The sequence below is a fragment of the Enterobacter cloacae complex sp. S3 genome (assembly GCF_014930495.1).
Lineage (GTDB): Bacteria > Pseudomonadota > Gammaproteobacteria > Enterobacterales > Enterobacteriaceae > Enterobacter > Enterobacter asburiae_B.
In genome coordinates this window covers 57,672-115,342 of the sequence record NZ_JADBRD010000022.1, presented here as the reverse complement: position 1 = coordinate 115,342, position 57,671 = coordinate 57,672, and the positions used below count along the sequence as shown (strand labels likewise).

Annotated in this window: 45 protein-coding genes and 1 pseudogene (2 of these 46 cut by a window edge); 12 read left to right on the top strand and 34 right to left on the bottom strand. The window is 57.7% G+C overall.

Annotated elements, in window-relative coordinates; all coding sequences use genetic code 11:
- Positions 1 to 509, bottom strand: partial view of a malate dehydrogenase (quinone) gene (mqo, locus tag IM317_RS14585; protein ID WP_032646585.1) — the 5' portion only. Its footprint begins 1,141 nt before the window's first position; the window shows 509 of its 1,650 coding nt (coding positions 1-509); it begins with the start codon at positions 507 to 509; its stop codon lies beyond the left edge, outside the window.
- Between the two features lie 187 nt (positions 510 to 696).
- Between mqo and IM317_RS14580 the strand changes: the two genes are divergently transcribed.
- Positions 697 to 1,986 carry a SulP family inorganic anion transporter gene (locus IM317_RS14580; protein ID WP_033146053.1) on the top strand — a complete coding sequence of 430 codons (1,290 nt, stop codon included), beginning with the start codon at positions 697 to 699 and terminating at the stop codon, positions 1,984 to 1,986.
- Here IM317_RS14580 and mgtE read toward each other — a convergent pair.
- From mgtE to IM317_RS14550, 6 genes and pseudogenes are all read right to left on the bottom strand, one after another.
- On the bottom strand, positions 1,949 to 3,385 hold the full coding sequence (gene mgtE / locus IM317_RS14575; RefSeq protein ID WP_021241530.1) for a magnesium transporter: 1,437 nt from the start codon (positions 3,383 to 3,385) through the stop codon (positions 1,949 to 1,951). The two genes, IM317_RS14580 and mgtE, sit on opposite strands and share 38 nt — an antisense overlap.
- Positions 3,386 to 3,533: 148 nt before the next feature.
- Positions 3,534 to 5,177: a multidrug ABC transporter permease/ATP-binding protein gene (locus tag IM317_RS14570; protein ID WP_049015314.1), complete on the bottom strand. Its 1,644-nt coding sequence runs from the start codon at positions 5,175 to 5,177 to the stop codon at positions 3,534 to 3,536.
- A 69-nt stretch (positions 5,178 to 5,246) separates the two neighbouring features.
- On the bottom strand, positions 5,247 to 5,903 hold the full coding sequence (gene alkB, locus IM317_RS14565; RefSeq protein WP_033146054.1) for a DNA oxidative demethylase AlkB: 657 nt from the start codon (positions 5,901 to 5,903) through the stop codon (positions 5,247 to 5,249).
- On the bottom strand, positions 5,903 to 6,961 hold the full coding sequence (ada, locus tag IM317_RS14560; protein WP_033146055.1) for a bifunctional DNA-binding transcriptional regulator/O6-methylguanine-DNA methyltransferase Ada: 1,059 nt from the start codon (positions 6,959 to 6,961) through the stop codon (positions 5,903 to 5,905). The genes alkB and ada overlap by 1 nt, the downstream gene beginning before the upstream one ends.
- Positions 6,962 to 7,033: 72 nt before the next feature.
- Positions 7,034 to 8,089, bottom strand: a complete 1,056-nt coding sequence (apbE, locus tag IM317_RS14555) for an FAD:protein FMN transferase ApbE (RefSeq protein WP_033146056.1) — start codon at positions 8,087 to 8,089, stop codon at positions 7,034 to 7,036.
- 114 nt (positions 8,090 to 8,203) lie between these two features.
- A pseudogene (locus IM317_RS14550) lies at positions 8,204 to 9,324 on the bottom strand (porin OmpC).
- Positions 9,325 to 10,068: 744 nt separating this feature from the next.
- Between IM317_RS14550 and rcsD the strand changes: the two are divergent.
- Complete coding sequence (gene rcsD, locus IM317_RS14545; RefSeq protein WP_033146060.1) at positions 10,069 to 12,741, top strand: phosphotransferase RcsD; 2,673 nt, start codon at positions 10,069 to 10,071, stop codon at positions 12,739 to 12,741.
- Positions 12,742 to 12,757: 16 nt separating this feature from the next.
- The gene (gene rcsB / locus IM317_RS14540; protein ID WP_003859405.1) at positions 12,758 to 13,408 is read left to right on the top strand and encodes a response regulator transcription factor RcsB; all 651 of its coding nucleotides are present in this window, start codon (positions 12,758 to 12,760) and stop codon (positions 13,406 to 13,408) included.
- Between the two features lie 90 nt (positions 13,409 to 13,498).
- Here rcsB and rcsC read toward each other — a convergent pair whose 3' ends face one another.
- Both rcsC and gyrA read right to left on the bottom strand, forming a co-directional pair.
- The gene (gene rcsC / locus IM317_RS14535) at positions 13,499 to 16,345 is read right to left on the bottom strand and encodes a two-component system sensor histidine kinase RcsC (RefSeq protein WP_033146061.1); all 2,847 of its coding nucleotides are present in this window, start codon (positions 16,343 to 16,345) and stop codon (positions 13,499 to 13,501) included.
- A gap of 135 nt (positions 16,346 to 16,480) precedes the next feature.
- A complete protein-coding gene (gyrA, locus tag IM317_RS14530) occupies positions 16,481 to 19,117 on the bottom strand; it encodes a DNA topoisomerase (ATP-hydrolyzing) subunit A (protein WP_193362478.1) in 2,637 nt (878 codons plus the stop codon).
- A 146-nt stretch (positions 19,118 to 19,263) separates the two neighbouring features.
- Between gyrA and ubiG the strand changes: the two genes are divergently transcribed.
- The 4 genes from ubiG to yfaE all read left to right on the top strand — a co-directional run bounded on the left by ubiG (position 19,264) and on the right by yfaE (position 24,059).
- Entirely contained in the window at positions 19,264 to 19,992 is a 729-nt protein-coding gene (gene ubiG, locus IM317_RS14525; RefSeq protein WP_029740919.1) for a bifunctional 2-polyprenyl-6-hydroxyphenol methylase/3-demethylubiquinol 3-O-methyltransferase UbiG, read from the top strand.
- 347 nt (positions 19,993 to 20,339) lie between these two features.
- A complete protein-coding gene (nrdA, locus tag IM317_RS14520; RefSeq protein WP_023312513.1) occupies positions 20,340 to 22,625 on the top strand; it encodes a class 1a ribonucleoside-diphosphate reductase subunit alpha in 2,286 nt (761 codons plus the stop codon).
- A 49-nt stretch (positions 22,626 to 22,674) separates the two neighbouring features.
- Positions 22,675 to 23,805, top strand: a complete 1,131-nt coding sequence (gene nrdB / locus IM317_RS14515; RefSeq protein ID WP_033146063.1) for a class Ia ribonucleoside-diphosphate reductase subunit beta — start codon at positions 22,675 to 22,677, stop codon at positions 23,803 to 23,805.
- Complete coding sequence (yfaE, locus tag IM317_RS14510; protein ID WP_023294104.1) at positions 23,805 to 24,059, top strand: class I ribonucleotide reductase maintenance protein YfaE; 255 nt, start codon at positions 23,805 to 23,807, stop codon at positions 24,057 to 24,059. Before nrdB ends, yfaE begins: the two co-directional genes overlap by 1 nt.
- 105 nt (positions 24,060 to 24,164) lie before the next feature.
- Here yfaE and glpQ read toward each other — a convergent pair whose 3' ends face one another.
- On the bottom strand, positions 24,165 to 25,223 hold the full coding sequence (gene glpQ / locus IM317_RS14505; protein WP_033146064.1) for a glycerophosphodiester phosphodiesterase: 1,059 nt from the start codon (positions 25,221 to 25,223) through the stop codon (positions 24,165 to 24,167).
- Positions 25,224 to 25,234: 11 nt separating this feature from the next.
- On the bottom strand, positions 25,235 to 26,587 hold the full coding sequence (gene glpT, locus IM317_RS14500; RefSeq protein WP_032659131.1) for a glycerol-3-phosphate transporter: 1,353 nt from the start codon (positions 26,585 to 26,587) through the stop codon (positions 25,235 to 25,237).
- A gap of 252 nt (positions 26,588 to 26,839) precedes the next feature.
- Here glpT and glpA point away from each other — a divergent pair, with 252 nt between their 5' ends.
- Genes glpA through glpC form a run of 3 tightly spaced genes read left to right on the top strand, consistent with a single transcriptional unit; the run spans position 26,840 to position 30,862 of the window.
- The gene (glpA, locus tag IM317_RS14495; RefSeq protein WP_033146065.1) at positions 26,840 to 28,468 is read left to right on the top strand and encodes an anaerobic glycerol-3-phosphate dehydrogenase subunit A; all 1,629 of its coding nucleotides are present in this window, start codon (positions 26,840 to 26,842) and stop codon (positions 28,466 to 28,468) included.
- A complete protein-coding gene (glpB, locus tag IM317_RS14490) occupies positions 28,458 to 29,675 on the top strand; it encodes a glycerol-3-phosphate dehydrogenase subunit GlpB (protein ID WP_033146066.1) in 1,218 nt (405 codons plus the stop codon). The genes glpA and glpB overlap by 11 nt, the downstream gene beginning before the upstream one ends.
- Positions 29,672 to 30,862 (top strand): anaerobic glycerol-3-phosphate dehydrogenase subunit GlpC, encoded by a 1,191-nt coding sequence (glpC, locus tag IM317_RS14485; RefSeq protein WP_033146067.1) that lies wholly within the window; start codon positions 29,672 to 29,674, stop codon positions 30,860 to 30,862. Before glpB ends, glpC begins: the two co-directional genes overlap by 4 nt.
- A gap of 33 nt (positions 30,863 to 30,895) precedes the next feature.
- Here glpC and IM317_RS14480 read toward each other — a convergent pair whose 3' ends face one another.
- The 10 genes from IM317_RS14480 to IM317_RS14435 all read right to left on the bottom strand — a co-directional run bounded on the left by IM317_RS14480 (position 30,896) and on the right by IM317_RS14435 (position 40,764).
- On the bottom strand, positions 30,896 to 32,095 hold the full coding sequence (locus IM317_RS14480; RefSeq protein ID WP_033146068.1) for a nicotinamide mononucleotide deamidase-related protein YfaY: 1,200 nt from the start codon (positions 32,093 to 32,095) through the stop codon (positions 30,896 to 30,898).
- Between the two features lie 93 nt (positions 32,096 to 32,188).
- Positions 32,189 to 32,728: a YfaZ family outer membrane protein gene (locus tag IM317_RS14475; RefSeq protein WP_033146069.1), complete on the bottom strand. Its 540-nt coding sequence runs from the start codon at positions 32,726 to 32,728 to the stop codon at positions 32,189 to 32,191.
- Positions 32,729 to 32,852: 124 nt separating this feature from the next.
- On the bottom strand, positions 32,853 to 34,214 hold the full coding sequence (gene menE / locus IM317_RS14470) for an o-succinylbenzoate--CoA ligase (protein ID WP_033146070.1): 1,362 nt from the start codon (positions 34,212 to 34,214) through the stop codon (positions 32,853 to 32,855).
- Positions 34,211 to 35,176 carry an o-succinylbenzoate synthase gene (gene menC, locus IM317_RS14465; RefSeq protein WP_033146071.1) on the bottom strand — a complete coding sequence of 322 codons (966 nt, stop codon included), beginning with the start codon at positions 35,174 to 35,176 and terminating at the stop codon, positions 34,211 to 34,213. The genes menE and menC overlap by 4 nt, the downstream gene beginning before the upstream one ends.
- Entirely contained in the window at positions 35,176 to 36,033 is an 858-nt protein-coding gene (gene menB / locus IM317_RS14460) for a 1,4-dihydroxy-2-naphthoyl-CoA synthase (RefSeq protein WP_029740930.1), read from the bottom strand. Before menB ends, menC begins: the two co-directional genes overlap by 1 nt.
- Positions 36,030 to 36,806 carry a 2-succinyl-6-hydroxy-2,4-cyclohexadiene-1-carboxylate synthase gene (gene menH, locus IM317_RS14455; RefSeq protein WP_033146072.1) on the bottom strand — a complete coding sequence of 259 codons (777 nt, stop codon included), beginning with the start codon at positions 36,804 to 36,806 and terminating at the stop codon, positions 36,030 to 36,032. Before menH ends, menB begins: the two co-directional genes overlap by 4 nt.
- Positions 36,803 to 38,473 (bottom strand): 2-succinyl-5-enolpyruvyl-6-hydroxy-3-cyclohexene-1-carboxylic-acid synthase, encoded by a 1,671-nt coding sequence (menD, locus tag IM317_RS14450; RefSeq protein ID WP_033146073.1) that lies wholly within the window; start codon positions 38,471 to 38,473, stop codon positions 36,803 to 36,805. The genes menH and menD overlap by 4 nt, the downstream gene beginning before the upstream one ends.
- An 88-nt stretch (positions 38,474 to 38,561) precedes the next feature.
- Positions 38,562 to 39,857, bottom strand: a complete 1,296-nt coding sequence (gene menF / locus IM317_RS14445; protein ID WP_033146074.1) for an isochorismate synthase MenF — start codon at positions 39,855 to 39,857, stop codon at positions 38,562 to 38,564.
- A gap of 86 nt (positions 39,858 to 39,943) precedes the next feature.
- Complete coding sequence (gene elaB / locus IM317_RS14440) at positions 39,944 to 40,249, bottom strand: stress response protein ElaB (RefSeq protein WP_008500219.1); 306 nt, start codon at positions 40,247 to 40,249, stop codon at positions 39,944 to 39,946.
- Positions 40,250 to 40,302: 53 nt separating this feature from the next.
- Positions 40,303 to 40,764, bottom strand: a complete 462-nt coding sequence (locus tag IM317_RS14435) for a GNAT family N-acetyltransferase (protein WP_033146075.1) — start codon at positions 40,762 to 40,764, stop codon at positions 40,303 to 40,305.
- 71 nt (positions 40,765 to 40,835) lie between these two features.
- Here IM317_RS14435 and rbn point away from each other — a divergent pair, with 71 nt between their 5' ends.
- Complete coding sequence (gene rbn, locus IM317_RS14430) at positions 40,836 to 41,753, top strand: ribonuclease BN (protein WP_033146076.1); 918 nt, start codon at positions 40,836 to 40,838, stop codon at positions 41,751 to 41,753.
- 64 nt (positions 41,754 to 41,817) lie between these two features.
- Complete coding sequence (locus IM317_RS14425) at positions 41,818 to 42,822, top strand: chemotaxis protein (protein WP_033146077.1); 1,005 nt, start codon at positions 41,818 to 41,820, stop codon at positions 42,820 to 42,822.
- Positions 42,823 to 43,020: 198 nt separating this feature from the next.
- On the opposite strand, the gene nuoN is transcribed toward IM317_RS14425, so the two are convergent.
- The 13 genes from nuoN to nuoA form a co-directional block, all read right to left on the bottom strand.
- Positions 43,021 to 44,478, bottom strand: a complete 1,458-nt coding sequence (gene nuoN, locus IM317_RS14420) for an NADH-quinone oxidoreductase subunit NuoN (protein ID WP_029740937.1) — start codon at positions 44,476 to 44,478, stop codon at positions 43,021 to 43,023.
- Between the two features lie 6 nt (positions 44,479 to 44,484).
- Complete coding sequence (gene nuoM / locus IM317_RS14415; RefSeq protein WP_023312532.1) at positions 44,485 to 46,014, bottom strand: NADH-quinone oxidoreductase subunit M; 1,530 nt, start codon at positions 46,012 to 46,014, stop codon at positions 44,485 to 44,487.
- Between the two features lie 76 nt (positions 46,015 to 46,090).
- Entirely contained in the window at positions 46,091 to 47,932 is a 1,842-nt protein-coding gene (nuoL, locus tag IM317_RS14410) for an NADH-quinone oxidoreductase subunit L (protein ID WP_014884634.1), read from the bottom strand.
- Positions 47,929 to 48,231 carry an NADH-quinone oxidoreductase subunit NuoK gene (nuoK, locus tag IM317_RS14405; RefSeq protein ID WP_003861496.1) on the bottom strand — a complete coding sequence of 101 codons (303 nt, stop codon included), beginning with the start codon at positions 48,229 to 48,231 and terminating at the stop codon, positions 47,929 to 47,931. The genes nuoL and nuoK overlap by 4 nt, the downstream gene beginning before the upstream one ends.
- On the bottom strand, positions 48,228 to 48,782 hold the full coding sequence (gene nuoJ / locus IM317_RS14400; RefSeq protein ID WP_023312534.1) for an NADH-quinone oxidoreductase subunit J: 555 nt from the start codon (positions 48,780 to 48,782) through the stop codon (positions 48,228 to 48,230). Before nuoJ ends, nuoK begins: the two co-directional genes overlap by 4 nt.
- Positions 48,783 to 48,792: 10 nt before the next feature.
- Positions 48,793 to 49,335 carry an NADH-quinone oxidoreductase subunit NuoI gene (gene nuoI / locus IM317_RS14395; RefSeq protein ID WP_003861491.1) on the bottom strand — a complete coding sequence of 181 codons (543 nt, stop codon included), beginning with the start codon at positions 49,333 to 49,335 and terminating at the stop codon, positions 48,793 to 48,795.
- A 13-nt stretch (positions 49,336 to 49,348) separates the two neighbouring features.
- Positions 49,349 to 50,326, bottom strand: a complete 978-nt coding sequence (gene nuoH, locus IM317_RS14390; protein WP_008500211.1) for an NADH-quinone oxidoreductase subunit NuoH — start codon at positions 50,324 to 50,326, stop codon at positions 49,349 to 49,351.
- Positions 50,323 to 53,046 carry an NADH-quinone oxidoreductase subunit NuoG gene (gene nuoG, locus IM317_RS14385; RefSeq protein ID WP_033146078.1) on the bottom strand — a complete coding sequence of 908 codons (2,724 nt, stop codon included), beginning with the start codon at positions 53,044 to 53,046 and terminating at the stop codon, positions 50,323 to 50,325. The genes nuoH and nuoG overlap by 4 nt, the downstream gene beginning before the upstream one ends.
- Before the next feature lie 55 nt (positions 53,047 to 53,101).
- Positions 53,102 to 54,439 carry an NADH-quinone oxidoreductase subunit NuoF gene (gene nuoF, locus IM317_RS14380; protein WP_023312536.1) on the bottom strand — a complete coding sequence of 446 codons (1,338 nt, stop codon included), beginning with the start codon at positions 54,437 to 54,439 and terminating at the stop codon, positions 53,102 to 53,104.
- Complete coding sequence (nuoE, locus tag IM317_RS14375) at positions 54,436 to 54,936, bottom strand: NADH-quinone oxidoreductase subunit NuoE (protein WP_006176513.1); 501 nt, start codon at positions 54,934 to 54,936, stop codon at positions 54,436 to 54,438. Before nuoE ends, nuoF begins: the two co-directional genes overlap by 4 nt.
- A gap of 2 nt (positions 54,937 to 54,938) precedes the next feature.
- A complete protein-coding gene (gene nuoC, locus IM317_RS14370) occupies positions 54,939 to 56,741 on the bottom strand; it encodes an NADH-quinone oxidoreductase subunit C/D (protein ID WP_023312537.1) in 1,803 nt (600 codons plus the stop codon).
- Positions 56,742 to 56,830: 89 nt separating this feature from the next.
- Positions 56,831 to 57,505, bottom strand: a complete 675-nt coding sequence (gene nuoB / locus IM317_RS14365; RefSeq protein ID WP_003861482.1) for an NADH-quinone oxidoreductase subunit NuoB — start codon at positions 57,503 to 57,505, stop codon at positions 56,831 to 56,833.
- 15 nt (positions 57,506 to 57,520) lie between these two features.
- Positions 57,521 to 57,671 carry the 3' portion of an NADH-quinone oxidoreductase subunit NuoA gene (nuoA, locus tag IM317_RS14360; RefSeq protein WP_014171000.1) on the bottom strand. It continues 290 nt past the right edge of the window, so only the last 151 of its 441 coding nucleotides appear in the window; its start codon lies off the right edge, out of view — the gene reads right to left on this strand; its stop codon occupies positions 57,521 to 57,523.

Below are 57,671 nucleotides of genomic sequence, written 5' to 3'. Positions count from 1 at the left end.
TTCATCCCGCGGAACAGCGTGCTCTGCTGCAGAGCGGCGTAGCGCGCGCGCAGGAAGTTAACGTTCTGCTCACCCCACACAAAGCTCATGTGCGGCACGGTGTTGATGAAGGAGTGCGGGTCGTGCATCACGCCGCTGTTGACCTGATGAGACCAGAACTGGCGAGAAACCTGGAATGCTTCGTTGATCTCTACCGCCTTCTCGATACTAATGGAACCGTCCTTTTTCTGCGGCGTATAGTTCAGTTCCATGAGTGCCGAATGGCCGGTACCGGCGTTATTCCATCCGTTTGAACTCTCCTGCGCCACGCCATCAAGGCGCTCGACCATGGTCATAGACCAGTCCGGCTGCAGTTCTTGCAGATAGGTTCCCAGCGTGGCGCTCATGATACCGCCACCAATTAAAAGGACGTCCGTTTCCTGCTCTTTTGGTGCGTCAGCTTTCGCCGCCATGGAGACGGTGTTAAGCCCCACGGCCAGAGAAAAGAGCATGGCAGTCATTTTTTTCATAATTTATGCCTTAGTGTAAAAGTGCTTGATGCGTGGAAATTGCAGGTGAAAAAAGCTGCGGGGGCACGGTAACAACTTTTAAATATTGTTTAAAGGTTACGAAATTATTGTAATTGTGAAATTTAATGATGGATTGTTTGTGAGGAATTATCGATGCGTCTGGTAAAGCGCGGTTTTACTGGATAGTATGTTGCGTTTTGCGATCGCGCGCACGGAAGCCTGCCCTAACCAGCGAACTGTTATGTCCCTACCCCATTCTGCTGTATCCCCCGAAGACCGCGTAGCCAACGTGCTGCGTTCCCCAAAGCGGCTGACGCGTGAAACGCTGGCAGGCGTGATTACCGCCCTGGCGCTGATCCCCGAGGTTATCTCATTTTCGGTGGTGGCGGGCGTTGACCCGAAGGTCAGCCTGATCGCCTCCGTGGTGCTGTGTCTTGCCCTGTCTGTACTCGGGGGCCGTCCGGCGATGGTCACGGCAGCGGCCGGGTCCGTGGCGCTGGTCATTGGCCCGATGGTGCATCAGCACGGCGTACAGTACATTCTTCCCGCCGTGCTGATGGCGGGCATGATTCAGATTCTGTTTGGCGTGCTGGGCATGGCAAGGCTGATGCGCTTTATACCTCAGTCGGTCATGACCGGATTTGTTAACGCCCTGGGCATTTTGATCTTCTTCGCTCAGGTACCGCATTTCTGGAGCCGAAGCCCGCTGATTGTGGGCCTGTTCGTCCTGACGCTGCTGATCGTGCTGTGGGTGCCGCGCTATATCAAAAGCATCCCTTCCCCGCTGATTGCGATTGTTGTGCTTACCTTGTTCACCGTTTCAACCGGTCAAATCCTGCCAACCGTGGGCGATGAAGGCTCCATGAGCGGAGGTTTGCCGGGTCTTACCGAGCTGCTGGTCCCGCTCAATGTGCAGACGCTGAGCATTATCTGGCCGTGCGCGCTGAGCATCGCGTTTGTCGGCCTGCTGGAATCCCTGCTGACGGCAAAGCTGGTGGATGAGCTGACCTCGACACCGTCAGGTAAACGCCGCGAAAGCATTGGACTAGGCGTCGGCAATATTCTGGCCGGATTTTATGGCGGGATTGCAGGCTGCGCGATGATCGGACAAACCATCGTCAACGTGGAGATGGGGAAAGGTCGAAGCCGCATTTCAACCTTTGCGGCGGGCATCGTGCTGCTGATCCTGGTGACGGCGCTCAGCGACGTGATGGCCAACATCCCGATGGCGGTGCTGGCGGGTATTATGGCGATTGTCGCCGTCAAAACCTTCAGCTGGCAAAGCCTTCAGCCAGCCACGGTGAAAACGGCCCCGATAGCAGAAACGGTCGTCATGCTGGTCACCGTTGCCGCCACAGTATCAACCGGCAATCTGGCGATTGGCGTGCTGGGCGGGATTATCGTCATGGCACTCTTCCCCGCCCGCATTAAGCGTCGGGCTACAGAAGAAAAATCGTCGCCAGCCCAAGAAAAATAAAGAAACCGCCGGTATCGGTGATGGCGGTGATCATCACGCTCGACCCCACCGCGGGGTCGCGCCCCAGTTTGGTCATCGTCAGCGGGATAATGACCCCCATCATTGATGCCACCAGCAGGTTCAGCACCATCGCCAGCATCATCACGCCGCCCAGGGCCATATCGTCGTACAGCCACCAGGTGATGCCGCCCATAATCCCGCCCCACACCAGGCCGTTAATCAGCGCCACGCCCATCTCCCTGAAGATCAGAAAGGCAAAGTTACCGGGCTGAATGTTTTCCAGCGCCAGGGCGCGGACGATCATGGTGATGGTCTGGTTTCCGGTGTTGCCGCCAATTCCGGCCACAATCGGCATCAGCGAGGCCAGCGCCACCAGCTGCGAAATGGTGTGTTCAAAACCGTCGATCACCCGGGAGGCGATAAACGCGGTGCACAGGTTAATGGCCAGCCACGCCCAGCGCGTTTTCACCGCCTTGCCGACGGAGGCATGGACGTCATCTTCGGCGCTGATCCCTCCGAGCGCGCGCAGGTCGTTGTCGGTTTCTTCATAGACCACATCAACGATCTCATCGATGGTCAGACGCCCCATCAGTTTGCCGACGGAATCCACGACGGCGGCACTCACCAGGTCGTCACGCTCGAAGGTACGCGCCGCTTTCTCCGCGTCGTCTTCCGGGGAGAAGACCATCGGCTCGTTTTCCATCACCTCGCTCACCTTCCGCTGGGTGCTGTTGAGCAGGATGGTTTTCAGCTCCAGCTCGCCAAGCAGGGTTTTATCCCGGGAGGTAACAAAGAGTTTATCGGTGTTGTCCGGCATTTTGCCCAGGCGACGCAGATAGCGCTGCACGGTACCGAGCGTGACGTCCGGTCGCACCGTGATAACGCCGAACTCCATGATCGCGCCGACGCTGTTTTTCTCGTAGTGCATCACCTGACGGACGCGCGCGCGTTCATCGGCAGGCAGCGACGCCAGCAGGCGACCGGTCAGGTTTCGCGGCAGATGCTGAACGAGGTAAATCTGCTCGTCGATATCCAGGGTTTGCAGAGCGTCGAGAATATCCCGGTCGCTCATCTCGTCGATCAGGTCGTCCCAGACGTTTTCGGAGGCCTCAAGCAGCACCTGCCCGCGCTCGTGATCCTGCACCAGACGCCACAGGGCGTGGCGTTCTTCCGAGGGAAGCGCTTCAAGGGTATCCGCCAGATCCGGCGGGGGTAAATGAGCAACCAGCGCACCTACCTCAGCAATATCGTCGGCCAGGGTGCCGACATCATATTGCTCAGCCAGGGTGAGTTTGCCTAAAAGCGTAGAAGTGACCGCTTTATCGGTCGTGAGAAGCCAGATGAGTCGCGCGCGCTCCTGGTCACGCTGTCTGGCGCTGTTTTTCTTTAATACCGACATCAATCATAAATCCATTAAATGAGTTGGGGTTAAGCATAGCGCGGGGATATGTAAATAAGAATAAACAACGGGACGGGATGGAGAAAAAAGCGGCATCGCGGCCACGATTTATCCCCTCTCCCAGTGGGAGAGGGCCAGGGTAAGGGCATCAGGCCGTGCGCGCTACCGCGTCACGCGAGGCCGCAACGCGCTCTTCACCGGTCAGCTCGCTCAGCTTGCCGTCACGCATCTCCAGCAGGCGGTCAGCATGAATGAAGTAGTGATCGTCGTGGCTGATGGCGAAAATGGTTTTGCCCATCTCCTGCATCAGCGGCAACAGCACCTGATAAAACTCGCGGCGGAAATGCGGGTCCTGATCCGCAGCCCACTCGTCCAGCAGGATGATGTCACGCTCTTCCGCCAGCGCCAGCAGCAGCGCCACGCGCTTTTTCTGCCCTTTGGAAAGCTTCAGGTTGAGGATCTTCCCGTCCTGTAACTCCAGCTTGTGCGACATCTGCAGCTGCGCCAGCCATTTTTCCACCAGCGCAGGATTGGCCGGTTGCCCTTCCGGCCCCAGCAGCCGATCGAACAGCCAGACGTCGGTGAACACCGCCGAGAAAAGCTTGCGGTAATCCTCGGGCTTCTCCGCGCTCAGCGCCCTGCCATCCAGCAAAATCTCGCCCGACTGCGGCTGATAGAGTCCGGTCAGCAACATCGCCAGCGTAGATTTACCGCTGCCGTTGCCGCCGATGAGGAACAGCAGTTCACCGCGGCGGATCGTCAGGTTGACCGGCCCCACGGAGAAGGCGCTGTCCTGATAGCGGAACGTGACGTTACGCAGCTCCAGCGTCTGCCAGTTAGGGAAGGCCTGCGGGCGCGGGAATTCGGCTTTAAACGGCGCGAGATCGAATTTTTTGAGCTTATTAAAGGCCACCTGCGCACTCAGCAGGGTGGGCAACGCACCGACCGCCGAGAGCAGCGGCGTGCGTAAAAACAGCAGCGTCAGCGAGTAGGTTGCCGCTACGTTGGTGTCCGCCCAGCCCAGGCCGTTCGCCATCCAGAATACCAGGCCAATGGCACCCAGCATCATGATGTTTGACCAGTTCACCGCGCTCAGGTGGAAGGTGTCGGCGCGAATAATATGATGACGGTATTCGCGCGCGTCCGGGATATAGAGATGATTAAAGATATGCTCGGCGCGCTCGCGGTTCAGGGTGAGCTCTTTGCGCCCTTCCAGGACCGTCTGGTAATCGTTATAAAGTTTATCTTCGGTTTCGCGTAGCACCGCCATATGTTTATAGACGCGCGACACCAGCATAAAGCCGCCCCAGATGGTAATGGCAATCCACAGGGCGGTCACCGCCAGCATTTTGCTGGAGAGCCAGGCGAGATAGGCAGCCGAGCCAAAGGTCAGAACGATCCCCTGCACCAGCTCCGGCAGCCGAACGAACGCGATGGTGATGGCGCGCACGTCGCTGGTCAGCCCCGCCAGCAGGGATGCGCTGCCGAGCTGCTCAACGCGCTCAACCTGGGTGTCCAGGATCCGCTTGATAAACTCACTGCGCAAACGGAATACGAAATGGTGCCCGAGCGTGGTCAGCGCCAGCTGGGAACCGAGCGTAACCGCCATCAACAGGAGCAGCAGGCCGAGAAACTCCGGCAGAACGGAGAGCGAGGTATCGACCATTTCAATCAACCGCACGTTAATAAACGCGATCAGGCCAATACCCAGCGCGGCGCTGGCGAGGCTTAACGCCATTACTGCAATGAAGGGCCAGCGATACTGACGCCAGACGAGGAGAAGTAGTTGCATGCAGGCAATCCGGACAATAAAAATCAGCCAGCAGTGTAAACTGCCCTGCGTGTACATCAAGAATAATTCTTATTTTAGTTTACCGTGCCCCGCCTGACGGAAGGTCAGGTTATAACGGTACTCGCCCGTGAGCGGGTGAACCCCGGGTTTCAGCGGCTGAATGCCGTGATAATACAGCCGCGACTCCCTGCCCCACACCACCACATCGCCATGTTCCAGCATGATGCGCTTGAGCGGGTCGTTGCGGCGTAATCCCCCAAACTGGAAGACGGCAGGCAAACCTAACGATACCGAGACGATAGGCGCGCGCAGATCGGGTTCATCCTTGTCCTGATGCAGCGAGAGCTTCGCGCCAACGGCGTAGCGGTTGATCAGGCAGGCATCCGGCCGGAAGTCAGGATACTGCGCTGCTACGGCGGCCTCGTGGCAGAGAGCCTGAAAAACCGCGGGCATCGGGGGCCACGGCTGGCCGGTAGCGGGATCGTTCGGGGCATACAGATAGCCCCGCTCGTTCGTCGCCCAGCCCAGTTCCCCGCAGTTGGCCATGGCTACCGACATGGTGTAGCCGCCCGGCGTCACCATATGGCGAAACGGCGAAACCGCCGTCACCTCGTCGATACCGGCCAGCAGCGCCGCCGCACGGGAGAGCGCAAAGCGGCGCAGGATCACCGCCCCCGGCGCAAGCGGCTCCTGCCAGGGTTCAGCATCCGCAAAAAGATCGAGCATTATCCCTCCTGGCGTTTCGCCTCACGTTTCAGTAATAGCGCTTTTCGCGCCGTCCCCCAACGGTAACCCGACAGCGCGCCGTCGTTACGAACCACGCGATGACAGGGGATCACAATCGCCAGCGTGTTTGCCGCACAGGCGCCGGCAACGGCGCGTACCGCACTGGGCTGGCCAATCGCCTGCGCCACCTGCTGGTAACTTGCCGTTTCGCCGCAGGGAATGTTGCGAAGGGCCTGCCAGACGCGCTGCTGGAACGCGGTTCCGCGAATATCCAGCGGCAGCGCAAGCGGTACGTCGCGGTTATCAATACTGGCAATCACCTGCTGGACCCGCTGCGCGAAATCCTCTTCCAGCGGCGCATGTGCTGCTTTTGGAAATTGCGCGGCAAGCTCTTCGGTTAATTCTTCATCGCTGTCACCCAGCAGGATCGCGCAGATCCCCCGCTCGCTTTCTGCCACCAGACAGCGTCCTAACGAACAGTCGCTGATGGCATAACGCACCGCCACATCCCCTTTGCGGTACTGCTTCGCCGTCATGCCCAGCGCATCGTTGGCTTTACGATAATAGCTGCTGCTGTCGGGAAACCCCGCTGCCAGCACGGCGTCGGTAATTTTGTCTCCCTGTGCAAGCGCGGTGCGCAGGCGCTGGCCTCGCGCCGCCTGCTGCCAGGCTTTTGGCGTCATGCCGGTCACGGACTTAAACAGACGGTGGAAATGGAAAGGGCTCATGGCCACCTGCTGCGCCAGCCCTTCAAGGGTTAGCGTGGGATCCTGCTCCAGAAGACGGCAGGCGTGTTCCACTTTTGCCAGCTTCTGCTCCTGCGGATCGCGTTTGTCCGGCATGCAGCGCTTGCACGGGCGAAATCCTGCCTGTACGGCATGGTGGGCATCGGGATAAAAGCGGACGTTTTTACGCAGCGCGTGGCGGGCACGGCATGACGGGCGGCAGAAAATTCCCGTAGTCTGTACGGCGAAGACAAACCGCTCGTCAGCGCGCGGATCGCGGGCCAGCACGGCCTGCCAGCGATCCTCATCGGTAATAAAGGTCGGGTTTCTCATTATCGGCTCCTCATGTAAGCATACATAGAGCGTGCCTGAGCGCCAGTGATAAAAAACCCGCAACCTTGCTTTTTAATTTTTGTCGTGCACCAGGAAACTCTTGAACTGCGGCGAGCTCCAGGTTTTGAACCCGTCGCCCTCTTTGGTGATCATATAAACCGCCAGTCCTTCCTGGCGAACCACCTCTTTGGCTTTTTCCGGGCCGAGAACCATTAATCCGGTATCCCAGGCATCCGCTTCCAGCGCGGTGGGGGCAATGACCGTCACCGAGACCAGATTATGCGTGATGGGACGGCCGGTCTGCGGATCGATAACATGCGAAATACGCTTCCCGTCAAGCTCGTAATAGTTACGGTAGCTTCCGGAAGTACTGATGCCGTGACCGTTGATATCCACTATCGCCTGCACGGCATTTTGCCGATCGGTCGGTTTTTGAATCGCTACGCGCCACGGCTTATCGCTGGCGTTCATCCCCCGGCTGACTAACGCGCCGCCCACGGAGACCAGATAGCGGGAAATGCCTTCCTGGGCCATCAGCGCAGCAAGATGATCCGCCGCATAGCCTTCCCCAACCGTCGACAGATCGACAAACAGATCGGGGATATCTTTTTGCAGGTACTGTTGCCCGTACTGATTGATCACCGTCAGATGCTGCAGCCCTGTCCGGGCGCGGGCGTCATCAATGGCCGCCTGTTCAGGCGTGGTCATCGGCTGTTTGTTAGGGCCAAATCCCCAGAGGTTCACCAGAGGTCCGACGGTCACATCCATCGCCCCGTTGGTTTTGTAACCCACGCGTATGGATTCGGTCACGATATCGGCCATCGCTTCGCTCACCGGCCACAGGGAGGTACTGGTGGAGAGATTAAAGCGCATCAGCGCCGAATCATTTTTATAGGTTGAGAGCAGCTGATCGTCGGCATCCAGCTGAGACTGGATTTTGCCGCGAAGTTCATCTGTGCGCGTTTTATCGAGGTTCATCACGCTGACGCGCCAGAAGGTGCCCATCGTTTTGCCTTCGAGCACCGTCGCGGCGGGTGCGTCGGTTTTCGCCACGGGAGTGGGATCGTTACACGCGGTCAGGAAAAAAAGCATAGCCAGAAAGCTGGCGCGTAAAAAAGTCATGTCCATTCATTATTATCCTCATGCCAGGGCGGCAAGAGTACACCAAAACGGGTGAGTTGTGAGAATCCGGGAAGCACAAAAAAGGGGCCATCAGGCCCCTTACGTCACACGGTGAAGCGATTAGAACTGGTAAACCAGGCCCAGCGCTACGATATCGTCAGTACCGATACCCGCCTGACGGGTGAATTCATTTTCATCAACCAGGTTGATTTTGTAATCCACGTAGGTGGACATGTTTTTGTTGAAGTAGTAAGTCGCACCAACATCAACATATTTCAGCAGATCCTGATCGCCGTAACCTTCGATGTCTTTCCCTTTAGACTGCAGGTAAGCCACGGATGGACGCAGGCCGAAGTCGAACTGGTACTGAGCAACCACTTCGAAGTTCTGCGCTTTGTTAGCGAAGCCGTAAGCGGTAGTCGGGCTGTCGCCGTTAGAGGTACCGAAACGGGTTGCGTTGTAGGTCTGGGAGTACTGCGCTGCCAGATAGATGTTGTTGGCATCGTATTTCAGGCCGCCAGAATAGACTTCTGCGTTATCGCCATGACCGTAAACGCTTGCGCCGTTCTGATCGGCGGTACGTTTGGAGGAGGACATTGCGCCACCCACGCTGAAACCTTCGCCCAGGTTATAGGTCACGGATGCACCGTAGCCGTCGCCGTTCTGTTTCAGCAGGCTACGGCCACCTACGTTTTCACGTTTTCACCGCTTACGCTGCCGTTTTTACCCTGATACTGCAGGGCAAAGTTCAGACCATCTACCAGACCGAAGAAGTCCTGGTTACGGTAGGTCGCTACGCCGTTAGCACGGGACTGCAGGAAGTTGTCTGCGCCGTAGGTATCGCCGCCAAATTCTGGCAGAACGTCAGTCCAGGAGGTTACGTCGTAGATTACGCCGTAGTTACGACCGTAATCGAAAGAACCCGCGTCACCGAATTTCAGACCCGCGAACGCCACACGCGTCCAGGCATCGTTTTCGCTTTCGGAGGTGTTGCCCTGGATCTGGTATTCCCACTGGCCGTAACCGGTCAGCTGATCGTTAACCTGAGTTTCGCCTTTGAAGCCAAGACGCATGTAGGTCTGGTCGCCGTCGGCACCCTTGTCGTCAGAGAAATAGTGCAGACCATCGACTTTGCCGTACAGATCTAATTTGTTGCCATCTTTGTTATAAATTTCGGCCGCATTTGCTGCGCCTGCCACCAGGAGTGCTGGTACCAGGAGGGACAGTACTTTAACTTTCATTTTATTAACCCTCTGTTATATGCCTTATAATTGCCACTGCTTACTGGTTAACCCTCATTAACCAGTCGGCAATTTCATTCTCCTCAAAATTACAGAATAATCCAATGCGAATATGATACGAAAACTTTGAAGATGTTTCATTCATCCATCAACATGTTTCAAAATGTAAATATCAAGGAACTTTTACAAAGCACAAATAGCTTATAAAATTAGCACTTATAATCAAACGGAAAAATCACCCCATAAATATCAGTGAGTTGCAATAAAGTGCGTTACAGCACTGAATGACAAAACAAGATCGCAGCTAATCTCTAAAATAACTCTCGCTATCATCATTAACTTTATTTATTACCGTCATTCAGTTTTGAATGTCTGTTTATCCCTAATTGAACCGGATGCTTCGCATTCGGTTTTTTTTTACCTTTCTTTACGTAACTTCTCTTTTTTTGTGCTACCGCACCGTAATTGTAACGACTATTAACTAAATTCTCGTCGGGTATTCTCCGAAGTCCATAAATTGGTGCAAAAACTTAATTTCTTGTTAATTCGTGCTATTTATTGACGGCGTGGGTCGATTATTTGTACGTGCATGGCGAGTTTGTACATGTTTTCTGCACTCCCCGCCGCCGATATTGTCCGGAGAAAAAGTCGCCTCTTCCCGGACAGTCGCGCTGGAAATTCAGTTATTACCCTTTATACTGCCCTATCGCCACAGAGCACGACCATAACGGGTTAAATATATCAATGAGTCAGACTGAAACTACCGCCCCGAGCAAATTCTCCCTCCTCCCCGGGAGCATCACCCGTTTCTTTCTTCTTTTGATCGTTGTGCTGTTAGTCACCATGGGGGTGATGGTACAAAGCGCGGTTAACGCCTGGCTGAAGGATAAGAGCTATCAGGTCGTTGATATCACCCATGCCGTGCACAAGCGCATAGACACCTGGCGCTACGCCACCTGGCAGATTTACGACAATATCGCGGCAGCCCCGACCTCCTCATCCGGGGATGGACTTCAGGAGACGCGGCTTAAGCAGGATGTCTATTATCTCGAAAAACCGCAGCGTAAGACCGAGGCTCTTATTTTCGGTTCTCACGACAGCGCGACGCTTGAGATGACGCAGCGTATTTCGACCTACCTGGATACCCTCTGGGGTGCCGAAACGGTTCCGTGGTCGATGTATTATCTGAACGGTCAGGATAACAGCATGATCCTGATCTCAACGCTGCCGTTAAAAGATCTCTCGTCCGGCTTTAAAGAGACAACCGTGGGCAGCATCGTCGATTCCCGCCGGGCAGAGATGCTGCAGCAGGCGAACGCCCTTGATGAACGTGAGAGTTTCTCTTCCCTGCGTCGTCTGGCCTGGCAAAACGGCCATTATTTTACCCTGCGTACCACGTTCAACCAGCCCGGACATCTGGCGACGGTAGTGGCCTTCGATTTACCGATTAATGATTTAATCCCGCCGGACATGCCGCTCGACAGCTTCCGCCTGGAGCCAGACACCAGCACCCAGAACATGCGTGCGGCGTCTGACAAAGAGGCCGCAGAGAGCGTATCGATCTCCTTTAACGGCTCGAAAATCGAAATTGCCTCATCGCTGAACTCGACCGGTATGCGCCTGGTGTGGCAGGTACCGTTTGGCACGCTGTTGCTCGACACCCTGCAAAATATCCTGCTGCCTCTGCTGCTGAATATCGGTCTGCTGGCGCTGGCCCTGTTTGGCTACAGCACCTTCCGTTTCCAGACGGGTCGTCAGAGCGACGCCTCTGCGGTTCCGGCCGGCACCAGCAACGAGCTGCGCGTATTACGTGCACTGAATGAAGAGATTATTTCCGTGCTGCCGCTTGGGGTCCTGGTTCACGACCAGGAGGCGAATCGTACGGTGATGAGCAATAAAATTGCCGACCATCTGCTGCCGCACCTTAACCTGCAGAACATCACCACCATGGCGGATCAACACCAGGGGGTGATTCAGGCAACCATCAACAATGAACTGTACGAGATCCGTCAGTTCCGCAGCCAGGTGGCTCCCCGCACGCAAATCTTCATTATTCGCGACCAGGATCGCGAAGTGCTGGTCAATAAGAAGCTCAAGCAGGCGCAAAGGCTGTATGAGAAAAACCAGCAGGGGCGCGCCGCATTTATGCAGAACATTGGCGATGCCTTCAAGCAGCCGTTAAAAACGCTGGCGACCCAGGCGGCGGCGCTAAACACCTCTGAAAGCCACCAGCTTGCCTGCCAGGCCGATTCGCTGGTCAGAATGGTTGATGAGATCCAGCTGGCGAACATGCTGGAGAATGATTTCTGGAAGGGAACGCCAGCCCTCTTCTCCATTCAGGATTTGATCGATGAAGTGGTGCCGGAAGTGCTGCCCGTCATCAAGCGCAAAGGGCTGCAGCTGCTGATCAATAACAATCTCCCTGCGAATGACGAACGCCACGGCGATCGCGAAGCGCTGCGCCGCATTCTGCTGATGATTATTCAGTACGCCGTGACCACCACGCAGATCGGCAAGATCACCCTTGAAGTCAGCACCGAGGAGTCAGCAGAAGACCGTCTGACGTTCCGCATCCTGGACACCGGGGAAGGCGTCACAACGAGTGAAATTGATAATCTGCACTTCCCGTTCCTGAATGACACGCAGAGCGATCGCTACGGCAAGGCCAATGCCCTGACCTTCTGGCTGTGCGATCAGCTGGCGCGTAAGCTCGGCGGCCACCTGAACATCAAAGCACGTGAATCCCTCGGCACCCGCTATTCTCTGCACGTGAAAATGGCGGCCAATCCGCAGGAAGAAGATGAGGAACGTCTGCTGGATGATGTCGTGGTGATGGTCGACGTGACCTCGAACGAGATCCGCAATATTGTCGTTCGTCAGTTAGAAAACTGGGGAGCGGCCTGCATCACGCCGGATGAAAGACTTGCAAGTCAAGAATTTGATCTGTTTTTAACTGATAATCCGTCTAATCTTACTGCCTCCGGCTTGCTTTTAAGCGATGATGAGTCAGGCGTGCGGAAAATCGGCCCTGGCCAGCTGCGCGTCAACTTTAATATAAGCAATGCGATGCAGGAAGCTGTACTACAACTAATAGAAGAGCAGCTGGCGCAGGAAGAGATAACGGAGTCACCGTTAGGCGGCAATGAAAATGCCGAGCTTCACGCCAGCGGATACTATTCACTCTTTGTTGATACAGTACCAGATGATGTTAAGCGGTTGTATACTGAGTCCGCTGCGAATGATTTTGCAGCGCTGGCACAGACAGCACACCGGCTTAAAGGGGTGTTTGCCATGCTTAATCTGGTTCCCGGCAAGCAGTTATGTGAAACGCTGGAACATCTAATTCGTGAGAAAGATGCCTCTGGCATTGAAAAATACATCAGCGACATTGACGCCTACGTCAAAAGCTTGCTGTAGCAAGGTAGCCTTATACATGAACAATATGAACGTAATTATTGCCGATGACCATCCGATTGTACTGTTCGGTATTCGCAAATCACTTGAACAGATCGAGTGGGTGAATGTAGTCGGTGAATTTGAAGACTCTACAGCACTGATCAATAACCTCCCAAAGCTTGATGCGCACGTGCTCATTACCGATCTCTCCATGCCTGGGGACAAATACGGTGATGGGATCACGCTCATCAAATACATTAAGCGTCACTTCCCGGATATCTCGATCATTGTTCTGACCATGAACAACAACCCGGCGATCCTGAGCGCGGTGTTGGATCTGGACATCGAAGGGATTGTGCTGAAACAGGGTGCCCCGACCGATCTGCCAAAAGCGCTCGCTGCGCTGCAGAAAGGCAAGAAGTTCACGCCTGAGAGCGTCTCTCGTCTGCTGGAAAAAATCAGCGCGGGTGGCTACGGTGACAAACGCCTGTCCCCGAAAGAGAGTGAAGTTCTGCGCCTGTTCGCAGAAGGTTTCCTGGTAACCGAGATTGCCAAGAAGCTGAACCGCAGCATTAAAACCATCAGCAGCCAGAAGAAATCAGCGATGATGAAGCTGGGCGTGGACAACGATATTGCTCTGCTGAACTATCTCTCCTCCGTTACGCTGAGCGCAACGGACAAGGATTGATCCCGGACGGGTGTGCGGCCTGATGCCCTCACCCCGTCCCTCTCCCGCGGGGAGAGGGTGAAAAAACGAAAAGGCCCTTACGGGCCTTTTTTATATTCTGGTTTTTCTCACGCGATCCGCGTAAATCGACAATGTCTGCTTCAGCACGTCCAGCGTCACCGGTTTCGACAGACAGCTGTCCATGCCTGACTCCAGACAACGCTGTTTCTCTTCCGCCAGCGCGTTCGCCGTTACGCCCACTACCGGCAGCGTCAGGCCAAGCTGTCGGATGCGCTGCGTCAGACGGTAGCCGTCCATGTTTGGCATGTTGACGTCGCTAAGCACGATATCAATATGATTTTTACTCAGCACATTCAGCGCATCCACGCCGTCATTGGCGGTTTTGCACTGGTAGCCCAGCGATCCAAGCTGGTCAGCCAGCAGGCGACGGTTAATCGGATGGTCATCCACCACCAGAATCATCATATCGTCATTCACCGACGCCAGAGACTCCGGTGACGGCAATCCGCCCGTGCCGTCGCGCTCTTCCAGCTCCACTTTGTAGATGCGCGCCAGCAGGCTCAACAGCTCGTGCGGCGTTGCAACACTGTGTACCCATTCCCCGGGTGCACGCTCGACAGGAATGCCGATGTGGCGACGGCAGAAGAGCACTGCCCCTCTCCCCTGCCACGGCTGCTCCGGCATCTCGTCGGCAATCAGCACATCGTCCACATCCGGTGTTTGACCTTCATAGAGACACACCCTCACGCCGCTGTGGGCAAGCAGCGCCGTCAGGTAGTCATTCAGCGAGGCGTTATGCACCGCCAGCCAGCAGCGCTTGTCGCTCAGCCCGTCCACCGTCGCTTTTGCCGGATACTGCGCCGAATAGAGCGGAATACGGATGGTGAACTGGCTGCCCATGCCGGGCTCGGTATCCACAGAGATATCGCCGTCCATCATGCTGACGAGCTTCTCACAAATCGCCAGCCCCAGTCCGGTGCCCTGGAAGTTACGCTGCACGCCGGTCCCGACCTGGAAGAACGGGTCGAACAGGCGAACCACTTCCTTCGCCGGGATGCCGACACCCGTGTCGCGCACGCGAATGCTCAGGTAATCCCCCGCCCGGCAGACGTGCAACACGATACAGCCAACGTCGGTGAATTTGATGGCGTTGCTGAGCAGGTTAGAAATGACCTGCTGCAGGCGCATCGGATCGCCGTGCAGCGTCAGCGGCACGTCAGGTTCAATAAAGCAGTAGAGCCCCAGCTGTTTACGCACCACCAGCGGCAGATAGTTGGCGCTGATGTGGTTCATCACCTCGCGCGGCGAGAACTCCCGCGGTTCGATTTTCAGCTGCTCAGACTCAATTTTAGAGAAGTCGAGAATATCGCTGATGATTTTCAGCAGCAGGCTGGAGGAGTTGTTCATTGCCGTCACCAGCCTGTCGACCCCTTTCGGCAACTCTTTGGTCTGCAGCAGGTCGAGGTTACCGATGATCCCGTACAGCGGCGTTCGCAGCTCGTGGCTGACGGTGGCAAGGAACATGGATTTCGACTGGCTGGCCTGCTCCGCAGCCTGCGCCATCTCCTGCAACGACTCTTCCATCTTCACGCGCGCGGAGACATCCACCAGCACGCAAATCGCCACGTTTTCATTGCGATAGCGGGAATGCACAAAGCTGATCTGCAGGTTGGTGTGCGTGCTGGTGAGCACATCGACAAAGTTAACCTGCTGACCGCAGATAATTTGCGTCAGCCTCTGGCGGTCCTCGTGCGTCAGCATGTTCAGGTAGTTATGCGCCAGCTCGTTACTCAGGATGTTGGTTCCGTCCTGGGTACGCAGAATACAGATCCCCACCGGCGCCGACGCGACAATCTTCCGGTTAAACTGCTCGTGTTCCTCCAGCCGCTGGGCGTCGCTTTCGGCCGGAATAAAGATTTTCCGCTCATACATGCGCGCCAGGGTAAACAGCGCCCCGCCCGCGATCAGGTTCAGCAGAATCGCATTCATGATGAGAATACGTATCCGCTCAAGCACCATATCCACCGGCAGCGAATAGACAATACTCAGCGACGAAGGCGGCAGGCTCTTCTTCAGCACCAGCTCGCGGAAGCCCGAGGTATAGCCAAACCACGACCGCTCCTGCATCCAGTGCGGTTCAACGTTTAACCGGTTATCCGGCCCGGCGAGTGAGATCAGCTGATGACCGTTTTCATCCAGAATGGTCACCCCCATAGGCAGGCTGCCCGGAGTGAAAAAGTTTTCCATACGAATGGTCTGCTCAATCCCCAGCAGCGCCTGCAGGCGATTGCCCAGATACACCGGCGTCAGGGCGTAGAAATAGCCCACGCCCGGGCGCGGGCCCTGGCTAACCCAGAAGATGTTATTCCCGCGCTCGTCCTGCGGCGCATTGCGGTATTTCACAATACGTTCATGCAGGCTTTTCAGCGCATCGTCACGCTCAACGGGCACGTCGCGCAGGCCAAAGTCAGCCATGCAGAGATTTTCACTGCCAATCAGGAATACGCGGTTCAGGTCATAGGCGGCGGAGAAATTGTCGCGCCAGTAGCGCATAAACCAGGCAAGGGATTCCAGCGACCCGCGCCAGGTATTGCTCATGGTGGAGCAATCGGAATCCGGGAACAGCGGCTGGAAGTCCGGGACTTCGGTTTTGTCGTTACGCCCGCGAAGCGCAAGGATGCCGTTTTCCGCCGTCAGACGATTTTCGGCAATATACTTCAGCTCCTTCATCACGTCAGACGTTCGCTGAATGTAGCGCTGGGCCTGGTCGGAGCTTAAGTTAAACTCCTGGCGGATCTCCGCTTCTTTCTGGTGTAGCGCGTTAACGATGTAAAACACCGAGAACAAGGCCACCAGCAGCCAAAGCAAGAGCGCCAGCGCCCGAAACAGATAGCGAGAAACTTTCAGCGTAGTACGAAAGGAGACGAGGTATTTCAAGGGGGCGAGGCTCCGCCGTCGGGGTCAAAAGAATGTGGTTAAGGTAGCGGTAAACGCGCCAGGTCGCAACGTTGACTTATCTGCTTGTGCAAAAGAAAAGGGCCGGAATCCGGCCCTTTTTTGCATCAGGAGACATTACTCGTCAGCGTCATCCGCTACGTCATCGTCGGTGTCGGCTTCCGGCGCGATATCATCATCGCCTTCCGCAACGCTACCGTCGATGGAATCGAGCTCTTCGTCATCCACCGGCTCAGCAACTCGCTGCAGACCCACCACGTTTTCATCTTCCGCTGTACGGATGAGGATCACGCCCTGGGTGTTACGCCCCACCACGCTGATCTCAGACACGCGGGTACGCACCAGCGTACCGGCATCGGTGATCATCATGATCTGGTCGGCATCGTCTACCTGCACCGCGCCCACAACGGAACCGTTGCGCTCGGTCACTTTGATAGAGATAACGCCCTGCGTGCCGCGAGACTTGGTTGGGTATTCCCCTTCCGCCGTACGTTTACCGTAACCATTCTGCGTCACGGTCAGGATAGCCCCTTCACCGCGCGGAATAATCAGAGAAACAACGCTGTCTTCGCCAGCCAGTTTGATACCACGAACGCCCGTAGCGGTACGCCCCATTGCACGAACGGCGTTCTCTTTAAAGCGCACCACTTTACCTGCCGCAGAGAACAGCATCACTTCATCAGAACCGGAGGTCAGATCCACACCGATCAGCTCGTCGCCTTCGTTCAGGTTCACCGCGATGATCCCGGCGGAACGTGGGCGGCTGAACTCGGTCAGCGCGGTTTTCTTCACGGTACCGCTGGCGGTCGCCATAAAGACGTTCACGCCCTCTTCGTACTCGCGTACCGGCAGGATGGCGGTGATACGTTCGTTCGCTTCCAGCGGCAGCAGGTTAACGATTGGACGGCCACGCGCGCCACGGCTCGCTTCCGGCAGCTGATAGACTTTCATCCAGTACAGACGACCGCGGCTGGAGAAGCAGAGGATCGTGTCATGGGTGTTCGCCACCAGCAGGCGGTCAATAAAGTCTTCTTCTTTAATGCGTGCCGCAGATTTACCTTTACCGCCACGACGCTGTGCTTCGTAGTCGGTCAGCGGCTGATACTTCACATAGCCCTGGTGAGACAGGGTGACCACCACGTCTTCGCGTTTGATCAGATCTTCAATGTTGATATCAGAGCTGTTCGCGGTGATTTCGGTGCGGCGCGCATCGCCGAACTGATCGCGGACCAGCTCCAGCTCTTCACGGATCACTTCCATCAGACGCTCTGCGCTGCCCAGAATATGCAGCAGTTCAGCAATCTGTTCCAGCAGCTCTTTGTATTCGTCGAGCAGTTTCTCGTGCTCAAGGCCGGTCAGTTTCTGCAGACGCAGATCCAGAATCGCCTGAGCCTGCTGTTCAGTCAGGTAATACTGACCGTCACGCACGCCGAACTCAGGTTCCAGCCACTCAGGACGGGCTGCGTCATCGCCCGCACGTTCCAGCATCGCGGCGACGTTACCCAAATCCCACGGACGGGAAATCAGGGCGGCTTTCGCCTCCGCCGGGGTTGGCGCACGACGGATCAGTTCGATGATCGGGTCGATGTTGGCCAGCGCAACCGCCAGCGCTTCAAGGATGTGCGCACGGTCACGCGCTTTGCGCAGTTCGAAGATGGTACGACGGGTCACCACTTCACGGCGGTGACGCACGAACGCGCTCAGGATCTCTTTCAGGTTCATGATCTTCGGCTGACCATGGTGCAGCGCAACCATGTTGATACCGAAGGAAACCTGAAGCTGAGTCTGGGAGTACAGGTTGTTCAGCACAACCTCACCCACCGCGTCGCGTTTGATTTCAATCACGATGCGCATACCGTCTTTGTCAGACTCGTCACGCAGCGCGCTGATGCCTTCAACGCGTTTTTCTTTTACCAGCTCGGCGATTTTTTCAATCAGACGCGCTTTGTTCACCTGATACGGGATCTCGTGAACAATGATGGTTTCACGGCCGGTTTTAGCGTCCGCTTCCACTTCGGCGCGGGCACGGATGTAAATCTTGCCGCGGCCGGTGCGGTACGCTTCTTCAATACCGCGACGACCGTTGATAATCGCCGCCGTTGGGAAGTCCGGACCCGGGATGTGTTCCATCAGCCCTTCAATGCTGATGTCTTCATCGTCGATATAGGCCAGGCAGCCGTTGATCACTTCGGTGATATTGTGCGGCGGAATGTTGGTTGCCATACCGACCGCGATACCGGAGGAACCGTTAACCAGCAGGTTCGGGATCTTGGTTGGCATCACATCAGGGATGCGCTCGGTGCCGTCGTAGTTATCGACGAAATCAACGGTCTCTTTTTCCAGGTCGGCCATCAGCTCATGAGCGATTTTCGACATACGGATTTCCGTATAACGCATCGCCGCAGCGGAGTCGCCGTCGACTGAACCAAAGTTACCCTGACCATCTACCAGCATGTAACGCAAGGAGAATGGCTGCGCCATACGAACGATGGTGTCATACACGGCGGTATCACCATGCGGGTGATATTTACCGATGACGTCACCGACGACGCGGGCAGATTTTTTATAGGCTTTATTCCAGTCATTGCCCAATACGTTCATGGCGTATAGTACGCGACGGTGTACCGGCTTAAGGCCATCGCGGACGTCCGGCAGCGCACGGCCAACAATGACCGACATCGCATAGTCCAGATAGGAGCTCTTCAGCTCTTCCTCGATGTTAACCGGTGTAATTTCTCTCGCAAGGTCGCTCATCTAACCGCTATCCCTCTACTGTATCCCGGATTCAAAGGTCGCAAATTATAACACAGCCGAGGTGATTGAGGTAAACCTATACGCTTTATTCACGGGGATTGCCTGATATACTCCTTTGTCTTGCTAAATAAGGAGTAAAAGCGCCCATGAATGCCGAAAAATCCCCGGTGGCTCACAACGTTGACCACGAAGAGATTGCCAAATTTGAAGCGGTGGCGTCCCGCTGGTGGGATCTCGAAGGTGAGTTCAAACCGCTGCATCGCATTAACCCGCTGCGTCTGGGCTATATCGCGGAGCGTTCCGGCGGTCTGTTCGGTAAGAAAGTGCTCGACGTCGGCTGCGGCGGCGGCATCCTGGCTGAGAGCATGGCGCGCGAAGGGGCGAATGTTACAGGCCTGGATATGGGCTTTGAACCGCTCCAGGTGGCCCGCCTTCACGCGCTGGAGTCCGGCATTCAGGTGGAATACGTGCAGGAAACCGTGGAAGAGCACGCGGCAAAACACGCCCATCAGTACGATGTGGTGACCTGCATGGAGATGCTGGAGCACGTTCCCGATCCGCAGTCGGTGGTGCACGCCTGTGCAAAACTGGTGAAACCGGGCGGCCAGGTCTTCTTCTCAACCATCAACCGTAACGGTAAAGCCTGGCTGATGGCCGTTGTCGGCGCGGAGTATGTGCTGCGCATGGTGCCGAAAGGGACGCACGACGTGAAGAAATTCATCAAGCCTGCGGAACTGTTAGGCTGGGTTGACCAGACGTGGCTCAAAGAGCAGCACATCACCGGCCTGCACTACAATCCGTTGACCGATAAATTCAAGCTCGCACCGGGCGTAGATGTTAACTATATGTTGCATACCACCGCCAAAAACGACTAACGTCATTCGTTATTCTTATAAAGATTGCGCGACATCATGTTGCGCAATTCTGACCTCCCGTTGAAGAAATCAGCACTCGATCAAATTTTGAATTTTTTTTCTTAATTATTGACATGTCTTCCAGGCCTTACGGTACGAGGACTTAGCCTTTTTTACCCTTTCACAACCTCAATTTAACGCCAAAATCAACCCTTGTGCTGAAAAGATTCGATACTAGAATACTCACCATATAGCGTTTTTCTTATCGCAAACCCCCTACATGTAGTATTTATCCACAGAGTTAGTCACAAGACGGATCTGTGGATAAACGGGGGATATTTTTTATTTCACGGACAGGTAAAACCCACATGAATCAGAGTCTGCTGGTGACAAAGCGCGACGGTACTACCGAGCGTATCAATCTGGACAAAATCCATCGAGTTCTCGACTGGGCAGCAGAAGGACTGAACAACGTATCTATCTCCCAGGTTGAACTGCGTTCCCACATTCAGTTCTACGACGGCATCAAAACGTCTGATATCCACGAAACAATCATTAAAGCAGCGGCAGACCTCATCTCCCGCGAAGCACCGGATTATCAGTACCTCGCTGCACGTCTGGCGATTTTCCACCTGCGTAAAAAAGCCTACGGCCAGTTTGAGCCGCCGAAGCTTTACGATCACGTCGTGAAAATGGTTGAACTGGGCAAATACGACACGCATCTGCTGGAAGACTATACGGAAGAAGAGTTCGAGCAGATGAACGGGTTTATCGATCACTGGCGCGACATGAACTTCTCCTACGCGGCGGTGAAGCAGCTCGAAGGCAAATACCTGGTTCAGAACCGTGTAACCGGTGAGATCTACGAAAGCGCCCAGTTCCTCTATATTCTGGTGGCCGCCTGCCTGTTCTCTAACTACCCGCGTGACACCCGTCTGGAATACGTGAAGCGTTTCTACGATGCGGTATCCACGTTCAAGATTTCTCTGCCGACGCCAATCATGTCTGGCGTGCGTACCCCAACCCGTCAGTTCAGCTCCTGCGTACTGATCGAGTGTGGTGACAGCCTGGATTCCATCAACGCCACCTCCAGCGCCATCGTGAAATACGTCTCCCAGCGTGCCGGTATCGGCATCAATGCCGGTCGCATCCGTGCGCTGGGCAGCCCGATTCGCGGCGGTGAAGCGTTCCACACCGGCTGTATCCCGTTCTATAAACACTTCCAGACGGCAGTAAAATCCTGCTCTCAGGGCGGCGTGCGCGGCGGTGCTGCGACCCTGTTCTACCCGATGTGGCACCTGGAAGTGGAAAGCCTGCTGGTTCTGAAAAACAACCGCGGCGTGGAAGGCAACCGCGTGCGCCATATGGACTACGGCGTGCAGATCAACAAGCTGATGTACACCCGTCTGCTGAAAGGCGAAGACATCACCCTGTTCAGCCCGTCCGACGTTCCGGGCCTGTATGACGCGTTCTTTGCCGATCAGGACGAGTTCGAGCGTCTGTACACCAAATACGAAAAAGACGACAGCATCCGCAAGCAGCGCGTGAAGGCGGTAGACCTGTTCTCCCTGATGATGCAGGAACGTGCCTCAACCGGCCGTATCTACATCCAGAACGTGGACCACTGCAACACCCACAGCCCGTTTGATCCAGTAGTTGCGCCAGTGCGCCAGTCTAACCTGTGCCTGGAGATCGCCCTGCCGACCAAACCGCTGGAAGACGTGAACGACGAAAACGGTGAAATCGCGCTGTGTACGCTTTCCGCGTTCAACCTGGGCGCAATTAAGAGCCTGGACGAGCTGGAAGAGCTGGCGGTGCTGGCGGTTCGCGCGCTCGACGCCCTGCTGGACTACCAGGATTACCCAATCCCGGCCGCTAAACGCGGTGCAATGGGCCGCCGTACCCTGGGTATCGGCGTGATCAACTTCGCCTACTGGCTGGCGAAAAACGGCAAGCGTTACTCAGACGGCAGCGCTAACAACCTGACGCACCAGACGTTCGAAGCGATTCAGTACTACCTGATGAAAGCCTCTAACGAGCTGGCGAAAGAGCAAGGCGCGTGCCCGTGGTTCAACGAAACCACCTACGCGAAAGGCATTCTGCCAATCGACACCTACAAGAAAGACCTGGATGCGATCGTCAGCGAGCCGCTGCACCTCGACTGGGAAGGCCTGCGCGAGTCCATCAAGACCCACGGCCTGCGTAACTCCACGCTCTCTGCCCTGATGCCGTCCGAGACCTCTTCGCAGATCTCTAACGCCACCAACGGTATTGAACCGCCGCGCGGCCACGTGAGCATCAAAGCGTCGAAAGACGGCGTGCTGCGTCAGGTGGTACCGGATTACGAAACGCTGGGTAATAACTACGAGCTGCTGTGGGAAATGCCGAACAACGACGGCTACCTGCAGCTGGTGGGTATCATGCAGAAGTTTATCGACCAGTCGATCTCTGCCAATACCAACTATGACCCGACGCGCTTCCCGTCCGGCAAGGTACCGATGCAGCAGCTGCTGAAAGACCTGCTCACCGCCTACAAATTTGGCGTGAAAACGCTGTACTATCACAACACCCGTGACGGTGCGGAAGACGCGCAGGACGACATGGTACCGTCAATTCAGGACGATGGCTGCGAAAGCGGCGCATGTAAGATCTAATGAAGGGCGGGGATATCCCCGCCTTTATTTCGTAAGACAGGACACACTCATGGCATATACCACCTTTTCACAGACGAAAAACGACCAGCTCAAAGAGCCGATGTTCTTCGGCCAGCCGGTCAACGTGGCACGCTACGATCAGCAAAAATATGACATCTTCGAAAAGCTGATTGAAAAGCAACTCTCCTTCTTCTGGCGCCCGGAAGAAGTGGACGTCTCCCGCGACCGTATTGACTACCAGTCGCTGCCGGATCACGAAAAACATATCTTCATCAGCAACCTGAAGTACCAGACGCTGCTGGACTCCATTCAGGGTCGTAGCCCGAACGTGGCGCTGCTGCCGCTGATCTCCATTCCTGAGCTGGAAACCTGGGTGGAAACCTGGGCGTTCTCCGAGACGATCCACTCCCGCTCTTACACCCACATCATCCGCAACATCGTGAACGATCCGGCTATGGTGTTTGACGATATCGTCACCAACGAGCAGATCCAGAAGCGCGCGGAAGGCATTGCCCACTACTACGACGAGCTGATCGAGATGACCAGCTACTGGCATTTGCTGGGCGAAGGTACGCACAACGTGAACGGTAAAACCATCACCGTGAACCTGCGCGCGCTGAAAAAACAGCTGTACCTGTGCCTGATGAGCGTTAACGCCCTGGAAGCGATCCGCTTCTACGTGAGCTTCGCCTGCTCCTTCGCCTTTGCCGAGCGCAAGCTGATGGAAGGCAATGCCAAAATCATCCGTCTGATCGCCCGCGATGAAGCCCTGCACCTGACCGGTACCCAGCACATGCTGAACCTGCTGCGCAGCGGTACGGACGATCCGGAGATGGCGGAAATCGCCGAAGAGTGCAAGCAGGAGTGCTACGACCTGTTCGTGCTGGCGGCTCAGCAGGAGAAAGAGTGGGCAGACTACCTGTTCCGTGACGGCTCCATGATTGGCCTGAACAAAGACATCCTGTGCCAGTACGTTGAGTACATCACCAACATCCGCATGCAGGCCGTCGGTCTTGACCTGCCGTTCCAGACGCGCTCTAACCCAATCCCGTGGATCAACACCTGGCTGGTGTCCGATAACGTGCAGGTTGCGCCGCAGGAAGTGGAAGTCAGCTCTTATCTGGTCGGTCAGATTGATTCTGAAGTCAACACCGACGACCTGAGCAACTTCCAGCTCTGATGTCACGCGTCACGCTACGTCTTTCCGGCACTGAGGTACTGTGTCGGGAGGAGCACCCTTCTCTGCTGGTGGCGCTTGAGGCGCATCAGGTAGAAGTAGAGTACCAGTGTCGTTCCGGCTACTGCGGCTCCTGCCGCTGCCGTCTGGTCGCCGGCCAGGTGGACTGGCTGACCGAGCCACTGGCCTTTATCAACGAAGGGGAAATTTTGCCCTGCTGCTGCCGGGCAAAAGGCGATATAGAGATCGAGATGTGATGTTGTCCTTATCCCCTCTCCCGGTGGGAGAGGGTTAGGGTGAGGGTATCAGGCCGCAGAGCCTGATTGTCGGGTGGCGGCTTCGCCTTACCCGACCTGCCAAACCTACTTCCGGTGAATGAATTCGACCGCTTTATCCGGGAAATCCGTAAACAGTCCGTCCACGCCCGCCTGGTTATACAACACCTCATAAAGCTGATTCACGTCCGTGGCATACGGCGGCAGCTGGTCTGCACGCACGGTATACGGATGCACCTGCATCCTGCTGGCGTGCGCCTCTTTCACCATCGCCGTCAGCTTCACGTGGCCCGGCGCTGAGCCTTCCGCCACCAGCATGTGGTAATCCGGTCCGATGCCGTCGGCGTACTGCGCAATCTGCTTCATCGCGCCCGGCTTAAACATCCAGTCGTAGCTGTAGTTCACCCACCTGCCGTCCGGCTGCTTCTCCTGGGTTTCATTCCAGTCGGTATAGGCAATCAGCTGCACCAGATTGAGGTTCATCCCCATCTTCGGCTCCAGCTCGGTTTTGATGCGCTTCAGCTCGGCGGCGTCAAAACACTGCAGGTAAACTTTGTCCTTCTTGCTGGTGTAGCCGTACTGTTTCAGCACCTCCAGCGTCTTCGCGGCAATGTCTTTGCCTTCCTGATGGTGGAACCACGGCGCTTTGATCTCCGGGTAGATGCCGATATTTTTACCGGTTGAGTGGTTCAGCCCCTGAACAAACTCAATCTCTTCCTGGAAGGTATGGATCCGGAAGTCAGACTTGCCCATCGGGAAACGTCCCGGATAGACCTGCACCTTCTTGCCGTTTTCAATCTCAAAGCCTTCGGTAAACTTCAGGGAACGGATCTCCGCCAGCGTGAAATCAATGGCGTAGTAGCGACCATCTTTGCGCGCGCGGTCCGGGAAACGCTCCGCCACGTCCGTCACGCGGTCCAGATAGTGGTCATGCAGGACGACCAGCTGGTCGTCCTTGGTCATTACCAGATCCTGCTCCAGATAATCCGCGCCCTGGGCATAGGCCATCGCCTTCGCCGGGAGCGTATGCTCCGGCAGATAGCCGCTGGCGCCGCGGTGGGCAATAACGATTTTATCCGCCGCCAGCGCGGAGCCTGTCATCAGGCCCGCCAGCAGCAGGCCGGTTGTTACGTAAGACAATTTCATCGCAATGCTCCTTATTGACGACGCGCCAGCACTTCCGCGTGGTGACGTTTCTCACCGATCATGACCACAATGAGCAGCAATACCGCCAGCACGCTACCGCCGATCATCACCATAAAGCCGCCGTCCCAGCCGAAGAAGTCAACGGTGTAGCCCACGATGGCGCTCGCCGCGACCGAACCGCCCAGGTAGCCGAACAGACCGGTAAAGCCTGCCGCCGTGCCTGCCGCTTTTTTCGGCGCCAGCTCCAGCGCGTGCAGACCGATCAGCATCACCGGACCGTAAATCAGGAAGCCGATGACGATCATGCAGGCCATGTCTACTGATGGGTTGCCCGGCGGGTTGAGCCAGTAAACAACGGTCGCGATGGTGACCAGGGTCATAAAGAACACGCCCGTCGCGCCGCGGTTGCCTTTAAACACCTTGTCCGACATCCAGCCGCAAAGCAGCGTGCCCGGGATCCCGGCATATTCATACAGGAAATAGGCCCAGGAGGACTTATCCAGCGCGAAGTGCTTCACCTCTTTCAGGTAGGTCGGGGACCAGTCCAGAATGCCGTAGCGCAGCAGATAAACGAACACGTTCGCCACCGCGATGTACCACAGCAGCTTGTTCGGCAGGACGTACTTCATGAAGATCTGTTTTGCGGTCAGCTCTTCTTCGTGCTCCTTGCTGTAATCATCCGGATAGTCGTTTTTGTACTCTTCAATCGGCGGCAGGCCGCAGGACTGAGGCGTATCGCGCATCAGCGCGAAAGCGATAATCGCCACGACGATGGCGCCAAAGGCAGGCATATAGAGCGCAGCGTGCCAGTCGTTGAACCAGGCCATCCCCAGCAGGAACAGCAGCGGCGGAATACCGCCACCCACGTTATGCGCGCAGTTCCACACCGACACGATGCCGCCGCGTTCCTTCTGCGACCACCAGTGCACCATGGTGCGTCCGCACGGCGGCCATCCCATCCCCTGGAACCAGCCGCAGAGGAACAGCAGCACGAACATAATCGCAATACTGGACGTCGCCCACGGCACAAAGCCCATGAACAGCATGACCGCGGCCGCCAGGATCAGACCGGCGGGCAGGAACACGCGCGGATTCGAGCGATCCGATACCGACCCCATGATGAATTTGGAAAAACCGTAGGCGATTGAGATCCCCGACAGCGCGAACCCCAGATCGCCGCGGGAGAAGCCCTGCTCCACCAGATACGGCATCGCGAGCGCGAAGTTTTTACGTACAAGGTAGTACGCCGCGTACCCGAAGAAGATCCCCAGGAAAATTTGCCAGCGCAGACGGCGGTATAGCGGATCAATTTCTGCCTCTGGCAGACGCGCCCTGTGCGGCGCAGGTTTGAAGATACTGAGCATAACAGCCTCCGTGGCCTTGAATTGAATGGGCAGGTGGCTCGCACCTGAATTCCAGAGGCGGGGATGTTAAGAAATCACGGTGATTGTTACTGTGAATCAACGCACAGATTGTTACAGAAATATGACAGAATGCGCAAAAAAGCGCATGAAATCACGTTCCACTTTCGAATTTCGCGCGTTTATGTTCGAAATCAAACAAACCACACTATTGGTATGGCTAAATGATAAAAAAACGAACATAGAGGGTAAACAATGACCATTCACGATCCTCGCTACAGCGATGTGATAATCATTGGCGGTGGCGCAACCGGCGCCGGGATCGCACGCGACTGCGCCCTTCGCGGCTTAAGCGTCACGCTGCTGGAGCGCCACGATATCGCCACGGGCGCAACCGGGCGTAACCATGGCCTGCTGCACAGCGGCGCGCGGTATGCGGTTACCGACGGTGAATCCGCACGCGAATGTATTGCTGAAAACCAGATCCTCAAGCGTATCGCCCGCCACTGCATTGAGCCGACCGACGGCCTCTTTATTACCCTTCCCGAAGATGACCTCGCCTTTCAGGACACCTTTATTACCGCCTGCACTGCGGCGGGCATTCAGGCTGAGGCCATGGACCCGGCGCTGGCGCGGCGGCTGGAACCGTCGGTTAACCCGGCGCTTATCGGCGCGGTGAAAGTGCCTGACGGCACCGTTGACCCCTTCCGCCTGACGGCCGCCAATATGCTGGACGCCCGCGAGCATGGCGCGAACATTCTGACCGGGCACGAAGTGACCGGGCTTATCCGTGAAGGTCATCGCATCTGCGGCGTGCGGATCCTTGATACGCAGTACAACGAACACAGCGAGCTGTATGCCGCCGTGGTGGTCAACGCGGCGGGGATCTGGGGGCAGCGCATCGCGGAATACGCGGACCTGTCGGTACGCATGTTCCCGGCAAAAGGCTCGCTGCTGATCCTCGACCACCGCATCAATAACAACGTGATTAACCGCTGCCGCAAACCGTCCGACGCCGATATCCTCGTCCCGGGCGACACCATTTCGTTAATCGGTACCACCTCAACCCACGTCGACTACAGCGAGATTGACTACAACCGCGTGACCGCCGAAGAGGTCGACGTCCTGCTGCGCGAAGGGGAAAAACTGGCCCCGGTGATGGCGCAGACGCGTATTCTGCGCGCCTACGCGGGCGTGCGTCCGCTGGTTGCCAGCGACAACGACCCGAGCGGACGTAACGTCAGCCGGGGCATCGTGCTGCTCGATCACGCCGAACGCGACGGCATGGACGGGTTTATCACTATCACCGGCGGCAAGCTGATGACCTACCGCCTGATGGCCGAGTGGGCGACCGATGCCGTCTGCCGCAAGCTGGGCAATACCGAACGGTGCGTGACGGCAGACCAGCCCCTGCCCGGCTCGCGGCAGTCCACCGAAAAAACGCTGCAAAAAATTATCTCCCTGCCTGCGCCGCTGCGGGGATCCGCTATCTACCGCCACGGCGACAGAACGCCGCAGTGGCTCGGTGAAGGACGCCTGAGCCGCAGCCTGGTGTGCGAGTGCGAAGCCGTCACCGCCGGTGAGGTGCAGTACGCGGTGGAGAGCCTGACGGTCACAAGCCTGCTCGATCTTCGTCGCCGCACCCGCGTGGGAATGGGTACCTGTCAGGGCGAGCTGTGCGCCTGTCGTGCCGCCGGGCTGCTGCAGCGTTTTCATACCACCACCGCCACCCAGTCGCTCGATCAGCTCAGCGCGTTTTTAAACGAGCGCTGGAAAGGCATTCAGCCTGTCGCCTGGGGCGATGCCCTGCGCGAAAGCGAATTTACCCGCTGGGTCTACCAGGGGCTTTGCGGTCTTGAGAAGGAGCAACGCGATGAAATTTGATACCGTAATCGTCGGCGGCGGGCTGGCAGGCCTGCTCTGCGGCATCAAGCTCACGAAGCAGGGGCTGCGCTGCGCCATTATCACCCGGGGCCAGAGCGCCCTGCACTTCTCGTCGGGCTCGCTGGATCTGGTGGACGAAGCGTACCGCGATAAGCTGCCGCCGGAGCACCCGTATCACCTGATTGGCGCCCAGCATATTGACCGCTTTGCGCTGGAAACCGAAGCGCTGCTGGCGGACTGCGGCGCGCGTCTGAAGGGAAGCGCCCGGTTCAATCACCAGCGCGTCACGCCGCTCGGCACCCTGCGCTCTGCCTGGCTCAGCCCGGAAGAAGTGCCCGTTGCTCCCTTCAACGCCGCGCGCGTGCGGGTCGTGGGCATTAGCGGCTTTCTGGATTTTCAGCCCCATCTCGCGGCAGCGTCGCTCTGTCGCCAGGGCGTCAATGCCGAAACGGCAGAGATAGAGCTGCCTGAGCTTGATGTCCTGCGCGACAACCCGAGCGAATTTCGCGCGGTGAATATCGCCCGTTTTCTGGATGACGAGGACAAATGGCCGCTGCTGTATGACGCACTCAGACCGCTCAGCGACAGCTGTGACGCCCTGCTGATGCCCGCCTGCTTTGGTTTACGCGACAACCGGCTCTGGCGCTGGCTCTCGGATCGTCTGCCCTGCTCGCTCGGCCTGCTGCCAACCCTGCCCCCTTCCGTCCCCGGCATTCGCCTGCATACCCAGCTCCAGCGCCAGTTTGTCGCGCAGGGCGGCGTGTGGATGGCGGGTGATGAGGTGAAAAAAATCACCCTGACCGACGGCGCGGTCAGCGAAATCTGGACGCGCAACCACGACGATATTCCGCTTCGCGCGCGCTTTACGGTTCTGGCAAGCGGCAGCTTCTTCAGCAACGGGCTGCTGAGCAGCCGGGAGGGCATCCGGGAAGCCATTATGGGGCTGGATGTTCGCCAGCGTGCCTCCCGCGCGGACTGGTATCAAAGTGATTTCTTCTCGCCGCAGCCCTGGCAGCAGTTCGGCGTGATTGTCGATAACCAGCTGCATCCGCAACTTTCCGGTAAGCCCGTCAGTAATCTTTTTGCCATCGGCTCGCTGCTGGGCGGGTACGATCCCATTGCCCAGGGATGCGGTGGCGGGGTCTGCGCCGTCACGGCGCTGTATGTGGCAGAGCAGATTAGCCAGCGCACGGAGGCTGAACAATGAACGATACCCGTTTTGAAAGCTGCATTAAATGCACGGTGTGTACCACCGTCTGCCCGGTGAGCGGCGTGAACCCACGCTATCCCGGACCAAAGCAGGCCGGACCGGACGGCGAGCGTCTGCGCCTGAAGGACGGCAAGCTGTACGACGAGGCGCTGAAATACTGCATCAACTGCAAACGCTGCGAAGTCGCCTGCCCGTCGGATGTGAAAATCGGCGATATCATCCAGCGCGCCCGGGCGCGCTACAGCACGCAAAAGCCGACGCTGCGTGACGCTATTCTGAGCCATACCGATCTGATGGGCAGCGTCTCGACGCCCTTTGCCCCCATCGTGAATGCCGCGACCTCTCTCAAACCGGTGCGCCAGCTGCTGGATGCCACGCTGAAGATAGACCATCACCGCAGCCTGCCGAAATATTCTCACGGCACCTTCCGCCGCTGGTACAAATCCGTCGCGGCGGAGCAGGCGCAGTACGCCGACCAGGTGGCTTTTTTCCACGGCTGCTATGTGAACTACAACCACCCGCAGCTGGGTAAAGATCTGCTGAAAGTGCTGAACGCCATGGGAACGGGCGTTCAGCTACTGAACAAAGAGAAGTGCTGCGGCGTACCGCTGATCGCCAACGGGTTTACCGATAAAGCGCGCAGGCAGGCTCAGAGCAATGTCACGTCACTGCGCGAAGCGATTGTCGATAAAGGTATTCCGGTGCTGGCGACCTCGTCCACCTGTACCTTCACCCTGCGCGATGAGTACCCGCATCTGCTGGACGTGGATAATACCGGCCTGCGCGAGCACATCGAGCTGGCGACACGCTTCCTGTGGCGCAAGCTCGATAGCGGGCAGAGGTTGCCGCTGGGGAAATTGCCCCTGAAAGTGGTGTATCACACGCCGTGTCATATGGAGAAAATGGGCTGGTCGCTCTATACGCTTGAGCTGCTGCGGTTAATTCCGGGCCTGGAGCTGACGGTGCTGGATTCGCGCTGCTGCGGGATTGCGGGAACCTACGGCTTTAAGCGTGAAAACTACGAAACGTCGCAGGCGATTGGCGCCCCGCTGTTCCGTCAGATTGAAGAGAGCGGCGCGGATATCGTGGTAACGGACTGCGAAACCTGCAAGTGGCAGATTGAGATGTCCACCAGCAAGCGCTGCGAACATCCAGTCACCCTGCTGGCGAAGGCGCTGGGCTGAACACGGCCGGGGCGAAACGCCCCGGCCAAGGTTTTACTCCACGAACAGCGACTCGACAACGTTAATCCAGCCGTGCTCGCTGGCAACCTCTTTGCCATTCAGCCAGCGGCGCAGCATGTTCAGCGCCATCATGGCGCAAACCTCCTGACGCACCGCCAGGCTGTGGCGGGCGATGCTCATTTTTACCCGCAGGGCCCAGGTGCCTTCCGGCGTTGCCAGCGCGAAGTTAAGGTGTTCCTCGTCCAGCCCCCCGACAAACAGCGCCAGACCGGCAAAATGCTTCACCCTTCTCTCGGAAGCCCAGCGGGCGGTCTGCGCCAGGGTCTCCTGCTGGAACGGCACCACTTCGCTGGCCAGCAGCGGCGCGTTGACGCGCGACAGCTGCAGCGCCAGCAGGCCACCGGTGAACTGCTCGCTTAAGGTCACACTCAGCTGACGCGACTGCAGATGCGTCGCAATCTGCGCGGGCAGCCCTTCCGTCCCTTCAAAGATCAGGCTTTCGCCCGCCACGCGCTGCACCTCGGGCCACAGGGCCAGCATCGCCTCTTTCTGCTCGGCCGGACCTGTCAGCTTGAGCTCAATGATCGGCATGGAGGAGCGGTAGCCCATGGAGACGCCCGGCGGCAGCGGGAGAGGGTCAAGGCTCTGGGCCAGATCGCTTTCCGAGCGGCCAAAGGTGGTCAGACGCAGGCACAGCGGCGGTTCAGGCAGGGTAAAACGATCGCGAAGGCGCGGCAGGATCTGCTGCTCGACCATCACTTTAAATTCTGAGGGCACGCCCGGCGTGAAGAACATCAGGCAGCGGTTCAGCTGCATGGCAAACCCGCACGCGGTACCCACCGGGTTATCGACCAGCTCGGCGCTGGCGGGAATTTCAGCCTGTTTGCGGTTGCTGGGGGCCATGACGCGGCCGCGTTCGGAGAAAAAGCGCTCCATCTGCGAAAGCCACGCCTCGTGCAGCACCAGCCCTTCGCCTTTTGCGGTCGCGGCGGCCAGCGCGCTGAGATCGTCACCGGTGGGGCCGAGTCCGCCATTCACAATCAGCACGTCGCAGTGTTCGCTGCGCTCGCGCAGAATAGCGACCAGCGACTCAAGATTGTCGCCCACCGTATTGCGGCGCGTTAACGGTAATCCTTGCTCAAAGAAAAGATCGGCAAGCCAGGCAGCATTGGTATCAATAATTTGTCCATGCAGCACTTCGTCGCCGGTGGATAACATCTCCACGTTAATCATTATGTTCTCCCGCTTATTTGGTCAAAACACTATAGCGCAAACGCGGGGTGGAGAAGAGAGAAACTGGCGCGACAGAACGCCGCGCCGGAGTGATTAGAAGCCTGCGCTGACGCCCACGTACGGGCCGTCGGCCAGCGCGTTGTCGCGGTTGCCGTCTTTGCCGGCCAGGTTCAGATAGCGATAGCCCGCTTCGATGGTAATGGGGCGCATGATGGTCCAGCGCGCGCCGGCGTTGGCCTCTTCATAGCTTTCGATACCGCTTGAGAGGGAGTCCGGCGAATAATAGTACTCACCAAACAGGCCAAAGCTGTCGCCAATTTTCCACTGCAGACCGCCGCCCACTGCCGCCGCGTACCCTTCGTCACCGTCATTTGGGTTGGTATAGATACCTTTACCGCCAAAGGTGGCCAGGAACGGGCCAAGAGGAACGTTCAGACCCAGGCCGAGGCTGGCCGCGTCGCCGTCGTCATCGTTATGCGTCCAGCCGCCGGTCATCGCCAGGCCGGAAGTCTCGGTACCCATGCCAAAGCCCAGGTGGGTATAATCCTGACCCGCCGAGCCGTTAATGCTGATGGCGTTAGCCGCCGCAGATACAACCATCAGGCCGAAGCCCACGAATGCCACTTTTTTCATTGTCGTGATCCCGCACAATTATTATAAAGAAGTCCCAAAACCGCGAGATTTTAACCGGAGTCTCCCGGGGATCAAGCACTCTGCGTGCGGCAGGTCAGTAGATTGTAATTATTTGAAACGGCTATTATCCCTTCAGCGAGGCGTTCACCCACTGCTGCAACGCGCGGCGTGAGACTTTAATGCCGCCATTTTTGAGTTCGGTCGGCAACAGCAGCCAGCGGACGGGTTGTTCAAAACGCGCCACCTTATCCCTGACCCAGTCAGGTAAACAGGTGATATCCGTTCCCGGCTCGCACTCCACCACCGCCACCGGACGCTGTCCAAACTCGGCGTCGTCCAGCGGGACGATAAACACCTGGTTAATCTGCGGATGGCGGGCGATAACGCGCTCAAGGCTTTCCGGCTGGATCCCTTCTCCGCCGCTAAAAAAGAGGTTGTCCATGCGGCCCAGGATCGTCAGGCGGCCGTCATGCCATTCCCCGCGATCGCGGGTAGCGAACCATCCCTGCGCGTTGGTCAGCGGAACCAATTCGCCGTCCCGCCAGTAGCCTGAGGCCATACTCTCTGCCCGGATCCAGACTTCACCGTCAACCACCTGCACCTCTCTGCCCGGCAGCGCATAGCCTACGTCCGGCTCGCCGTCCGCCGCTTTCGCGCAGACGGTAGAGGCAAACTCGGTCAGGCCGTAGCCGCAGAAGGTGCGAATCCCCTGCTCGCGCGCCTGCTGCGTCAAGTCAACAGGGATGGCGGCCCCGCCCAGCAGCACCGCTTTCAGTGCAACAGGCTGGTGGGTATTAAGCAGACGCCAGAGCTGGGTCGGCACCAGCGAAGCGTGCGTACAGCCGCGCAAAGCCTGCGCCAGCGGCTGTTTCTCGCGCACGGTTAACCGCGCGCCGGCCTGCAGCCAGCGCCATAAAATCCCCTGGCCGGAAACGTGAAACAGCGGCAGCGAAAGCAGCCAGTCGTCGTCTTCGCCGTAGGGCATCAGCGCCAGCACGCCGCGCGCGCTGGCGAGATGGGCGTCGCAGGTATGCACCGCTGCTTTCGGCAGCCCGGTAGAGCCGGAGGTCAGCGTCATGGACGCCAGCCGCGCCGGCTGCCACGCAACGCGATATTCCCCGGCGCGCTCGCGCATGCTCAGGGCAGGAAGACCGTCACAGGTACCGTCCAGCGCCAGCGCAAAGCGCAGCGTCATCTGCGGGAGCAACACGTCCAGCAGCGGGCGCGGCAGCTGCGGATTGACGGGAAGAATGCGCGCCCCGCACTGGAGCAACGCCAGCCACGCCAGCAGGGTTCGCGGATGATTATGGGCCAGCAGCAGCACGCCGTTGCCCTCCTCCACGCCCTGCAGGTGAAACTCTGCCGCAAGGCGGTCGACGCGGGCGCACAGCTGTTGCCAGCTGAGCACCTCGTCGTTCAGCCTGAGGGCCGGTTTATCAGCAAACTGCGCGCGCCAGTGCCGCCACGGCCAGTCGGTAAAACTCATAACAACGGCTCCAGCGCCGCGACGTTGAGGCACGGCAGCGCGCTGTCCGGCCACCTGCGGATAAGCTGAGCCTGCATCAGGTTCAGCGTGTCGAGGCCAGGGATCGTATCCGGCGTTAGCCAGGCGGCAATGCGCGCCAGCTGGGTCAGCCCAAGGCTGGACTCAATCGACGAGCTGATGACCGCCGTCAGCCCTGAGGCATGCGCCGCCGCGACCTGCTCTCGCACCTTCGCCAGGCTGCCGGTCAGCGTTGGTTTAATCACCACCGCGCTGACGCCGGGCTCGGCGACAAATTCAAATTCGTCCTCGCGCAGGCTTTCATCCCAGGCGATGGCAATCCCCGTTTCGCGGGCAAACGCGCGCGAATCGTCGCGGGTTTTGCACGGCTCTTCCAGGAAGGCAATGCGGCTGCGGTACGCCGGGTTGACGTACTTTGCAAACTGCTGCGCCTTGAGCGGCGTCCAGGCGCGGTTAGCGTCCAGACGCAGATGAAGGTCGGGGATCGCCTCCAGCAGCAGGTTAGCGACCATGCCGTCGCGCACCGCTTCGTAAAGACCGACTTTAATTTTCGCCACTTTCTCGCCCGGCATGGCGGAGAGCAGCGCGAACAGCTCGTCAGGGTCGCCCGTACAGAGCGGTGCCGCGCGGTAGTTAGCCTCTTCAGGCAGGCTGCCGTCGAGCTCCGCCAGGGCGCAGCTGATGCCAAAAGCCGCGGAAGGCACGTCCGGCAACGCCGGATCCGCGCCCTCACGCCACGCGTCTGCCCACGCCAGCAATACAGACTGCGCGTCATCCAGCGACTCCAGGCTAAAGCCCGGCAGCGGCGAAATCTCGCCCCAGCCTTCCCGCTCGTCCTGCTGCAGATGCACGACGAAACCGTCACGGGTTTTTAACCGCCGTTCACGCAGCACCACGCCCGCGTCCATCGGTATCTGCCAGCGGTAAACCTGCGCGCGACGCATTACGGATTCCGTTTGTATTTGCTGAAGTCCGGCTGGCGTTTTTCGTTAAACGCGTTGCGCCCTTCCTGACCCTCTTCGGTCATGTAGAACAGCATGGTGGCATTGCCCGCCAGCTCCTGCAGACCCGCCTGACCGTCACAGTCGGCGTTGAGAGCGGCTTTGAGGCAGCGCAGCGCCATCGGGCTGTTTTGCAGCATTTCGCGGCACCAGCGAACGGTCTCTTTTTCGAGATCGGCAATCGGAACCACGGTATTCACCAGGCCCATATCCAGCGCTTCCTGAGCGTTGTACTGACGGCACAGGAACCAGATTTCACGGGCTTTTTTCTGCCCGACGATGCGCGCCATGTACGAGGCGCCCCAGCCGCCGTCGAAGGATCCCACTTTCGGACCGGTCTGGCCGAAGATGGCATTTTCTGCGGCGATGGTCAGATCGCACATCATGTGCAGCACGTGACCGCCGCCGATGGAGTAGCCCGCTACCATCGCCACTACCGGTTTCGGACAGGTGCGGATCTGACGCTGGAAATCGAGGACGTTCAGGTGGTGGGTACCCGCATCGTCCTGGTATCCGCCGTAGTCGCCGCGCACTTTCTGATCGCCGCCGGAGCAGAACGCTTTATCGCCTTCGCCGGTCAGGACAATCACGCCGATGTTATCGTCGTAGCGCGCATCCGCCAGAGCCTGAATCATCTCTTTCACGGTCAACGGACGGAAGGCGTTACGCACCTGCGGACGGTTGATGGTGATTTTGGCAATGCCGTCGGCGGATTTGTGGTAGCGAATGTCGGTGTAGCCTTCGGAGCAGTCCTGCCATTCAACCGGGGCGTAAAGCATGTTTTCATCAGGGTAAATCATAGAGTGTCCTTTATTCGATAACGCAGTATCTGAGCCAGACTCGCGATAACCGCATCGGGGTTTTCCCGGTGGGCGTTGTGTCCGGCGTCTGGAATGGCATGGCGAACGGCGTTCACTTCCGCGGCAAGGGCCGAGAACTTCTCATCCCGTTCGCCATAGAGATAGTCAAAAGAGAAATCGCGTGCGCTAAGCGCGGCACGCAAATCCGGCTGCACGGCCAGCGAGGTCGTCTCAAGCATCATCGCCAGCGTCGCGCCGTTGTTCTGGCTGCGCAGGGTAATAAGCGCATCGCGCTGGGCGTCCGTGAGGGAGGAGAACACGGGCTGTTGGTACCAGTCAGCGAACACCTTCTCCAGCGGTTCGGTGCGAAAACGCGTTGCCCAGCGGCGGTCGGACGCCAGCCGCGCACTTCGCGCATCGGCATCCTGCAGGCCCGGGTGTCCACCTTCAACAATCACCCCGAGCAGCCCCTTCGGCTGCTGGCAGGCATGGAACATCGCAATGCGGCCGCCGAGGGAGTACCCGATGAGCCAGAATTTAAGTATGTTGTAACTAAGCAGGGTTCGGGTGAGCAACGTGCTCATCTCGTCAAACCCCGTCACGCCCAGATTCCGGGATCCGCCGTGCCCCGGCAGATCCAGATACAGCCGGGGATAATCGCTGAGCCCTTCACCGACCCTCTGCCACTCGCGGCGGTCGCCGGAAAAACCGTGCAAAAAGACCAGCCAGGGATAGCCCGGTTTGCCAGTCTGCTGCATGCCAGTGAGGATCACAGCTGGCTCACCTGCGCCAGCAGGCTTTGCAGGGCCTGCGCACCGTCAGCCTCGTTCACCACCAGCTCAATCAGCGTCGCGCCCGGCTGTTTCCAGGCGCTGCTTAACGCCGCGTCCAGCTGTTCCCAGCTTTCCGGGCGATGGTATTTCAGGCTAAACATCGCCGCGGCGTGTTCGAACTGCACGTTCTGCGGCATCAGATAGAAGCGCTCGCGCTCGCTCTGCGGCGTTGGCAACAGGGAGAAAATCTGCCCGCCGTTGTTGTTGACCACAATCAGCACAAACGGGGCAGACGCCTGACGCAGCAGCGCCAGCGCGTTGAGATCGTAGAGCGCGGAGAGATCGCCCACGATCGCCAGCGTCGATTTCGCGCTGGCGCGCTGCACGCCCGCCGCCGTAGAGATCAGCCCGTCGATGCCGCTGGCACCGCGGTTGCTGTACACCGGGTAGCCCGCGGGCAGCTTCGAGAAAGCGTCAATCAGCCGCACGACGAGGCTGTTGCCGACAAACAGCTGCCCCTGTTCAGGCAGGTACTGGCGAATGCGGTGCGCCAGCCCGGCTTCGCTAAACGCTTCGCAGTGCGCTTTGGTCAGTTCCCACGCCTGGCGCGAAAGGTCCGGTATAGCCACCGCCCAGGGCTTGCGTTTCTCAGCCGGATGAAGCGTCAGCCAGGCGTCGATACTGCTGACCAGACGACGGCCGCGGTGGTGCGCCGGGTCAAGCCGCCCTTCCAGCGAATCCACCAGCCAGTACTCTTCCGGCGTGCAGGTGGCCTGCCACTGCAGTAACCGTTTGCCGGTCAAACTCGATCCAAGCTGGACCACAATCTGCGCCTGCGCCAGTTCGGTGACCGCTTTCGCATTACCTAGCCAGAGGTCGGCGCACGGCAGCGGCTGGCCAGTCTGCGAAAGCACATCGCCAATCAGCGGCCAGCCAAGGGTTTGCGCCCATTCAGCGACCAGCTTGCCTTCGGCGGCGCTCATGCGCCCGGCAATCACCACGCCGCGCTTCTGCCGCCAGAAGAACCAGTCGCGCTGTTTCGCGCTCTCAAGATGCGTCTGCTCGCGCAGCCACGGTTTTTCACTCTCCCACCAGTCGCCAAGGGACTGCTGCCAGTCAAGACCGGTGTCGTCCAGCTCGCCGTAGAGCGGCTCGGCAAACGGGCAGTTGATATGCAGCGCCCCGCTGCGCAACGTCTCCATGGCGTGATCGACAGTGGAGACCAGCCAGCTTGCCGGAATATCCTGGGTGGGACGCGGTAACGAAATCGTCTGCGAAGGATGCGAAGAAAAGAGCCCCGGCTGGCGAATGGCCTGATTGGCGCCGCAGTCGATAAGCTCAGGGGGACGATCGGCCGTCAGTAAGATCAGTCTTTCACCCGTTAACCCGGCTTCTATCAGGGCCGGATAGAGGTTCGCCACGGCGGTACCGGAGGTGACGATCACCGCCACAGGTTCTTTGCTGGCTTTCGCCAGACCCAGCGCCAGATGGCCGAGGCCGCGTTCATCAAAGTGGGTGTGGTGAATCAACGCCCGGTTTTCTGCGGCCGCCAGCGTCAGCGGCGTTGAGCGAGAACCCGGTGCAATACACACGTGCCTGACGCCGTGGCGCGTCAGGGCTTCAAGGATCACCGCCGCCCAGCGTCGGTTAAAAGAACTTACTGACATGAGATTGTCCGGTATCAAGAATGCGACACAGTATAAATAATAGAAAAAATTGGAATTTTGATATGAATCGGGATTGCGCGAATCTGTATTAATCCCTTAGGAGCAGAGAGCGCAATCCGGCGGCTTTATTTTCAATCTCCTGCCACTCCTGCTCCGGGTCAGACCCGCTGACAATACCGGCACCGGCGTAGAGCCGCAGGGAGTCCTCCTGAACGCGCGCGGAGCGCAGTGCCACGCAGAACTCACTCTGTTCGGGGGATAAGTACCCGGCCGAACCGGCATACCACTCGCGGTTAAAGGGTTCAACCTTCTGGATAAACTCACGCGCGGGCTGTCGGGGTAATCCGGCAACGGCCGCGGTCGGCTGCAACATGAGCAGACACTGCTCGTCGTCGGCCTGTTTGAGCTCTGTCCAGATACAGCGGCGCAAATGCTGCACCTTACGCAGGCGTACCACCTGGGGGGGCAGTACCTCAAGCGTCTGCGTAGAGTGCTGAAGACGCTGGCAAATATCTTCCACCACCAGCATATTTTCGCGCTGGTTTTTATCATCGTTCAGCAGCCACTCGCCGAGACGCTGCGCCTGACTATCTTCGGTATGGCTGGCGACGGTGCCAGCGAGCGCTTCCGTGCGCAGCAGCTTGCCGCGCCGCCGCCAGAGACGCTCGGGCGTAGAGCCGAGAAACGCGTTGCTGGCGTCGAATACCATGCAGAAATGATAGCAATGTAAATTCAGGGCGCGGCTGGCGGCCATCAGCGCGACAGGGTTAACGCGCTGCGTGAACTGCAGATCGGTTGCCCTGGCGAGCACCACTTTTTCAAACTCACCGCGCGCGATGGTCTCCGTCGCCCTGCGGATAAGTTTCAGCCATTCGGCCTGCTGCGGCTGATGGGTTTCGTGCTCAACCTGCACGGAGAGCGGACGGATAGATTTGGCAGGACGAAGCCGCTGTAAAAAATCCAGCGCGGCGCGGGCATCCTCCACAAGCGAGCGGTCGCTCCACAGCTGCAGGCGTAGCGTGGCGTTGCCGGCGGTACGTCGCCAGAGCAGTCGCGGTAAAAAGAGGCTCCCCTGTTCGGGATTAAAGGCGTTCAGGCCGCAGACGCGAGTATCTTGCGCCGCATTTTGCTCGCGCAAAAACTGCGAGGCTAATGCCAGAGAGGAAAATTGGTTGACCGCCCCCAGCGCGGCCAGCTCTTCATCGCCGTTACGCTGCTGCCAGTAAAACTGCGGATAACACTGCTGCTCGCCCAGCCAGGCGAGGGGATCGAAGGCGTCGTTTAACGGGAAAGAGACGTCGAAATGACGTATGCCGGGTGCTGCGGGTAACGCATGCGATAGCTGGGTACGCAGTTGCTCCAGCGCGAGGAAAATCGAATTCACGCGAACCTCTCCCTGTTAAAACCTCGTATTATACGGGGTACTGGCCATAAATAGCAGTACCCACGTATAGGGAGTGGTTAAGCGGCTTAACGACGGGCTAACAGCAGCCCCAGCACCAGCCCAACGGCAGCACCCACCCCAATACCCTGCCACGGTTTTTCATGCACGTAATCATCGGCACGATACACCGCTTTTTTGGCACGGTAGTAGTAAGTATCTGACGCATGGCTGACGCGGTTTTTCACTTCATGCAGCGCCTGCTCGGCACGGGCTTTTAGCTCAATATATTTCTGATCGGCAGGGTCGCCCGAGGAACGTAACACCTCTTCCAGCGTTTCGCTCAGCAAGGCCAGGTCGTCGTCGATACGGGTATCCCAGGATTGAAATGACATATTTTTCTCCATGTTAGTACACCAGTCCGCTAACTATAGCCAACGAGATGCCATTACGCCTGTTTCACTTCTCGCGCCATGCCGACGTGCGGAATGCCATCTTCATCGTATACCTCCGTCACTGGCGCAAAGCCAAAATGGCCGTAGAAGGACTGAAGGTGCGCCTGCGCGCCGAGGTATAACGCCTTGTCCGGCCACTGTTTCCGGCACGCCTCCAGCGTTTTTTCCATCAGCTGATAGCCCAGTTTTTCCCCTCGCGCCTTACCGCTGATGATGACGCGGCCAATGACGACGGGCTCAAAATCGTCTTCGCTTTTCAGAATCCTCGCATACGCCACCAGCTCGTTATCCCGCCAGCCGAGGATATGGCGGTTCTCACCGACAAGGTCATCACCATCGATGTCCTGATACGGGCAGGTCTGTTCCACAACAAACACTTCACAGCGCAGCTTCAGCAGGGCGTAAAGTGAATGAACGGTGAGGTCGCTATGATGTAAATCTTGCCACTGGATCATGTCAGTCTCCTTCCTGGGGTTCATCACGTTATACTAAACCCCTCCCCGTTCGGCAAAGGGCTGATTGCGTTATGGAACTGATTTTTCTGGGTACGTCCGCTGGCGTGCCAACCCGCTCACGAAACGTGACGGCGATCCTGCTGGATCTAAAGCATCCCACCCGCGGCGGGCTGTGGCTGTTTGACTGCGGTGAAGGGACGCAGCATCAGCTGTTACACACCGCTTACCACCCCGGCAAACTGAATAAAATATTTATTACTCATCTGCATGGCGACCACCTGTTTGGCCTTCCCGGCCTGCTGTGCAGCCGCTCGATGGCCGGTAACGCCAACCCGCTGACGATTTACGGGCCAGCGGGTATTCGTGAATTTGTCGAAACTACGCTGCGCCTGAGCGGGTCATGGACAGATTATCCGCTGGAGGTCGTTGAGATTGCCGAAGGGCTGGTATTCGACGACGGGGATTATCGCGTTACTGCTCAACCGCTCAATCATCCTGTCGAGTGCTATGGCTACCGTATTGATGCGCATGATAAACCCGGCGCGCTGGATGCCGCCGCGCTGATGGCCGACGGCGTAAAACCCGGGCCGCTGTTCCAGCGTCTGAAGCACGGAGAGACCGTCACGCTGGAGGATGGACGCGTCATTAACGGCCAGGATTATCTCGCCGCACCGCAGCCCGGCAAAAAACTGGTGATTTTTGGCGATACGGCCCCGTGCCCGGCGGCGCTCACGCTGGCCCAGGGCGTGGACGTCATGGTGCATGAAGCGACGCTTGAAACGGCGATGGAAGAGAAAGCCAACAGCCGGGGCCATAGCTCCACGCGTCAGGCGGCACAGCTTGCCCGTGACGCGGGTGTCGGGCGGCTCATCGTCACTCATGTCAGCTCGCGCTACGACGCGCGGGGATGCGCAAACCTGCTGGCAGAGTGCCGCACGCTGTTTCCGGAATGTGAGCTGGCCGAAGATTTCGCTCAGGTTAGCGTTTAGTCCTTCATTTTTCCCTGAGGATGCCGATAACGATTAAAAGGTCAGCATTTCTCTCGAGGGTAGAATGGATAATTTCCAGAAAGATATTGATGACAGGGCGAATCTGACCCTGTCGAACCGTTTTGAACTGTTGCTGTTCCGTCTTGGCACCTCTCTTAACGAAAATAAATCCGAGCTGTTTGGCATTAACGTCTTTAAGCTGCGTGAAATTGTGCCGATGCCGGAGTTCACGAAACCCGCCGGGATGAAGTCACCGCTGATGGGAATGGTGAATATTCGCGATCAGGTGATCCCGGTGATTGACCTGGCCGCCGTGGCGGGCTGTAAGCCCACCACCGGGCTGAACATCCTGCTGATCACCGAATATGCGCGCAGCGTGCAGGCGTTTGCCGTGGAATCGGTTGAGAACATCATGCGTCTGGACTGGAAGCAGGTGCATGCGGCGGAAACCGCCGTCAGCGGTCGCTACATCACCAGCATTGCGTGTCTTGACGAGAAGACCGATACCAACGATCTGGCGATGGTGCTGGACGTTGAGCAGATCCTGTATGACATCACCCCGGCCAATCACGATCTGCACGCCACGAACCTGAAGACCACCAAATTCCATATCAAACCGGGCGCTGTCGCCATCGTCGCGGAAGACTCCAAAGTGGCGCGCTCGATGCTGGAGAAAGGTCTGCAGGCCATGGAGATCCCGGCACAGCTGCATATCACCGGCAAAGACGCGTGGGAAAAAATCGGCGTGCTGGCGGCGCAGGCCCAGGCTGAAGGGGTTCCCATCACCGATAAGATCGCTCTGGTGCTGACCGACCTCGAAATGCCGGAGATGGACGGTTTTACGCTGACGCGCAAAATCAAAACCGACCCGATATTGAAGGACATTCCGGTCGTGATCCACTCTTCCCTTTCCGGCAACGCCAACGAAGACCATATTCGCAAGGTGAAGGCGGACGGGTATGTGGCGAAGTTTGAGCTGAACGAGCTGTCGTCGGTGATTGAGGAAGTGCTGGACCGCTCGATGAAGAAGATTGACGGGCCGTTGATTAGCCGGAAGCAGCTGGCTTAGTCGGGTGGCGCTACGCTTACCCGACCTACAAAACCCGTAGGCCCTGCAAGCGTAGCGCCGCTGGGCAAACCATAAAAAAACCCGCCGAGGCGGGTTTTTTCGTTACGTGCGGGCTGGTGCCCTCACCCCGTCCCTCTCCCACCGGGAGAGGGCGCAAACATTAAAAAAGGCAACTTTCGTTGCCTTTTTGCTTTCACCTTACATCAGCGGCATCGCTCGCTGCACGATATCAATCAGCGGCTGCGGATAGATACCGAAGATCAGCACCAGCAGTGCGGAGATAAGCACTACGATACCACCGGCGCTGTACTGCCAGTTGGTTGGGGCATCACGGTTGAGCTGCTGAGGCGCGCTCAGGTACAGGCTCACGGCAACACGCAGGTAGTAGTAGAGGCCAATCGCGGAGCCGATAACCACGCCCGCGGTCAGCCACCACAGGTGCGCCTGCACACCGACGGCCAGCACGTAGAACTTACCGATAAAGCCGAGCGTCATCGGGATACCTGCCAGAGAGAGCATCATCACGGTCATTACCGCGGACAGGATCGGACGGTGCCAGAACAGACCACGGTAGGAGAACAGTGAATCGGCATCCGGGCCACGGTACGGGCTGGACATCAGGCTCACCACGCCGAAGGCGCCGAGGCTGCTGAACAGGTAACCGGCCAGATACACGCCCACGGCTTCCATTGACATCTCGCCGCTCTGCAGCGCAATCAGCGCCACCATCAGGTAGCCCAGATGAGAGATAGACGAGTAGCCCAGCAGACGCTTGATGTTGGTCTGGCTCAGCGCCATCAGGTTACCGAAGATGATGGAGACGAACGCGATAATGCCCAGCACCACGCGAACCGCTTCGCTGTCACCAACCGGCGCGTACAGGAACAGACGCATGACCACACCGAAGATAGCGATCTTGCTCGCCGTCGCCAGGAAGGTCGACACCGGAGCCGGAGCGCCCTGGTATACGTCTGGCGTCCACAGGTGGAACGGCACCAGAGAGAGTTTGAAGCCGAGGCCAACAATCATCATGCCCAGACCTGCCAGCAGCAGCGGCTCATGCAGCATGCCGTCACCGAGGCTCTTGCCGAGCGCCATGAAAGAGAGGTTACCGGACTGTGCGTACAGCAGCGCAATACCAAACAGCAGGAACGAGGACGCAGCAGCAGACAGAATGGTGTACTTGATGCTTGCTTCCAGGGAGCGCTTCTGACGGAAGGCGTAACCAATCAGGCCGAACAGCGGCAGAGAGATCAGCTCAATACCGAGGAACAGCGCGGCCAGGTGGTTCGCATTCGCCAGCAGAATGCCGCCCAGCGCGGCAATCAGAACCAGCAGGTAAAACTCTTCTTTGTTGTCGTTGTAGCCTTCGAGCCACGGGTACGCAAAGGTACAGGTTGCCAGGCTCGCCAGCAGCACCAGACCGGTATACAGCATGGCGTAACCGTCAACGCGCATCAGCGGGGTGACGTCCATCGCCCCACCCTGGCCAACAAACCAGAGAGAGACTAACGCGGCGTTCAGGCCGATGACCGACAGCGTGGCATTCAGGAAGTGATTGCGTCGCCACGCAATGGAGAGCATCACAACCACCACCGTCAATCCGACGATCAGCAGCGGTAGCAGCGCGATCAGTTGTTGTGGAGTTATTGTCATGGCGAATTACGGCCTTGTAGTAGAAGCAGAATTAACAAACCACTGCTGGATGTTGCCCATCGCGCTATGCGAGGTATCCAGAATCGGCTGCGGGAAGAAGCCCAGCAGCACCAGCAGTACGACCAGCAGCAGGATGATGAACAGCTCACGCAGCGACATCCCCGGCAGTTCTTGTGCAGCAATTTCGCTCTTCGCTTTACCGAAGTAAGCGCGGTGCAGCATCGCCAGCGAGTACACGGAAGCGAACACCAGACCAAAAGTGGAGATCACGGTAATCACCGGTACCACTTTGAAGCTGCCGAACAGAATCATAAATTCGCCGACGAAGTTACCGGTACCCGGCATCCCCAGGGTAGCCACCGCGAAGAACATGGACAGCGCTGGCAGCCATTTAATTTTGCTCCACAGGCCCCCCATCATACGCATGTCGCGGGTATGCAGACGTTCGTACAGCTGACCGCACAGGATGAAGAGGCCGGCTGCGGACAGACCGTGCGCAATCATCTGGATCACCGCGCCCTGGTACGCCAGCTGGCTGCCGGTGTAGATAGCAATCAGCACGAAGCCCATGTGGGAAACGGAGGTGTAGGCAATCAGACGCTTGATGTCGTACTGCGTGAAGGCCATCCAGGCACCGTAGAAGATACCGATCACACCCAGCCACATGGCAATAGGTGCGAACTCTGCGGAGGCATTCGGGAACAGCGGCAGTGCGAAACGCAGCAGACCGTAGGCCGCCGTTTTCAGCAAGATACCCGCCAGGTCAACGGAACCCGCCGTTGGTGCCTGAGAGTGCGCGTCTGGCAGCCAGCCGTGCAGCGGAACGACCGGCATTTTCACCGCGAACGCGATGAAGAAGCCCAGCATCAGCAGGTATTCAACGCCGTGGGACATTGGCGTTTTCAGCAGATCTTCGTAGTTGAAGGTCCAGGTTCCGGTCGCGTTGTGGTGAACAAACACCAGCGCCAGAATAGCAATCAACATCACCAGACCACTCGCCTGGGTATAGATGAAGAACTTAGTTGCCGCCGTGATACGCGTTTTACCGTCGGACGCCTTGTGGCCCCACAGCGCGATCAGGAAGTACATCGGCACCAGCATCATCTCCCAGAAGAAGAAAAACAGGAACATGTCGATGGCAAGGAACACGCCGATCACGCCGCCCAGGATCCACATCAGGTTCAGGTGGAAGAAGCCCTGGTATTTTTCGATTTCTCGCCAGGAGCAAAGTACCGCCAGAACACCGAGCAGACCGGTCAGCACCACCATCAGCAGCGACAGACCGTCAATCGCCAGGTGGATCGTAATGCCGAAACGCGGGATCCACGGCAGGATGAACTCAGACTGCCACTGCGGAATGCCCGCAGACTGGGTCAGTGAGTAACCGCCCTGCAACCACAGTTGCAGGCCAAGCGCGAGCGTCAATCCCATGGTGATCAGCGCGATCCAGCGCGGCATCTTCACGCCAAAGCGTTCAGTCTGCCAGCACAGGAAGCCGCCGATGAAGGGAATTAATATTAGCCAGGGTAGTAACATGGCGATTTACATTCCTTTTTAAGGCCCCCAGCAGGGGCCTGATTTTCAACGAATTCGAATAAAATTCACTTAACGATCAACGCAACACCATCAGCAGCGCCAGCACGACAACCGCACCTATGCTCATGGACGCCACATACCAGCGCAGGTAACCGTTCTCGCTGTACAGCAGGCCTTTACCTGCAAAGCGGGAAAGGATCGCCGGGATATTCATCAGGCTGTTCAGTGGGTCGCGCTTCAGCAGCCACGCAATGCCCAGGAACGGCTTAACGAAGATCATGTCGTACAGCCAGTCGAAGCCCCACGCGTTGTACCACCAGGTGCCCAGCAGACGGCCCGGCGCACTGTTGGCAACGGCAGTCACCAGCGTACGTTTGCCCAGCCACAGCCATGCTGCAATCAGGATGCCCGCGATAGCGACCACACCGGAGGTGATTTCAAGCGTCAGAACGCGACCGTGCTCAAGCTCGGTGGTGTCTGGCAGTACGCCCTGCAGCGGTGGCACAATCATCGCGCCAACGAAGGTGGACAGTACCAGCAGCACAATCAGCGGCAGGTGGTGGGTGATCCCCTTCCCTGCGTGAGCGTGAATTTGTTCTTTACCGTGGAATACGATGAAAATCATACGGAAGGTATACAGGGAGGTCATGAACGCACCGACCAGACCCGCAACCATCAGATTGATATGACCATTCGCCATGGCACCCGCAAGGATTTCGTCCTTACTGAAGAAGCCCGCGGTGATCAGCGGCAGTGCCGCCAGCGCCGCGCCGCCCACCAGGAAGCAGACATACACCAGCGGAATGGACTTACGCAGTCCGCCCATCTTGAAGATGTTCTGCTCGTGATGGCAGGCCAGGATCACGGAACCGGATGAGAGGAACAGCAGCGCTTTAAAGAACGCGTGCGTCATCAGGTGGAAAATGGCTGCGTCCCACGCCTGAACGCCCAGCGCCAGGAACATGTAACCAATCTGGCTCATTGTGGAATACGCGAGAACGCGTTTGATGTCGGTCTGCACCAGCGCGGCAAAGCCTGCCAGCACCAGCGTGACCGCACCGACGATACCCACCAGATGCAGAATTTCCGGGGTCATCAGGAACAGGCCATGGGTACGCGCAATCAGGTAGACACCGGCGGTTACCATGGTCGCGGCGTGGATCAGCGCGGAGACAGGGGTTGGACCCGCCATCGCGTCGGCCAGCCAGGTCTGCAACGGCAGCTGCGCGGATTTACCCACGGCGCCACCCAGCAGCATCAGCGTTGCCCACCACAGCATGTTGTTGCCTGCAGCGAAGTGCGCCGGCGCCAGTTCCACCATTTCGCGGAAGTTCAGCGTGCCCAGTTCGTTGTAAAGAATGAACAGCGCGAAAGCGAGGAAGACGTCACCCACGCGGGTCACGACGAACGCTTTCATGGCCGCTGCGCCATTCTTCGGATCGGTGTAGTAGAAACCGATCAGCAGGTAAGAACACAGACCTACGCCTTCCCAGCCCAGATACATCAGCAGCAGGTTATCGGCCAGCACCAGAACCACCATGCTGGCGATAAACAGGTTGGTGTAGGCGAAGAAGCGGGAGTAACCCTCTTCACCGCGCATATACCAGGAGGCGAACATGTGGATCAGGAAGCCCACGCCGGTGACCACGGAGAGCATGGTCAGCGAGAGGCCGTCCAGCACCAGGTTGAAGCCGATGTTGAAATCACCGACCGACATCCAGGTCCACAGCGGCACGCTGAAAGGCTGACGTCCGTTGTTAAAGAAGTCGATACCCGCATACGCCGTCACCAGCGCAGCCAGACCGATGGAGCCAATGCCCACGGTCGCAGACAGATTCTCAGACCAGCGGCCGCGAGAAAACGCCAGCAGCACGAAGCCAATCAGCGGAAAAATAATGGTTAAGGCAAGCATGTTCATCCACGCAACTCACTTACTGAATCGATGTTCAGGTTCTGGCGGCGACGATGGAGCTGCAGCAACAGCGCCAGGCCAATACTCGCTTCGGCAGCCGCGAGGCTGATGGCGAGAATGTACATCACCTGACCATCGGTCTGGCCCCAGTAGCTTCCGGCGACCACGAAGGCCAGCGCGGAGGCGTTAATCATGATTTCCAGACCGATCAGCATAAACAGCAGATTGCGGCGGATAACCAGACCGGTCAGACCCAGAACGAATAAAATCGCAGCGAGGATCAGTCCATGTGTTAAGGGGATCATGCGCGCTCCTCCGTTTTTCTTTTCGCGCGGTCGTCAGTGCGGTTGCTCAGCACCTCGCCAGCACGCTCTTCGCGGCCAACGTGGAAAGCAACAACCAGACCTGCCAGCAGCAGCATTGAGGCCAGTTCAACCGCCAGAACGTATGGGCCAAAGAGGGTAATACCGACCTCTTTAGCGCCGATCGGCGTGCCGTCGATGCCCTGATCGTTGACGCCCAGAATGGCGTAAACAATCACCGCCAGCATGATGGCCGACAAAATTGCCGGGCCAATCCACACCTGCGGTTTTAACCACTGACGTTCCTGCTCAATTTCAGAGCCGCCCAGGTTCAGCATCATCACCACGAACACGAACAGCACCATGATGGCCCCGGCGTAGACGATGATTTCCAGCGCACCGGCGAAGTGCGCGCCCAGTGCGAAGAACACCCCGGAAATGGCCAGCAGCGAGATGATTAAGTACAGCAGCGCATGCACCGGATTGGTGTGCGTAATCACTCGCAGCGTAGCCAGGATGGCGATAAGGCCACAGATATAAAAAGCGAATTCCATTGCCCTCTCCTTACGGTAACAGGCTCTTGACGTCGATAGGCTTAGCTTCGTTCTCTGCTTCGCCCTTATCTTTGCCGTCGATTGCCATACCCGCCATCCGGTAGAAGTTATATTCCGGGTATTTGCCCGGACCGGAAATCAGCAGATCCTCTTTCTCGTACACCAGGTCCTGACGCTTGTACTCACCCAGCTCGAAGTCTGGAGTCAGCTGAATCGCCGTGGTTGGGCACGCTTCTTCACACAGACCGCAGAAGATGCAGCGTGAGAAGTTGATGCGGAAGAACTCAGGGTACCAGCGGCCGTCTACCGTCTCTGCTTTCTGCAGAGAGATACAGCCGACCGGACACGCTACCGCACACAGGTTACAGGCAACGCAGCGCTCGGAACCGTCCGGGTCGCGCGTCAGCACGATACGGCCACGGTAGCGCGGCGGCAGATATACCGGCTCTTCCGGGTACATCCGGGTTTCGCGTTTGGCAAACGCGTGCAGGCCGATCATCCAGATACTGCGTACCTGGGTACCAAAGCCTACCAGTAATTCTTTTAAGGTCATGGTCTATAGCCCCTTATGGCTGCTGCCAGAGAATGACAGCCGCCGTTACCAACAAGTTGACGAGCGTCAGCGGCAGGCACACTTTCCAGCCGAAGGACATTACCTGGTCATAACGCGGACGCGGTAACGCTGCGCGAATCAAAATGAACATCATCATGAAGAACGCGGTTTTCAGCGCGAACCAGATGAACGGCGGTAAGAACGGGCCATGCCAGCCACCGAAGAACAGCGTTACCATCAACGCGGAAATGGTGACGATACCGATGTACTCGCCCACGAAGAACAGACCGAATTTCATACCGGAATATTCGATGTGGTAACCGTCGGCCAGTTCCTGTTCGGCTTCTGGCTGGTCAAACGGGTGACGGTGACACACCGCCACGCCCGCGATAGCAAAGGTAATAAACCCAAAGAACTGCGGGATAACGTTCCAGATGTCAGCCTGGTTATTGACGATGTCGGTCATGTTGAATGAACCGGCCTGCGCCACCACGCCCATCAGGGAGAGACCCAGGAACACTTCGTAGCTCAGCGTCTGCGCGGAAGCACGCATCGCACCCAGCAGCGAGTATTTGTTGTTACTGGACCAGCCTGCGAACAGCACCGCGTAAACCGCGAGGCCTGCCATCATCAGGAAGAACAGAATGCCGATGTTCAGGTCAGCGACCACCCAGGTCGGGCTGACCGGAACGATAGCAAACGCCAGCAGCAGCGAGGTGAAGGCGATCATCGGTGCCAGAGTAAAGATCACGCGGTCCGAGAAGCGCGGGATCCAGTCCTCTTTAAAGAACATCTTGATCATGTCCGCGACCAGCTGGAGTGAACCACCCCAGCCCACGCGGTTCGGTCCGTAACGGTTCTGGAACAGACCGAGCAGACGACGTTCACCAAAGCTCATGAACGCGCCGCAGGTGACCACCACCAGCAGGATAACAATCGCTTTCAGAATGCTCAGCAGGATGTCGATAAGATCCGGCGTTAACCAACTCATGCTTTTGCCTCCTGCAGATTATCAAGACGCGCACCCGCCAGAACCGGCGCAATGCCAGGCATACCCATCGGCAGACCCACCTGCCCTGCTGTCAGACCTTCGGAGATAATCAGCGGCAGGCTGATTGTCTGGCCGTCATAGCTAAAGGCAATGTTTGCGCCCGCGTTTACGCCAAGCTTCGCGGCATCCGCCGGGTTAAGCTTGATGTAAGGCTGCGGCATGCGGGTCTGGAAGACCGGTGAACGCTGGGACAGCTCGTCGCTACCGAACAGATGGTAGTACGGCGCGATACGCCAGTTACCTTCCTGCGCCTGGAAGCTCGCCGGTACGGCGGTGAAGAAGTCCAGACCGGTTTCGGAGGCTTCAATCAGACGCACGCCCGGATCGCCGTGACGCAGGGAGCCACCCACTTCAGCCTGGAACTTGTTCCATGCCTGCGGGGAGTTCCAGCCTGGCGCCCATGCGAATGGGATTTGCGAACGCGGCGCAGACGGCTGGTTGTTCCCTTCCATAGAGAAGGCGAACATGGTGTCTTTATCCTGCGGCTGGCGCGGTTCGTGCACGCTGATATTGGCGCGCATCGCGGTACGGCCGCTGTAACGGTGCGGTTCACGCGCCAGTTTCTGGCCGCGAATGCGGAAGCTTGCTTCAGGCGCGGCATCTTTAATGCCTGCCAGCTGAGGCAGTTTTTCCACTACCGCGTCGATAACGTGGTCGAGCTGCGTCCAGTCCACTTCACGGCTCTGCACGGTGCTGTGCAGGGAGTGCAGCCAGCGCCAGCTTTCCAGCATCACGGTGTTGCTGTCGTAGTACGCCGGGTCGTAAACCTGGAAGAAGCGCTGTGCGCGGCCTTCGTTGTTAATAACCGTACCGTCGCTTTCTGCGAAGCTTGCCGCAGAGAGCACCAGGTGCGCTTTGTCCATGATCGCGGTGCGCTGATGGTCAATGACCATCACCAGCGGCGCTTTGGAGAGCGCGGCGTCAACGCGAGCGGCAGAGGCGTGGCGATGCAGGTCGTTTTCCAGCACCACAACGGCGTCAGCGGCACCGGACTCCAGTTCGCTTAACGCTTCTTCCAGCGAGCCGCCACCGATCATGCCCAGACCGATGCTGTTTACCGCACGGGCAATCATGGTCACACCGACGTCAGCACCGCGGCCTTTCAGGGCTTTGGCAACGTTGGCTGCCGCCTGAATGATCTCCGCGCTACCGGCGTTGGTACCGGAAATAATCAGCGGTTTTTTCGCACCCGCCAGGGCCTGAACAATCACGTCAACCTTGTTTTGCAGGTCGCGATCCAGTTCAACGGCCGGCGAGCTGCTGTCCAGTGCGTGGGCAATGGCAAAGCCGAGGCGCGCCTGATCTTCAACCGGCGCGCAGTAAGTCCACGCGGCGATATCGTCCAGACGGGTGTTGTCGATGTTCGTCACAAACAGAGGATGCTTCGCGCGCTGGCCAATGTTGAGGATCGCCGCAATCTGCCAGTCAGCCACTTTCTGCGCCGCTGCCATTTCACGTGCTTTCCCCTTCACCGCCTGGCGAACCGCCAGAGCCGCGCGTGCGCCCGTCTGCGTCAGGTCTTCACCCAGCACCAGGACCGCATCATAAGATTCGATTTCGCGCAGCGCAGGGGTATGAATACCGCCTTCACGCAGCACTTTCAGTACCAGCTGCAGACGTTCCTGCTCGCCCTGAGCGATACCGGTATAGAAGTTTTCCGCTCCAACCAGCTCGCGCAGCGCAAAGTTGCTTTCGATGCTGGCACGCGGGGAGCCGATACCGATCACTTTCTTCGACTGGCGCAGAATATCTGCCGCGCCCTGCATCGCCTGCTCAGCGTTCAGGGTAATGAAGTCGTCGCCACGGCGCTGAACCGGCTGACGCGGACGGTCCTTCAGGTTCACATAGCCATAGCCGAAACGACCGCGGTCGCAGAGGAAGTAGTGGTTAACGGTACCGTTGTAACGGTTTTCGATACGACGCAGCTCGCCGTAACGCTCACCCGGGCTGGTGTTACAGCCGAGGGAACACTGCTGGCAGATGCTTGGCGCAAACTGCATGTCCCATTTACGGTTGTAACGCTCGGAGTGGGTTTTATCGGTGAATACGCCTGTCGGGCAGATTTCTACCAGGTTACCGGAGAATTCGCTTTCCAGCACGCCGTCTTCCGGACGACCGAAGTAGACGTTATCGTGCGCGCCATACACGCCCAGATCCTGACCGTCTGCGTAATCTTTGTAGTAACGCACGCAGCGGTAGCAGGCGATGCAGCGGTTCATTTCGTGAGAGATGAACGGCCCCAGGTCCTGGTTACGGTGGGTACGCTTGGTAAAGCGATAGCGACGGAAGCTGTGGCCGGTCATCACGGTCATATCCTGAAGGTGGCAGTTACCGCCCTCTTCACAGACCGGACAGTCGTGCGGGTGGTTGGTCATCAACCATTCCACAACGCTTTCGCGGAACTGTTTAGCTTCTTCGTCATCAATCGAAATAAAAGTGCCTTCGGTGGCTGGCGTCATACAGGACATCACCAGGCGACCACGCGTGTCTTCCGCGTTTTGATATTGCTTCACCGCACACTGGCGGCAAGCACCGACGCTGCCCAGCGCCGGATGCCAGCAAAAGTACGGAATATCGAGGCCAAGAGACAGACAAGCTTCCAGCAGGTTGTCCGCCCCGTTGACTTCGTATTCTTTGCCGTCTACATGAATCGTAGCCATTAGCATGCTTCCAGTTGGCTCGGTCGAAACCGAGCGTTAATCAAAATTCTTGTCGTTACCAGCGCGCTTTAAGCAGGTTCGGCTGAATCCCATTGATGGCATGGGTATTGCTGAACGGCTGCTTGATGCCTGCTTCGAACTCGTCGCGGAAATATTTGATCGCGCTCTGCAGAGGTTCGACGGCACCCGGTGCGTGGGCACAGAAGGTTTTACCCGGGCCTAAGAATCGACACAGTTGCTCAAGCGTCTCGATATCCCCAGGCTGGCCTTCGCCACGTTCGATTGCTCGCAGGATCTTCACGCTCCACGGCAGACCATCACGGCACGGTGTACACCAGCCGCAGGACTCGCGGGCGAAGAACTCTTCCAGGTTACGCACCAGCGAGACCATGCCGATCTCGTGGTCGACGGCCATCGCCAGCGCCGTACCCAGACGGCTGCCTGCTTTACCAATGCTTTCGAATTCCATTGGCAGGTCAAGATGGGCTTCGGTCAGGAAATCTGTCCCTGCCCCACCCGGCTGCCAGGCTTTGAATTTCAGGCCATCGCGCATGCCGCCAGCGTAGTCTTCAAGAATTTCACGTGCGGTGGTACCGAACGGCAGTTCCCAGACGCCAGGATTTTTAACGCGACCAGAGAAGCCCATCAGCTTGGTACCGGCATCTTTGCTTGAGGAGATGCCCTGATACCACTCCACGCCGTTGGCGAGGATAGCCGGAACGTTACACAGGGTTTCAACGTTGTTTACGCAGGTCGGTTTACCCCATACGCCGGAACTTGCCGGGAACGGTGGCTTGGAACGCGGGTTCGCGCGGCGGCCTTCCAGGGAGTTAATCAGCGCGGTTTCTTCACCGCAGATATAACGCCCTGCGCCGGTGTGCACGAACAGTTCAAAGTCAAACCCGGTGCCCAGGATGTTTTTACCCAGCAGGCCCGCTTCGGTGGCTTCGGCAATCGCGCGACGCAGGTTTTCCGCTGCTTCGATGTACTCACCGCGCAGGAAGATGTAGCCACGGTAGGCTTTCAGCGCAAACGCGGAGATCAGCATGCCTTCCACCAGCAGGTGCGGCAGCTGTTCCATCAGCAGGCGGTCTTTATAGGTGCCCGGCTCCATTTCATCGGCGTTACACAGCAGGTAACGGATGTTCATGGATTCGTCTTTCGGCATCAGGCTCCACTTCAGACCGGTGGAGAAGCCCGCACCGCCGCGCCCTTTCAGGCCGGAGTCTTTCACCGCATTAACGATGTCGTCCGGCGCCATGCCGCCAAGGGCTTTACGCGCGCCGGCATAGCCGTTTTTGCTCTGGTATTCGTCGAGCCATACCGGCTGTTTGTCATCGCGCAGACGCCAGGTCAGCGGATGCGTCTCAGCAGTACGAATTACAGTTTTCATTTGTACTGCTCCAGCAGGTCAGGAATCGCTTCCGGCGTCAGATGGCTATGAGTGTCCTCATCAATCATCATGGTCGGCCCCTTGTCGCAGTTACCCAGGCAGCAGGTTGGCAGCAGGGTAAAGCGCCCATCGAACGTGGTCTGGCCCGGCTTGATATTGAGCTTTTTCTCAATCGCAGCCTGAATGCCCTGATAACCGGTGATGTGGCAGACAACGCTGTCACAGTAGCGGATCACATGGCGGCCTACCGGCTGACGGAAGATCTGGCTGTAGAACGTGGCTACGCCCTCTACGTCACTTGCCGGAATACCCAGCACTTTCGCGATCTCATAGATCGCCCCATCCGGCACCCAACCACGCTGTTTCTGTACGATTTTCAGCGCTTCAATGGACGCCGCACGCGGGTCTTCGTAGTGGTGCATCTCGTGCTCAATCGCGGCACGTTCTGCTTCACTCAGCTCAAAAGCCTCGGTTTGTGGTTGTTGATTCTCGTGCATAATTAGCGGTCCACATCTGACATAACAAAATCGATACTACCCAGATACACAATCAGGTCAGAGACCAGACTGCCGCGGATGGCGGACGGGATCTGCTGCAGGTGCGCAAAGCTCGGCGTACGCACGCGGGTACGGTAGCTCATGGTGCTGCCGTCACTGGTCAGGTAGTAACTGTTAATACCCTTGGTCGCTTCAATCATCTGGAAGGATTCTTGCGCCGGCATGACCGGACCCCAGGAAACCTGCAGGAAGTGGGTGATCAGGGTTTCGATATGCTGCAGCGTGCGCTCTTTCGGTGGCGGCGTCGTCAGCGGGTGATCCGCCTTGAACGGGCCTTCCGGCATGTTGTTGAGGCACTGCTCAAGGATGCGCAGACTCTGGCGTAGCTCTTCCACTTTCAGCATCACGCGGGTGTAGCAGTCGGAAACACCGCCGCCCACCGGGACTTCAAAGTCGAAGTTCTCGTAGCCAGAGTAAGGACGGGCTTTACGCACGTCGAAATCAATACCGGTCGCACGCAGACCTGCACCTGTCGTACCCCACTCCAGCGCTTCTTTCGCGCCGTAGGCAGCAACGCCCTGGGAACGGCCTTTCAGGATGGTGTTACGCAGCGCGGCTTTCTCGTATGACGCCAGACGTTTTGGCATCCAGTCGAGGAACTCACGCAGCAGACGGTCCCAGCCGCGCGGCAGATCGTGTGCCACGCCGCCGATACGGAACCATGCCGGGTGCATACGGAAACCGGTAATCGCTTCCACCAGATCGTAGATTTTCTGACGGTCGGTAAAGGCGAAGAAGACCGGGGTCATCGCGCCGACGTCCTGAATGAACGTGGAGATGTACAGCAGGTGGCTGTTGATACGGAACAGTTCTGACAGCATAACGCGAATCACGTTAACGCGATCCGGCGTAACGATACCCGCCAGTTTCTCAACGGCCAGCACGTATGGCATTTCGTTGACGCAGCCGCCGAGGTACTCGATACGATCGGTATACGGAATGTAGCTGTGCCAGGACTGACGCTCGCCCATCTTCTCAGCACCACGGTGGTGGTAGCCGATGTCCGGAACACAGTCGACAATCTCTTCGCCATCAAGCTGAAGGATAATACGGAATGCACCGTGCGCAGACGGGTGGTTTGGACCGAGGTTGAGGAACATGAAGTCCTCGTTGTCGGTACCGCGCTTCATGCCCCAGTCTTCCGGCTTGAAGGTCAGCGCTTCCATTTCCAGGTCCTGTTTGGCTTTGGTCAGCTCAAACGGGTCGAATTCGGTTGCACGCGCAGGGTAGTCTTTACGCAGCGGGTGGCCGGTCCAGGTCTGCGGCATCATGATGCGCGTCAGATGCGGGTGGCCGTCGAAGGTCATGCCGAACATTTCCCAGGTTTCACGCTCATACCAGTTCGCGTTCGGGAAAAGTTTGGTGATCGTCGGCAGATGCATGTCGTTTTCAGACAATGCCACCTTGAGCATGATATCCGTATTACGGTCTATTGAGATCAGGTGGTAGAAAACGGAAAAATCCGCAGCAGGGAGACCCTGGCGGTGGGTACGCAGACGTTCATCCATGCCGTGTAAGTCAAACAGCATGACGTACGGTTTTGGCAATTTCTTAAGGAAATCGACAACTTCCAGCAATTGCTCACGCTTCACCCAAACAACGGGTACCCCGGTGCGGGTAGCCTGAACAGTAAAGGCATCCGGCCCAAAACGGTTGCGCAGTTCGCCAATGACTGGGTCATCCAGATGATCCCGGGTCTGCCAGGCGGCTTCTTGCGCGGTTAAGTCGGTCATATTGTTCACCATTGCAAATGGTCCGTGGTGACTGTTGAGCCTGGCTTCGCGCTATTTGAGTAGTGATATGCGAAGGTGTTCTCCAGACCTACAGGCGCAAATTAAATTTCGTCAGGCGTACGCAGATTGGTGACGGCAATACGTTCACCACGTTTACGCTCGCGCTCAGACTGCATGTTCGCGCGATACACACCCTGATCGCCAACAACCCACGACAGTGGGCGACGTTCTTTACCAATAGATTCCTGCAGCAGCATCAGCGCCTGCATGTAGGCTTCCGGACGTGGCGGACAACCCGGGATGTACACATCCACTGGGATAAATTTATCTACGCCCTGCACGACGGAATAAATGTCGTACATACCGCCAGAGTTTGCACATGCGCCCATGGAGATAACCCATTTTGGCTCCAGCATCTGGTCATACAGACGCTGAATAACAGGTGCCATCTTGGTAAAGCACGTACCGGCAACCACCATCAGGTCAGCCTGACGCGGGGAAGCACGGAGTACCTCGGCCCCAAAACGCGCAACGTCATGCACCGCAGTGAATGACGTCACCATTTCAACGTAGCAGCAAGAAAGACCAAAGTTGTAAGGCCAGATGGAGTTCTTACGACCCCAGTTGACCATATCGTGCATGGCATGTTCGAGCTTGCCCATGTACACGCTTTTATTGACTTCTTGCTCCAGGGGGTCGGTTACGATCTCCTGTTTTTGCAGGGGGTAACGGTCATTCTCACCGTTAGGATCTATGCGGGTGAGCGTATAATCCATCTTATTGCCTCGCTGTTACTGCTGACGATTAGAGATACTGTTTTCCGGGTTGATGTGTTCACGACGTGAACGCGCAGGCGTCCAGTCAAGCGCGCCAATACGCACCAGATAAACCAGACCGGCCAGTAGCACTAAAATGAAAATTGCGGCCTCGACAAAGCCCACC

Coding starts and splice junctions, on each gene's coding strand:
- IM317_RS14580 (WP_033146053.1), top strand. CDS start 697: ATGTTGCGTTTTGCGATCGCGCGCACGGAAGCCTGCCCTAACCAGCGA.
- mgtE (WP_021241530.1), bottom strand. CDS start 3,385: ATGTCGGTATTAAAGAAAAACAGCGCCAGACAGCGTGACCAGGAGCGC.
- IM317_RS14570 (WP_049015314.1), bottom strand. CDS start 5,177: ATGCAACTACTTCTCCTCGTCTGGCGTCAGTATCGCTGGCCCTTCATT.
- alkB (WP_033146054.1), bottom strand. CDS start 5,903: ATGCTCGATCTTTTTGCGGATGCTGAACCCTGGCAGGAGCCGCTTGCG.
- ada (WP_033146055.1), bottom strand. CDS start 6,961: ATGAGAAACCCGACCTTTATTACCGATGAGGATCGCTGGCAGGCCGTG.
- apbE (WP_033146056.1), bottom strand. CDS start 8,089: ATGGACATGACTTTTTTACGCGCCAGCTTTCTGGCTATGCTTTTTTTC.
- rcsD (WP_033146060.1), top strand. CDS start 10,069: ATGAGTCAGACTGAAACTACCGCCCCGAGCAAATTCTCCCTCCTCCCC.
- rcsB (WP_003859405.1), top strand. CDS start 12,758: ATGAACAATATGAACGTAATTATTGCCGATGACCATCCGATTGTACTG.
- gyrA (WP_193362478.1), bottom strand. CDS start 19,117: ATGAGCGACCTTGCGAGAGAAATTACACCGGTTAACATCGAGGAAGAG.
- ubiG (WP_029740919.1), top strand. CDS start 19,264: ATGAATGCCGAAAAATCCCCGGTGGCTCACAACGTTGACCACGAAGAG.
- nrdA (WP_023312513.1), top strand. CDS start 20,340: ATGAATCAGAGTCTGCTGGTGACAAAGCGCGACGGTACTACCGAGCGT.
- nrdB (WP_033146063.1), top strand. CDS start 22,675: ATGGCATATACCACCTTTTCACAGACGAAAAACGACCAGCTCAAAGAG.
- yfaE (WP_023294104.1), top strand. CDS start 23,805: ATGTCACGCGTCACGCTACGTCTTTCCGGCACTGAGGTACTGTGTCGG.
- glpQ (WP_033146064.1), bottom strand. CDS start 25,223: ATGAAATTGTCTTACGTAACAACCGGCCTGCTGCTGGCGGGCCTGATG.
- glpT (WP_032659131.1), bottom strand. CDS start 26,587: ATGCTCAGTATCTTCAAACCTGCGCCGCACAGGGCGCGTCTGCCAGAG.
- glpA (WP_033146065.1), top strand. CDS start 26,840: ATGACCATTCACGATCCTCGCTACAGCGATGTGATAATCATTGGCGGT.
- glpB (WP_033146066.1), top strand. CDS start 28,458: ATGAAATTTGATACCGTAATCGTCGGCGGCGGGCTGGCAGGCCTGCTC.
- glpC (WP_033146067.1), top strand. CDS start 29,672: ATGAACGATACCCGTTTTGAAAGCTGCATTAAATGCACGGTGTGTACC.
- IM317_RS14480 (WP_033146068.1), bottom strand. CDS start 32,095: ATGATTAACGTGGAGATGTTATCCACCGGCGACGAAGTGCTGCATGGA.
- IM317_RS14475 (WP_033146069.1), bottom strand. CDS start 32,728: ATGAAAAAAGTGGCATTCGTGGGCTTCGGCCTGATGGTTGTATCTGCG.
- menE (WP_033146070.1), bottom strand. CDS start 34,214: ATGAGTTTTACCGACTGGCCGTGGCGGCACTGGCGCGCGCAGTTTGCT.
- menC (WP_033146071.1), bottom strand. CDS start 35,176: ATGCGTCGCGCGCAGGTTTACCGCTGGCAGATACCGATGGACGCGGGC.
- menB (WP_029740930.1), bottom strand. CDS start 36,033: ATGATTTACCCTGATGAAAACATGCTTTACGCCCCGGTTGAATGGCAG.
- menD (WP_033146073.1), bottom strand. CDS start 38,473: ATGTCAGTAAGTTCTTTTAACCGACGCTGGGCGGCGGTGATCCTTGAA.
- elaB (WP_008500219.1), bottom strand. CDS start 40,249: ATGTCATTTCAATCCTGGGATACCCGTATCGACGACGACCTGGCCTTG.
- IM317_RS14435 (WP_033146075.1), bottom strand. CDS start 40,764: ATGATCCAGTGGCAAGATTTACATCATAGCGACCTCACCGTTCATTCA.
- rbn (WP_033146076.1), top strand. CDS start 40,836: ATGGAACTGATTTTTCTGGGTACGTCCGCTGGCGTGCCAACCCGCTCA.
- IM317_RS14425 (WP_033146077.1), top strand. CDS start 41,818: ATGGATAATTTCCAGAAAGATATTGATGACAGGGCGAATCTGACCCTG.
- nuoN (WP_029740937.1), bottom strand. CDS start 44,478: ATGACAATAACTCCACAACAACTGATCGCGCTGCTACCGCTGCTGATC.
- nuoM (WP_023312532.1), bottom strand. CDS start 46,014: ATGTTACTACCCTGGCTAATATTAATTCCCTTCATCGGCGGCTTCCTG.
- nuoL (WP_014884634.1), bottom strand. CDS start 47,932: ATGAACATGCTTGCCTTAACCATTATTTTTCCGCTGATTGGCTTCGTG.
- nuoK (WP_003861496.1), bottom strand. CDS start 48,231: ATGATCCCCTTAACACATGGACTGATCCTCGCTGCGATTTTATTCGTT.
- nuoJ (WP_023312534.1), bottom strand. CDS start 48,782: ATGGAATTCGCTTTTTATATCTGTGGCCTTATCGCCATCCTGGCTACG.
- nuoI (WP_003861491.1), bottom strand. CDS start 49,335: ATGACCTTAAAAGAATTACTGGTAGGCTTTGGTACCCAGGTACGCAGT.
- nuoH (WP_008500211.1), bottom strand. CDS start 50,326: ATGAGTTGGTTAACGCCGGATCTTATCGACATCCTGCTGAGCATTCTG.
- nuoG (WP_033146078.1), bottom strand. CDS start 53,046: ATGGCTACGATTCATGTAGACGGCAAAGAATACGAAGTCAACGGGGCG.
- nuoF (WP_023312536.1), bottom strand. CDS start 54,439: ATGAAAACTGTAATTCGTACTGCTGAGACGCATCCGCTGACCTGGCGT.
- nuoE (WP_006176513.1), bottom strand. CDS start 54,936: ATGCACGAGAATCAACAACCACAAACCGAGGCTTTTGAGCTGAGTGAA.
- nuoC (WP_023312537.1), bottom strand. CDS start 56,741: ATGGTGAACAATATGACCGACTTAACCGCGCAAGAAGCCGCCTGGCAG.
- nuoB (WP_003861482.1), bottom strand. CDS start 57,505: ATGGATTATACGCTCACCCGCATAGATCCTAACGGTGAGAATGACCGT.